This is a genomic window from Actinomadura monticuli, assembly GCF_041463655.1.
Lineage (GTDB): Bacteria > Actinomycetota > Actinomycetes > Streptosporangiales > Streptosporangiaceae > Spirillospora > Spirillospora monticuli.
In genome coordinates, this window is record NZ_JAXCEI010000001.1 from 619,340 (window position 1) to 674,963 (window position 55,624).

Genomic DNA, 55,624 nt, shown 5'->3' on the forward strand with positions numbered 1-55,624 from the left:
AAGCGCACAGTGATCGGGGCGTCCGTCGCCGCCGTGGCGGTGGCCGGAACGGTGAGCTGGACGATCACCTCCTCCAAGGGGACGGCGACGACCGCGTCCGCCAACGGACCGGGCACCGGGCGGGTCCACGCCCGCGCACTCCAGGATCTGGCGGGCGCCGCCTCCGGCGGGAAGGCCAAGGGACTGCCCGCCGCGACGACGGAGCCTTTCAGCCTCGCCGGCGTCACCTGGGACCGGCCCCGGGAAGAACTTCGCGGCACCGTGCGGCTGCGCACGCGGGACATCGCGACGGGCCGCTGGTCGGCGTGGCGCACCCTGGAGCCCGACCTCGCCGACGCCCCCGAACGGGGCGGACGCGGCGGCACCAACGGGCTGTGGGTCGGCCCGTCCAACGGCGTCGAGGTGCGCGTCACCGGGCAGGGCCGCACCCTCCCGGACGGCCTGCGCGTCGACCTGGTCGACCCGGGCAAGCCGGCGGCGTCGCCCACGCCCCGGGCCGCCGGGCCGGACGCGGACACCGGGATGAAACTGGTCGCGGCGACCACCCCGCTCGGCACCCCCCTCGGCGCGCCCGTCACGGCGCCGAAGCCGGCCATCGTGGCCCGCTCAGGGTGGGGCGGTGACGAGTCGATCGTCCGGAACCCCCCGACGTACGACGCCTCCGTCAAGGCGGCGTTCGTCCACCACACCGACACCGGCAACGGCTACACCTGCGCCGAGTCGGCGTCGGTGATCCGGTCCGTGTTCCTGTACCACGTGCAGAGCCAGGGCTGGGACGACATCGGCTACAACTTCCTGGTCGACAAGTGCGGCACGATCTTCGAGGGGCGGGCCGGGGGCGTCGAGCGTCCGGTGCACGGCGCGCACACCTACGGGTTCAACACCGACACCACCGGGATCGCCGTCCTCGGCACCTACACGGCCGCGGACGACCCCGACGTCCCGGGCGTGGCGCCCAGCAAGGCCGCCCTCGACGGCGTCGCGAAGACCGCCGCGTGGAAACTCGGGCTGACCGGCGTCGACCCCACCGCCAAGACGACCCTGACCTCCGCGGCGCCCGACGGGTCCGGCGGGAAGTACCCCTTCGGGCAGCAGGTCTCCTTCAACACGATCTCCGGCCACCGCGACGGGTTCGCGACCGCGTGCCCCGGCGCGCAGCTCTACAGCGCGCTGCCCGCCGTCCGGACGGCCGCGAAGCAGATCACGGTCCCGGCCCTGGCCGCCACCGTGACGGGCGCGAAGGCCGCCGGCGGCGCCTACTACACCAAGAGCACGGCCACCGTGAACTGGACGCCGGCCGAGGGCGCCACCTACACCGTCGCCGTGGACGGCGCGACGGCCGCGACGCCCGCCGCCGGGGCGACGTCGGCGACGCTGACGCTCGCGCCCGGCACGCACACCGTCCAGCTGCACGCCGATTTCGCCGACGGCACCGCCTCCGCGTCCCCCGTCTTCACGGTCATCGCGGACACGACTCCCCCGGTCATCTCGTCCCAGGCGCTGTCCCTGCGCAGGGCGACGGTCAACACCACGGGGATCCCCGTCGCGCTGACCTGGAAGGCGGCCGACAACACGCTGCTCAGCTCGCTGAAGGCCACCTCGCCGACCGCGAAGGCCTTCTACACGACCACGACGAGCTGGTCGACGAGCGCCAAGCCGCTGGCGACGCAGTCGTGGTCGCAGACCGCCACGGACGCCGCGGGCAACACCGGGACCAGCGCGATCAGCCGGTACGCCGGCGGCATCAGCGAGGGCTCCGCCCGCCGCACCGGCACCTGGAAGCTCACCACGACCAAGTACTACCTGGGCGGTCGCGGCCTCTACACCACGTCCAAGGGCGCGAGCGCGAGCTGGACGTTCACCGGCCGCACCGCGGGCCTGATCTTCAAGCGCGCGTCCAACCTCGGCGCCGTGTACGTCTACGTGGACGGCGCCAAGGTCGGGACGCTGGACACCCGCTCCTCGACCACGGCCTACCGGCAGCTCCTGTGGACGCGCACCTGGAGCACCAGCGGCAAGCACACCATCAAGATCGTCGTCGCGGGCACCTCCGGACGCCCGCTGGTGGGCATCGACGGCCTCGTCTACCTACGCTGACCCACCCCGGCAAGCCGCCGTCGGCCTCGCCCGCGCAACGTCGTAGCCCGTCTGGAACACCTCCAGGCGGGCTACGCCCGTCTCCACCGGGGTGCCCGCGGCGGCTTCGTCCCGGCTGAGGGCGGTCAGGCGATCCATCCGTCGTCGCGCGCCTGCTCCAGAAGCCGGTCGGCCTCGCGGGTGTCGAGCATCTCCAGGCCGCGGACGGCCCAGAACTGCAACGACTCGTCCATGCTCTCCAACTGGCCGCGAAAAACGTCGAGGGCCTTCGGAGACCGGGCCTCGGCCAGCAGTTCCAGAAGCCAGCAGCGCAGCCCCGGATCCCGCTCCGCCCCGAACTCCCCGATCAGCTCGTCGACGTAGGCGTCGGCGTGCTCGCGCAGGAAGTCGAACGCGCCCTCCCGGGCCCGCGGGTCCGTTCCCCGCATGGACTGCATGGCTTGATCGAAACGCCGCCGCGACATGCCCCGACCCTACGACCCTTCGCCGACATGTCCGGAAGCGGTGGTCAGGCGCGCCAGGCGCGGGCGGCGGTCCGCTCGATCAGGGTGACCGAGTCCGCGGGAGTGAGGCTCCGCCGGGTCAGCCAGTCGAAGACGCGGCGGTGCTCGTGCGCGACCGTCTCGTCCTGGACGAGGCTCAGCGGATGGCTCTCGCTGTGCACGACGGCGGGAAAGGTGACCTCGAAGGACGGCGCGAACTCCAGGAGAGTGAACGCTTGAAGAGCGGCGCTGTGGTCGGCGTCAAGCGGCAGTATCCGCAATTCCATATTGGGCAGAGCCGCAAGTTCCACCAGCCGCTCCAGCTGCCCGCGCATGATCTTGGCATCGCCGATGCGGTGCAGCAGGACGGCCTCGTCCAAGATCACTGACAACCGCAGCGAACGCGGCTCCCGAAGGAGTTCCTGGCGCTTCAGACGTACTTGAAGATCGCGTTCAATGATCGCCTCCGGTGCGGGGACGATCTCGGCCCAGCCCAGGATCAGGCAACGCGCGTAACCCTCCGTCTGCAGTAGCCCCGGAACCCATTGCGGGTCATAGGCGAACGCGACGTCGGCCTCGTCCTCCAGCGCGCAGTAGGCGGCCTGGTCCTGCGGCAAGCCCGCAAAACGGGCCCACCAGCCAGGGCTCGCCGCCTCGCGCGCCAGGGCGAGCATCTCGGTCAGCGCGTGGTCATCGGCCCGGTAGAGCTTGAGCATGCGCTTGATGTCGGACTCCCGCACACCGATCCGCGCCGTTTCGATACGGGAGACCTTACTGGCCGACCAGCGCAGCCGCCGTCCGACCGTCTCGGTGCTGAGATCGCTGTCCTCGCGCATGCGGCGCAGCGCGACGCCCAGGCGTCGGCGGCGCACGGACGGAGCTTGAGATGTCGGCACGGCCCACTCTTCCCAAGGGCGGCCAGGAATGGCGACGACCACCTGGCGTCACGGATCTTGAACTGTCGGATAACGGTCGGCTATCCCGACATGAAACCCTCGGTGCATGTTGCACCGCAGATATTACCTTAGGACACGTCCAAACTGAGTGAGAATTTCAAAACGGTGTGTCACCACATGGATAGATTTGCATGAACGGCCGGGTGCATCAAGCCGTGCATGGTGCACGGACCCTCGGGGGCGGGCATATTTGAGGCCAAGGGGAGTAGGTCGCCTCGGGTTCAACCGCTCGCGGCGAAGCATTGAGTCGAGTACCCGTGATCGCGATGGTGCGGTGTCGGGACAGGCCACCTCAGCGGTGGCGACCTCTGCATCGTGGACGACTCGTCCGCCGACTGGGGATGGGAGGACGAAACCTTGCCCCTCTGCGGCCCCCTTCACCGGAGCATCCTCGCGCTCGACTTGGAGAACTCGTCGACCCGCACCGACCTGATCAAGGTCGAACTGCGGAACCAGCTCTATCTGCTGCTGCATCAGGCGATGCGGGCGGCGGGCATCGAGGACCGCTGCTGCGAACCCATCGAGGACCGCGGCGACGGCGTCCTCGTTCTCGTCCAGCCGACCGACGACGTGCCGAGATCCCGCTTACTGGACCCGCTCATCCCCGTCCTCACCCGCCTGCTGGTCGACTACAACGCCGCGCTGCCGCCCGCCGACCGTCCCGCCTACCGGCTGCGCATGCGCGCGGTCGTCCACGCGGGCGATCTGTTCCGAGACGACCATGGGCCGTTCGGCGGGGAGATCGACGCGGCCTTCCGCCTCCTCAACGCCGACGCGGTCCGCTCGGCTCTACGCGAGACGAGCGCACCTCTCGCACTGGTCGTCTCCCAGCAGATATACGAGGCGATCGTCATCCACGGGTACTCCGGCTTATGCCCGCAGTCGTACGAGCGCGTGGTCGAGGTCAACGTCTGCGGCGTGACCCGTTACGGGTGGATTCGCATCCCCGATGACTGCGAATCGGTTGCACTCGACTCCCTCCGTGTGCTTACGGAGAGTACGTAACGATTTTAATATTACTTCGCTCATCCTGCCAGAAACCTCTTGCATGGGTCCGACATCCTGAGTAAAGGGTACGATCGCGCTCTCTACAGGGAGCGCGATCGTATTCGTCCACTTCATATCAGGTCCCCGCAGAGGATTCCCATGTACATGGCAGCCGCAGACGCCGAACCACCGAAGACGTACACCCGCCCGACAGGCCCGGACTCGGAGCGGGGCAGGTGGCGCAAGAGCCGGTTCTGCGGGGCGACCAGCGGCTGCCTTGAGGTGAGCCCCTTGGGCGCCGGAATGACCGGCGTCCGTGACAGTGTCCTCGACGAGGCGAGTCCCGTAATCGTCCTCGACCGGAAGGTCATGGCCGGCCTCCTCGGGCGCATCAAAGCGGGCCAGCTCGACCTGAAATAGAGCTGAACACCCTTTTCTTTGAGAATTGCAGAGGCCCGAACCCCGGCCAGACGTCATGCCGCCCGTGAAAGCTTTCACGCCGGGACGGGCGCTAGGGCAGCAGGTGCCTTTCGTAGGCGGTGGCCACGGCCGCGGCGCGGTCGTTGACGTCCAGCTTCGCGTAGATGTGGGTGAGGTGGGTCTTGACCGTGGCCTCGCTGATGAAGAGCTCGGCGGCGATCTCCCGGTTGCCGGTGCCGCGGGCCACCAGCCGCAGCACCTCCAGCTCGCGGGCGCTCAGCGAGCCGCCGCGCGGGTCGCGCACGCGCGAGACCAGGCGCGACGCGATGGCCGGGGACAGGACGGTCCGGCCCTCGGCCGCGGCGCGGACGGCGTCGAACAGCTCCTCGCGCGGCGCGTCCTTCAGCAGGTAGCCGGTGGCGCCCGCCTCGATCGCCGGGATCGTGTCGGTGTCGGTGTCGTAGGTGGTGAGGACGAGCACCTTGCAGGGCAGCCCGCGCCGGACGAGTTCGGTGATGGCCTCGACGCCGCCTCCGCCGGGCATCCGCAGGTCCATGAGGACGACGTCGGGGCGCAGCTCCTCGGCGAGCGCCACGGCCTCGCGTCCGTCGGCGGCCTCGGCCAGGACCTCGAACCCGGCGGTCGCGGCGAACATGCCGCGCAGGCCGTCGCGGACGACGGGGTGGTCGTCGACGATCAGCAGCGTGATGTCAGCCATGGCGGATCAACGGTACGCGGGCGGAGACGGCCGTCCCCCGGCCGGGCTCGGACTCGATCTCCAGGGTGCCGGCGACGCGTTCGGCGCGCTCGCGCATGGCGGTCAGCCCGAAGCCGCCGGAGGCACGGGCGGCGGGGGTGAAGCCGCGGCCGTCATCGCGGACGTCGAGGGTCACCTCGTCGTCCATGTAGGAGAGGGTGACGCCGACGCGGGCGGCGTGCGCGTGGCGGGCGGCGTTGGCGAGGGCCTCCTGGGCGATCCGCAGGAGCGCGGCCTCCAGCTCGTCGTGCAGGGGCTCCACCGGCCCGGTGACGGTGAGCCGGGCCCGGCCCTCGGTGATCTTCTTGAGGGCCTCGGAGAGGGTGCCGTGCTCCAGGTCGGCGGGCGCGAGGTCGCGCACGGACCGGCGGGCCTCGCGCAGGCTCGTGCGGGCGAGCTCGGTCGCGCGGCGGACGTGCTCGCTGTCCTCGGCGGCCTGCAGCTGGGTGATGATGCCCGCGAGGCCCTGGGCGATGGTGTCGTGGATCTCGGCGGCGAGGCGGCGGCGCTCGTCGCCGACGCCCGCCTCCCGGGCCTGGACGAGGAGCTGGGCCTGGAGCCCGGCGTTCTCGGCGAGGGCCTGCTCCAGCCGGGCGTTGGCCGTTTCGAGTTCGGCGATGGTCCGCGCCTGGACGAGGGTCCGCTCGGCCTCCCGGTCGGCGAGCGCGCCGAAGATGAAGATGAGCCCGGTGTTCAGGGCGAGGAGCCCGGCGAACCCGGCCGCCTGGGCGAGGCTCGCGGGCGGCAGCCCGCCCGACTGGGAGCCCGCCATGGTGACCGCCGTGATGAACGCTCCGGCCCTGGCCCAGTGGCGGGTCAGGTAGTGCGGGCCGTCGAAGTATCCGAGGACCGCGTAGACGGCGAAGAACGGGTTGAGCCAGGTCAGGACGAAGGCGAGGACGGTCCGCGTCCAGAAGTAGACGGGCCCGGGGATCTTCCGTCCGGCGTGCAGGATCTGGAGTGCCGCGGCGGTGACCAGGAGGGCCGCGGCCGCCTGCTCCTCCGCCACCGACATGACCTGCTCCCGGATGAGCAGCGCGAGGAGGGTGGCGAGCGGGAGCAGGCCGAACGGCCCCCAGCGGTAGAACCGCTCCCACTGCTCCTGGATCGTCGCCACGGCGCCAGTCTCCCCTACTCCCAGCGGAACCACCGCACGGCGGCGGCGATCAGGACGGCGGCCCACACCGCGGTGACGCCGAGGTGCGTCCAGTCGGGCCAGGCGCCCTCGGCGGCCTGGTGCAGGGCCTGCGACGCGGCGCCGAACGGGAAGTACTCCACGACGCGCCGCAGCAGGTCGGGCATGGCCTGGACGGGCACCCAGACCCCGGCGAGGAACATCGCCGGGAAGAAGACGACCGAGCCGACCACGGCGGTGGCCTTCGTCGTGGGCGTGACCGCCGTGACCGCCGCGCCCAGCGCGAGCGCGCTGAGGGCGCCGAGCAGCAGCGCCAGCAGGTAGCCGGGCGCCTGGCCGGGCAGCGCGACGCCGAAGGCGAGCCGGCCGACGGCGATGACGAGCAGCGCCGAGCCCAGCGCGGCGGCGGAGTGCAGGACGATCTGCGCGGCCAGCAGCGAGCCGGGCCGCACCGGCGTGGTCGACATGCGGCGCAGGATGCCGCGCTCGCGGTAGCCGGACAGGACGGGCGGCAGCGCCTGGATCCCCGCCATGATCAGTGCGAGCAGCACGTTGACCGGGACGTACAGGTCGATGACCCGGCTCCCGCCGAGGGACGGGTCCGGTTCCCGGAACGACGGGATCAGGCCGAGGATCGTCAGCAGGATCGTGGGGAACGCGACGATCCAGAACAGGGTGAACGGCTCGCGGGAGAAGAGCCGGAACTCCGCTCTGAGGACGGCGGTGGAGGCGGACACGTCAGTTCTCCTGCTCTGCGGTGAGTTCGAGGAAGGCGTCGTCCAGCGTGGAGTCGGTGATCCGCAGCTGGTGGGCGGTGACGTGCCGGCGGGCGAGCAGCGCGATGACGGCGTCGACGGTCGCGTCGGTGCCGTGGACGGTGAGGCGGCCGTCCCGGCGCTCGAACGTCGTGGCCTCGGGCAGCTCGGACAGCTCGGCGTCGTCGAGGGGCCGCGACGGGGTGAAGGAGAGCACGGTCCCGCCGGCGCTGCGCCGGATCAGCCCGGCGGGGGTGTCGAGCGCCGCGATGCGGCCCCGCTTGAACACCGCGATCCGGTCGCAGAGGCGCTGGGCCTCCTCCATGAAGTGCGTGACGAGCAGGACGGTGACGCCGGAGTCGCGGACGTCCTCGATCAGCCGCCAGGTGTCGCGGCGGGCGCGCGGGTCGAGGCCGGTGGTCAGCTCGTCCAGCGCGACGACGCGGGGGCGGCCGATGAGGGCGAGGGCGATGAACAGGCGCTGCTTCTGGCCGCCGGACAGCCGGCCGAAGCGGGTGCCGAGCTTCCCGGTGATGCCGAGGCGTTCGGCGAGTTCGCGCCAGTCCGCCGGGTCCGGGTAGAAGGCGCTGTAGAGTTCCAGCGCCTCCCGCACGGTCAGCTTCTCCTGGAGTTCGCTCTCCTGGAGCTGGACGCCGAGGAGCCCGGTCAGTTCCGCGCGTTCGGTGCGCGGGTCGAGCCCGGCGACGCGGACGACGCCCGCGTCGGGCTCGCGCAGCCCCTCCAGGCATTCGACGGTCGTCGTCTTCCCCGCGCCGTTCGAGCCGAGGATTCCGAAGATCTCCCCCTCTTCGACGGAGAAGGTGACGCCGTCCACCACGGGACGGCCGCCGTAGACCTTGCGCAGGCCGCTGACTTCGATGATCGGCATGCTTCGAGGATCGTCCCGGACGGTGCCCGCGCACATCGCCCGGGCCGCTCGTCCGGCCATCATCCGATCGGTTGACGGCCCGCTACGACTCCGCGGCGCCCACCGGCCGCGGGAAGACCAGGGTCCGGGTCAGGTGGACGAGCATCGCGGCGAACGTGAGGGTCCAGGCGGCCAGGGCTATCCAGGTCTCATGGGCGCCGATCGACTCGACGATGGGGAGGCTGTCCGCCCGGCCGAGGTACTGCCCCGCGACGCCGTACATGCCGAGGGGGAACACGATGCTCCACAGCGTCGCCTCGTACCGCAGCGGCACGCGGTGCTTCACGTGCCGCCACCATCCGGCGGCGACCAGCGGGAGGATGAGCCAGCTCCCGAACGCCCAGAACACGACGGACGTTCCGGCGATCAATCCGCGGGTGGCGTTGACCATCGGCGCCTCGGCCATCTCCACGATCCGGGCGCCGGCCACGACGGTGATGGCCGTGGCGCCCATCGCGACCCAGTACGGCGGCGTCAGGTCGACGGGGCGCAGCGGGTAGAGCAGCATCCGCGCGGCGACGAACACGCCGGCGGCGGCGTAGAGGATCGCGCCGACCGACCAGGAGCAGACGGCGAGCAGCGCGAGCGCGGAGCGGGCCGTCTGCGCGGACGGCTCCAGCGCGGCGGCGAGCACCGCCACGGACTGGCTGGCGACCACCCAGATGAACCACGTCCCGTTGGCGCCGGCCACGACGGGACGGTCCTCGCGTCCGAGCACGGCCGTCCAGGGCACGACGTAGCCGAGGACGAGCCAGCTGAGGCCGCCGACGACGAGCAGGCAGAGCGCGATGCCGTGCTGCCCGGTCCCGGCGATCCGCGTGCCGAGGACGTCGGTCCCCGCGACGAACGTGAAGAACCCGAAGCCGCGCCGCGGATCGGTGAAGTCGGCCCGGAGGTCGGCGCGGAACGCGAGGGCCCGCCACGCGGTCGCCGCGACGAGGACGGCGTAGCAGAGGACGGCGAGCCACATCAGCGTGCCGGACAGCAGGGTCAGCCCGTTGGTGTTGACGCCGATCGACACGATGCCGGTGCCCATCACCAGCGCGAAGTAGCCGGGGTTGAGGCCCCGCACCGCCCGGGTGACCGCTTCCCGGCGCGCGCCACGACGCGCGACCAGCTGGTCATTTCGCACATCTAGTACGGTACGCCGATCTTGCGCCACTTCCGTCCACCGGTGCCCGGCTCGGGGGGCGGGCCGGCGCGGCGCTCGCGGTAGACGACGTAGGGGCGCCACAGGTACCACAGCGGGTAGCTCCACGCGTGGACGAGCCGGCTGAACGGCCACACCGCGAAGATCATCCAGGCGGCGGTGGCGTGCACCTGGTACATCGCCGGCGCGGCGCCGATCGCCCGGTGGTCGGGGGTGCCGGCGAACAGGCTGCGGAACCACGGGGACACCGTGTTCCGGTAGTCGTAGCCGCCGCCGAACTGCTGCACGCCGAGCGTCAGGTAGATGCCGAGCACGCTGATGATGCCGAGCAGGACCAGCGCGAGGTAGTCGACCGCGCTGGTGGTCGCGCGGACGCGCGGCACCCCCATCCGCCGGAAGATCAGGATGCCGGCGCCGATGAGGACGCCGATCGCCGCGACGGAGCCGGCGATGCCGGAGAACAGCGTGTAGGCGCGTTCGGGGATGCCGAGCCATTCGGTGAACGACTTCGGGATGAGGATGCCGATGACGTGGCCGGCGATGGCGGCGAAGGTGGCGTAGTGGAACAGCGGCGCGCCCCATTTGAGGAGGCGGCGCTCCTGGAGCTGGGTGGAGCGGCTCGTCCAGCCGAACTGGTCGTAGCGCCAGCGCCAGATGTGCCCCACCACGAAAACGATCATCGCCGCGTAGGGCAGGATCACCCACCACCACAGGTCCCAGCTGGTCATCGCCGCGCCCCCGCTCCGGTTCCGTCCAGGTACTGCGGCGGGGCGAACGGTTCGAGCCCCACCTCCTCCTCGGGGGGCCCGTCCTCCCAGGCCCGCCGGACCACCGCGAGGTCGCGGCGGCCGAGGCCCGGCAGCCGCGCGCACACCGCCTCGGCGAGGTCGGCGTACGGGGTGCCCGCCTCGCGCAGGGCCCGGCGCAGCAGCTCCAGGTCGGCGCGGTGCCGGCGGAGCAGCTTCGCGCCGTCCGGGCTCAGCGCCGCGAAGTCGAGGACGAGCGGCAGGTAGTCGGGCAGCTCGTCGTCGGACGGCCGGAACCCCGCAGCGCGGTAGGCGGTCTTGAACGCCAGCAGCGCCATCCCGCGCCGGCGGGTGTCGCCGTGCCGGTGGTAGGTCAGGTAGAGGGCGCAGCGGCGCCGCAGGTCGAACGTCTCGACGTAGTGCTGCGCGACCTCGGTGGGCGGGGTGGCGCGCAGCCAGCCGAGGAACCGCCCGAACGCCTCCCGGGACGCCTTCGGGCGGACGCCGGACGCGGCGGCGTCGAGGGCGTCGAGCCCCTCGAACAGCGCCATCGTCGGGCATTGCAGCAGGACCGAGGCGAGCTTGCAGGCGTCATCGTTCACTGGGCGTCCCCCTCCGGGAAGAGGTGGGGCGCGTCGCCGCGTCCGTCCCAGCCGAGCAGGTTGAAGTGCGTCCTGCCGTCGCCGCCCTTGAACGTGCCCGCGCCGCCGCGGACCTCGCCGGGATGGAAGCTCTCCACGCTCGGCGGCGGCCCCTGCCCGCCCATGCCGGGGCCGCCCTCGCCGTCGAGGCTGCAGAAGAGCTGCTCGTGCTGGGCCATCAGGCGTCCGGCGTCTTCGGCGTGGGCCTTGGGGATGACGTAGCGGTCCTCGTACTTGGCGATGGCGAGGAGCCGGTACAGGTCGTCCAGCTCGTCGGCGGTCGATCCGACGGACGCGGGCAGGTCGTCGGCGAGGTCGAGCCCGAGCTGCCCGGCGCGCTGGATCGCGCGGACGGCGGCGAGCTTGCGCAGGACGTCCCGCACCGTCTCGGCCTTCCCGGCCGTGAACAGATTGGCGAGGTACTCGACCGGGATGCGCAGCTCGTCGATGGTGGCGAAGACCCTGTCGGGGTCGGCCTCGTCGTACCCGGCCGAGTGCGCGACGTCGGCGACCGGGGACAGCGGCGGGATGTACCAGACCATCGGCAGCGTCCGGTACTCCGGATGCAGCGGCAGCGCCACCCGGTGCCGGACGGCCAGCTCGTAGACCGGTGACCGCTGCGCCGCCTCGATCCAGTCGAAGGGGATCCCGGCGCGCGCCGCCTCCGCCCGCACCTCCGGGTCGGACGGGTCGAGGAACACCGACAGCTGCGCCTCGTACAGGTCCTGCTCGTCGGGCGTGGCCGCCGCCTCGGTGACGCGGTCGGCGTCGTACAGGAACAGGCCGAGGTAGCGGAGCCGTCCGACGCACGTCTCTGAGCAGATGGTGGGCTGCCCGGCCTCGATGCGCGGGAAGCAGAGCGTGCACTTCTCCGCCTTGCCGGTGCGGTGGTTGAAGTAGACCTTCTTGTACGGGCAGCCGGACACGCAGAACCGCCAGCCCCGGCAGCGGTCCTGGTCGACGAGGACGATGCCGTCCTCCGCCCGCTTGTACATGGCGCCGGACGGGCAGGACGCGACGCACGACGGGTTGAGGCAGTGCTCGCAGATGCGCGGCAGGTAGAACATGAAGACCCGCTCGAACTCCATCCTGACCCGGTCCTCGATCCCGCGGAGGTCGGGGTCGTCCATCGCGTGCTCGGGGGCGCCCGCGAGGTCGTCGTCCCAGTTGCTGCCCCACGTCAGCTTCATGTCGCGTCCGGTGAGCGCCGAGATCGCGTGCGCGCTGGGGTTCTGCGTGCCGAGCGGGGCGTCGATCACCGTCTGGTAGTCGTACGTCCACGGGTCGCCGTAGTCGTCGATGGACGGCAGGTTCGGGTTGTAGAAGATGGCCAGCAGCTTCTTCAGCCGCCCGCCCGCCTTGAGCTCCAGCCTGCCCTTGCGGTCGAGCGTCCAGCCGCCCTTCCACTCGGCCTGGTCCTCGTACCGGCGCGGGTAGCCGGCGCCCGGCTTGGTCTCGACGTTGTTGAAGTACACGTACTCGGTGCCGGGACGGTTGGTCCACGTCTGCTTGCAGGTGACCGAGCAGGTATGGCAGCCGATGCACTTGTCGAGGTTCATGACCATCGCCACCTGCGCCATCGGCCGCATCAGAACCGCACCTCCTGGGACCGCCGGCGGATCACCGTGATCTCGTCGCGCTGGTTGCCGGTCGGGCCGTAGTAGTTGAACGCGTAGCTGAACTGCCCGTAGCCGCCGATCATGTGGGTCGGCTTGACCACCAGGCGGGTCAGCGAGTTGTCGGAGCCGCCGTGCCAGCCGGACAGCTCCGACTCCGGGGTCATCAGGTGCCGGTCCATCGCGTGGTACATGAAGACGGTGCCCTCCGGCATCCGGTGGGTGACGACGGCCCGGCACGCGACCACGCCGTTGCGGTTGAACGCCTCGATCCACTCGTTGTCGCGGACGCCGATCCGCGCGGCGTCGGCGGGGCTCATCCAGATCACCGGGCCGCCGCGGAACAGCCGCAGCATGTGCAGGTTGTCCTGGTACTCGGAGTGGATCGACCACTTCGAGTGCGGCGTCAGGTACCGGACGGTGATCTCCGGCCGGCCGTCCTCGCGGAGCCCCTGCTCGCCGAAGTGGCGGACGAAGTCGAGCGGCGGCCGGTAGGTCGGCAGCGCCTCCCCGTACTCGTGGATCCAGTCGTGGTCGAGGAAGAAGTGCATCCGCCCCGTGAGGGTGTGCCACGGCTTCTTGCGCTCGACGTTGACGACGAACGGGGAGTAGCGGCGCCCGCCCGTCTCGCTGCCCGACCATTCCGGGCTGGTGATGACCGCGCGCGGCTGCACCTGCGTGTCGGGGAAGGAGATGTGCTCGCCGGAGCGCTCTTCGGCGAGGTCGGCGAGGTCCATCCCGGTGCGCTTCTCGAGCGCCTTCCAGCCCTGCAGCGCGACGCGGCCGTTGGTGGTGCCCGACAGCGCCAGGATCGCCTCGGCCATGTGCACGTCCCGGGCCAGCGAAGGGCGGCCGTCGCCGACCCCGCCGCGGACGGCGCCGTTCGACTGGCGCAGGTAGTCGACCGCGCCGGACGGCACCAGGGTGACGCCCTTGGTGGACGTGCCGAGCGTGTCGACGAGCGGGCCGAGCGCCGCCATCTTCGCCGCGACCGCCGTGTAGTCGCGCTCGATGGCCACCAGCTTCGGCATGGTCACGCCGGGGACGGGCGCGCACTCGCCGGCCGTCCAGTCGAGGACCCGGCCGCCCGGCTGCGCCGTCTCGTCCGGGCTGTCGTGCATCAGCGGCACCGGGACCACGTCGGTGCGGGTGCCGAGGTGGTCGGCGGCGAGCCGCGAGAACTCCTCGGCGATGAGGCGGAACGCGTCGAAGTCGGTGCGCGACTCCCACGGCGGTGAGATCGCCGGGTTGAACGAGTGCACGAACGGGTGCATGTCGGTCGTCGACAGGTCGTGCTTCTCGTACCAGGTGGCCGCCGGCAGGACGACGTCGGAGTACGTGCACGAACTCGTCATCCGGAAGTCCATGGTGGTGAGCAGGTCGAGCTTGCCGCGCGGCGCCTCGTCCCGCCAGGTCACCCCGGCCGGGCGCAGATGCTCGGGCGACTCCTCGGCGCGGACGGCGTCGTCCGTCCCGAGGAGGTGCCGCATGAAGTACTCCATGCCCTTGCCGGACGAGCCGAGGACGTTGGCCCGCCAGATCGTCATCACCCGCGGCCAGTTCTCCGGCGCGTCCGGATCCTCCCCGGCCCACTTCAGCCGCCCCGACCGCAGCTCGTCCACGACGTGGTCGGCGACGGGACGTCCCGCCTCCGCCGCCTCGTCGGCGAGGTCGAGCGGGTTGCGGTCGAACGCCGGATGCGACGGCGTCCAGCCCAGCCGGGACGCCTGCGCGAGGCAGTCGGCGAACGACCGGCCCTCGAACAGACCGCGGCCGAGCGGGCTGGCCAGCTCCCCGGCGCCGAAGCTCTCGTACCGCCACTGGTCGGTGTGCAGGTAGAAGAACGACGTGCCGGTCATGTGCCGGGTCGGGCGCTGCCAGTCCAGCGCGAACGCGGTCTGCTGGAAGCCGGTGAGCGGGCGGACCTTCTCCTGCCCGACGTAGTGCGCCCAGCCGCCGCCGTTCACGCCCTGGCAGCCGCACAGCATCGTGAGCGTGAAGAACGTCCGGTAGATCTGGTCGGAGTGGTACCAGTGGTTGGTGCCGGCCCCCATGCAGATCATCGACCGGCCGCGCGACAGCTCGGCGTTGCGGGCGAACTCCCGCGCCACCCGGGTCGCGGCGGCGGCCGGCACCGAGGTGATCCGCTCCTGCCAGGCCGGGGTGTAGGGGTGCGCGGCGTCGCCGTAGCCGTCCGGCCACTCGCCCGGAAGCCCGTCCCGCCGGACCGCGTACTGCGCCATCAGCAGGTCGAACACCGTCGTGACGAGCCGTCCGCCGACCCGGACGGCCGGCACCCCGCGCCGGATCGCGTCCCCGCCCTCGGTGGCGCCGGCGTCGAAGCGCGGCAGGTCGACCGGCACCGCCTCCTCGTGCCGCCCGTACAGGCTCAGCACCGGGTCGACGTCGCCCAGCTCCAGGTTCCACCTGCCCTCGCCCTCCGCGGTGAAGCGGAACCCGAGCGTCCCGTTCGGCGCCACCGGCTCACCGGTGCGCGCGTCGAGCAGCACCGGCTTGTGCGCGGCGCCCGCGCCCTCGTCGCCCAGCTCGCCCGCGGTGAGGAACCGGCCGGGACGGACGGCGCCGCCGTGCTCGTCCAGCGTGACGAGGAACGGCAGATCGGTGTAGGTCTTGACGTACTCCGTGAAGTAGGGGACCTGCCGGTCGCGGAAGAACTCGCTGAGCACCACGTGGCCCATCGCCATCGCGAGCGCGCCGTCCGTGCCGGGCGCCGCCGCGAGCCAGTCGTCCGCGAACTTCGTGTGGTCGGAGAAGTCGGGCGAGACGACCACGACCTTCTGGCCCCGGTAGCGCGCCTCGGTCATGAAGTGCGCGTCCGGCGTCCGGGTGATCGGCAGGTTGGTGCCCCAGATGACCAGGTACGACGCGTTCCACCAGTCGCCGGACTCGGGGACGTCCGTCTGGTCCCCGAAGACCTGCGGCGACGCGATCGGCATGTCGGCGTACCAGTCGTAGAACGACAGGATCGTCCCGCCGATCATCGACAGGAACCGGGTGCCCGCCGCGTACGAGACCGGCGACATCGCCGGGATGGGCGAGAACCCGACCACCCGGTCGGGCCCGTACTCCTTGACCGTGTGCACATGGGCGGCGGCGATCAGCTCGGTCACCTCGGGCCACGACGCCCGGACGAACCCGCCCTTCCCCCGCGCCCCCTTGTAGAGCGCCGTCCTGCCGGGGTCCCCGGTGATCTCCGCCCAGGCGGCGACCGGGTCCCCCGTCCGCTCCCGCGCCTCCCGCCACATCGCCAGCAGCGGCCCCCGCACGTACGGGTACCGCACCCGGGACGGCGAGTAGGTGTACCAGGAGAACGACGCCCCGCGCGGGCAGCCGCGCGGCTCGTACTCCGGCGATTCGGGGCCGACCGACGGGTAATCCGTCTGCTGCGTCTCCCACGTGATGATGCCGTCCTTGACGTACACCTTCCACGAGCACGACCCCGTGCAGTTCACCCCGTGGGTGGACCGCACCTCCCGGTCATGCCGCCACCGCTCCCGGTAGAACTCCTCGGCGCCGCGCCCGCCCTCCCGGTGCACCTCCCGGTGGTCGCCGGACGCCGTCCCCGGCACGAAGTACTGCGCCTTCCGCAGCAGCCCCTCGACCGGCTCCCCCATCGGAAGCAGGGGCGCCAGCGACCCGCGGTCCGTGGACATGCGACTCCCCTCGCGAACCCGGGGGGAGTGTGTGCTTGATCACGACTACCCGCCCCGGACGGCGCCGAACCACCGAGCCGCCCTATCTACCGAACCTCGATGCAAAAATGCCCCGCCTCGCACCAGCGGTGAGATGTCGCCTGGGGCTCGCGTTGTACTCGGAGCTGACGGCGGGGTAGTAAATGCCGGGATCGCCCAAGAGGTCCAGAAGTCACGTCGGCAGGGTGGTCCGGAGGGCTAGGGCGAGGGTGTTGATCGCGGTGTCGGTGTATGCGCGTGCGTCACCCGGCCGGCGAGGACTTCGCCCGCGAGGGCCGGCATCGTCCAGCAGGGCGAAAGACGCCGGCCACCACCGCGCGGCCGTTCGATCCGCCCGCCGACGCCGGTGAGGCCGACGACGTCCTCGACCGTTGTTCGCCGCAAATCGCAGGCCGGGCATCGGTCAGGTGGACTCGGTACCGTGCTTCTCCCAGCGCCGCATGATCTCTTGAAGACCCTCATCGAAAAAGGCGTCCCGCCTCGGCCACCAGTCGGCCGGCGCGGAGAGCTTCAGCAGGTCCCCACCGTTCGTTCGTATGGCAACGTGACGCCACTTTCCGTGATGGGCGACGGATATGTCAGAGATGTCGCGCCAGGCGACTGAACGTCCACCGAAGAATTTTCTGATCTCTACCCCATCCGCCGAGACGGCGGTCCCAGACCTCCAGAACTTGACGAGCAGAAGAAGAGTGACAACGAGCACCACCACAGATGGAGTGTCGACGTCCTTCCCTTGCACGGCGATCACACCGACGGAGAACCACAATGCGATATTCATCGCCAGCACAAGGCCCAAGAACTGGCGCCGCGCTCCATTACGCAGTTGTACACGATCTTCCATCGTCCCTCATCGAATAGGAGTCGCTCGGCCGGGGTTGCCTCGGGACACGTGGACGAGCGCTGGGCTGCCCGTGGACAGGGTGGGGGCGGCAGGTCGTCCGGGTCGGAGCACGGGGCGAGTCGCCGCCGCTCGGCGGCTCTCGGTCGCCGGGGTGGTCGGTGCCGGGCCGTCAGTGGGTGTCGGCGGCGGACTGGACGGCCGTCCGCAGTGCCGCGCGGGTCAGCAGGAGGACGGGGCCGGAGGGGTCCTTGCCGTCACGACGGCCACGAGACTTGAAATCGTCGCCAGCTCGACGCAGACATCACCTTGCCCGCTGCTTCGGAAGGACTTACGCCACACGACCTTGCCCACGTCCGTCCCACCCATCACCTCTCTTCATCAGCGACCGGCCTGCCGACCGCCATAGGCCGCCCGCGAATAAATTCAAAGGTTCTTGAGAGCGTTGGCGATGTGCCGGAAATCGCTGCGACTGATGATGAAATTGTGGCCATCGGGATCTTTGCTGTCCCGGATCGCCACGAGATCATAGAGTGATGCAACTTCAACGCATTGGTCTCCGTCGTCGTGGCTACGAGATGCCTTGCGCCAGATTACCCTGCTCAGGTCCATCTTTCCTTGATCACCTTTCTCATCAGTGCTCGCGAGTCCTCCGTGTTGAGCGACTGCGCCGTCAACGTGTGCATCACTTCGCTAACTTTCGCAAGCTCTGAAGGGTCACGGGTGGTTTCACCTCCCGTAGCTTTGACGACATAGCCGATCTCGCTCCGGTCGGATTGAGTTGCAATAGTGAATGATGCTCGCACACCTCGGTAATAGGCGGTCCTGGCGATCTGCAAGAAGATACCTTCCCGCAAGGAGAGCTCGATCAAGTACTCGAGCTGCTCGTGCATGACCTCCTTGGAGCCGACCTGCCGGTACAGGACGCTCTCCTCCATCACCACGCTGATCATCGGGCGGGGTGTCCTGGACAAGAGCGCCTGGCGCTTCATCCGGGTAGCTACCGCATCATCATCGACCAGTAGGACACGAGCATACGCCTCCGTCTGAAATAGCCCATAGACGAGATAGCTCTCATACACCCGCAGTTGGTCGGCCGATGCCTCGACCTTCGGGAAGGCCACGAAGTGGGTCGGGTATCTGACCTGCTTGATCTGCTCCAAGAGGTCGTCCCATGCCTGGGTGATGTCGCCCCCGGCGTTCAGCACGTTGTCGACGCGTTCGGCGAAGTCTCGGCGGCACTTGGTACGCCCGCACTCGACGTGGCTGATGTAGGAGCGTGCGACGTTGACGAGGTCCGCCAACTGGCCTTGCTTGATCCCCGCCGCCTCACGGCACCGCTTCACCACCGTCCCGAAACCGACCAGCTCGGGGTCGATCCTCGGCCGGACGCCACCAGATGCGGACATGGCTGCTCTCCTCGCTGATGCTAGTAGCGCGCTATTAGCTGCTAACCGAATGTGGCTACTAAGCGACTCTCCTGAGATCCTACGGCGTTGCATGGCTGGATGGTGGTCGGTCAGTAACACAGGGTGATAGCGGCGGGTACTTCCGTTTCGGCGGGATGGCCCGTTCGGGATCACCCGCCGTCCAGGCTGGAGGGGTTCACCGATGCTCGCAGCGCTTCTCACGCCCGAGGCTCCGCCCTTGGTGCTTGAGCCGTCCGATCGAGCGCCCTCGCTGGCGCGCCGCTACCTGGCCGAGCGCTACCGAGAGCTCGGGATCGCCGACGATTACGTCGGGCAGGTCGTGGTCAGCGAATTGGTCACCAATTCCTGGCAGCACGTCGGTACCGGATACATCGTCGTCCAGGTCCGTCCCGACAAGCGCGACGACCTGGTCCTGATCGAGGTGTGGGACGTGGGCGCGGGCCGGCCTGTCGTCCGGGGCGAGGACGACGACGCCGAGAGCGGGCGCGGCCTGCTGCTGATGGAGCAGCTCGTCCACGACTGGGGCGTCCGGCCGCTCAACGAGGAAGGAAAGGTCGTATGGGCCCGCTGCACCCGCTGAACGTCCAGGCCGGACGCCACCTGCTGCGCGTCCCGCGCCTAACGTTGATCTGCGGCGTGTTGTTGTTATCCGCACGCCCAAAACAACAACTCGCCGCAGATCAACGCGGGCGCGGCGCGGTCGTGAACGTTTCGAGTCGGCTCGTCCATCTGCGCCTCCAGCAAAGCCGCGCTCAACGCGCTGACCAGGTGCTGGGCGGCCGAGTACGGACCCCGCGGAGTGCGCGTCAACGCCGTCGCCCCGGCCCCACCTACACCGAGGGAACGCGGGAACAGTCCGGGGTGCAGGCGCTGGAAAAGCTCGCCTCCCGCGCTCCGGCACGCCGCGCCGACCCCATGGAGATCGCGCGCACCGTCGCCTACCTCGCCGGGGACGAGGCCAGCTTCCTGCACGGCGTGATCCTCAACGCCGACGGTGGCCGCAGCGCCGTCTGAACGCGAACGCCGGTGTTCACCGCTGCGCCCGACCGCGAGCGGGCGCTCACGATGACGCCTTCCCCGTCGGCTCTGCACGGGAGAGCCGGCTGGGCCACCAGGTGCGGGGGCCCGCGTCGCGGACCAGGGCGGGGACGAGGAGGGAGCGGACGAGGAGGGTGTCCATCAGGACGCCGAAGGCGACGATGAAGGCGATCTGGACGAGGAACGCCAGCGGGATGACGACGAGGGCGGCGAAGGTCGCGGCGAGGACGACGCCCGCCGAGGTGATGACGCCGCCGGTCGCGGTGAGGCCGCGCAGGACGCCGTCGCGCGGGCCGTGCCGCAGTGACTCCTCGCGCGCGCGGGTCATCAGGAAGATGTTGTAGTCGACGCCGAGGGCGACGAGGAACACGAACCCGTACAGCGGCACCGACGGGTCGGTCGCGGTGAAGCCGAGCAGATGCTGGAACACCAGCGCGGCGACGCCGAGCGTGGCCAGGTAGTTGAGCGCGACGGTGGCGACGAGCAGCAGCGGCATCACGAGCGAGCGGAGCAGCGCCACCAGGATCACGACGATGATGCCGAGGACGACCGGGATGATGACGTTGCGGTCGTGCTGGGCGGCGGCCAGGGTGTCGGCCTGCTGGGCGGTGTAGCCGCCGACGAGCGCGTCCGCGCCGGGGACGGCGTGCAGGCCGTCGCGCAGGCGCTCCACGGTCTGCCGGGCGGCTTCGGTGTCGGCGGCGGCGGTCAGGGTGACGTCCACGAGGGCGCGGCCGTCGACGACGAGCGGCGCGCCGGCCTGGATGCGGGGCATCACCCCGGAGACGCCCTCGGTGCGCTCCGCGGTGGCGACGACCCGCGGCAGCGCCCCGGCGTTGGTGAGGACGACCGCCGGGTTGCCCGAGCCGCCGGGAAAGTGCGCGTTCAGGACGTCCTGCGCCGTCACCGACCGGGCCTCGCCAACGAACGTCTCCGACAGCGGCACCCCCTCCGTGCGCAGGGTGGGCATGAACGCGGCGAAGGCGACCAGGACGATCAGGCAGCTCGCCCACACGCGGCGCGGGTGCCGGGCGAGCAGGCTCGCGATCCGCTCCCAGACCCGGTGCCGGGACGCGCCGGCACGGTCGGGGTGGGGCCGGGCGGGCCAGTAGACCGACCGTCCGAGCAGGAGCAGGACGGCGGGGAGGAAGGTGAGCGCGCTCAGCAGAGAGCAGGCGATGCCGATGGCGCCGACCGGACCGAGCGCCCGGTTGTTGGACAGGTCGCTGAGCAGCAGCGCGATCAGCCCCATGGCGACGGTGCCGGCGCTGGCGGCGATGGCCCCGGCCGAGCGGCGCCACGCGGACCAGAGCGCCGACATCCGCGTCCCGCCGGCGGCGAGTTCCTCGCGGAACCGGGCCGACAGCAGCAGCGCGTAGTCGGTGCAGGCGCCGATGACCAGGATCGACAGGATGCCCTGCACCTGGCCGTCCACCGTCACCGTCCCGCGTTTCGCCAGGTAGTAGGCGATCGCGCTGGCGAGCCCGAGGGCGAACACGGAGCCGAAGATGATCACGAAGGGGAGCAGCAGGCTCCGGTACACCAGCAGCAGGATCAGCAGGACGACGAGGACCGCCACGCCGATGAGCAGCGTGTCGATGCCGGCGAACGCGTCGCTGAGGTCGGCCTGGGTCGCGGCGGGGCCCGCCACGTAGGCGATGGTGCCGGGCACCTGGGCGGCGGTGTCGCGGATGCGGTCGACCGTGCCGGCGCTGTGCTCGCCGACGTCGGACCGGACCTGCACGACGCCGGTCAGCGCCACGCCGTCCTTCGACGGCACGACCGGGGACGGCGCGCCCGTGACGTACGGGACGTCCCGCATGGAGGCCAGCGCCCGCTCGGCCGCCGCACGCTGGTCAGGTGAGACGGTGCCGTCCTGGGACGTCCACACGACGATCGCGGGGATCGTCTGGTTCGTCTCGAACGCGGCCTCCTGTTCGAGGACCCGGGTCGATTCCGCGCTCTGCGGCAGGAAGGACGACTGCTCGTTGGTGGCGACATCGCCGAGTTTGCCCGCGTACGGGCCGAGGGTCCCCCCGATGACCAGCCAGACCAGCAGCACCACCACCGGCAGAGCCCAGCGGACGGCTCGCGATACGGACATGCACCTTCCCGGCTATCGATTGATCAGGCATCGCACAACCTTCCCCGGGAGGGGCGGCGAAACATGATCGCCGGGAAGGGCCCGGTGGTGGGAGGGCTGGTCAGGCGTAGCCGAGAGGGGCGGCGAGGGTCGGCCAGACGAACACGTGCGTGTACCACCCGGCCCCGTCGCCGCGGGCGCGCCGCCTGCCGTAGGTGACGGCGATCGCGGCGAGGTGGGAGCCCGGCCCGGCCCGGTCGGCGGCCGCGTCGTGGATCTCACCGAGCAGCAGGCGGGCGGGCTCGTGGAGTTCCAGCCGCAGGACGAGCGGCCCGCGGCAGCGGGCGGCGGCCCGCACGACGAGGTCCTGGATCAGCGGTGCGACGCGGTCGGTGAGGCTGCCGGTGGCCGGGCCCGTCCCCCACGACTGGAGGGCGCCCCGGATGATCCCGCGGACGTTGCCCACCGCGATCCGCCCGCCGGGCAGCTGCCAGCGGCCCGCGTGCGGAGGCTGCCCGGGGGTGGCGGGCACGGGAACGGTGCTCATGTGCTTTCTCCGATCACGAACATGCTCCGAGCCGGCGGGCGCTCGGCCGGCGGGCACCTGGGCCGGAACGCGGTCGTTGCCTCGCCGGACTTGTGCCCCGCCTGCCCGCGCTCATGCATGAGGGCGCATACTGGGAATGATGAAACCACGGCGGCGACCATTGCCAACAAGTCCCTTCAAACCACCACCACCGCCTCCGCCCGCCAAGCACTTCGGCGTGTCGGACCGGGTCACCCACGACAAGTACGGCCTCGGCCAGGTCGTCGAGGTCGAGGCGAATGCCGTGCTCGTCGACTTCGGCACCCAGAAGGTACGGATCATGGCCCCGTACGCCAAGCTGTTCCCGCTCTAGCCACCGGCGCACGGCACGGCACGGCGGGTGCGGCACCGGCGCGCGCCCTCCACGCCGCGCGCGGGACGGCCGAGCGCCGCCTCGGCGACCTCGGCCGGCCCTCTGGCCTGCACGGGCGTCCGGCGTCAGGACGTCCCGGTGGTCCCTGTGGTCCCGTTGCCGGCGCCGCGCCCCCGCGCGCCGGCGGTGCGCCCGCGTCCGCTCAGGTCGCGGGCTTGTCGCGCAGCCGCCCGACGGGGTGGGGCCCGTCGGTCTCCAGGCGGTACTCGTCGCCGAACTTGTCGCGGTGCTCGTCGATGACGCGTTCCTGCGCCCCGCGCTCGGCGTTGATCTTGTCCTGGTAGGCCTCGAACCGCTGGTGGGGTGCTTGACCTCCGGGTCCGGGCAGATCCGGGCGAAGTGGTGGCTGAACATGATCGCCTCCACCTCGATCCCGTTCATCGTGATGATCCGGCACCGGGTGTAGGGGTCGGCGTGATCGGGATCGATCGGCGCCACGTCGAGCTGCGCCCAGTTGCGCAGTTGGTCGTCCAGCGGGATGCCGCGGTGTTCGAGCGGGTTGAAGGCCATCGGGTTCACTTTCTCCTGTCGGTCGCGGAACGGGTCACAAGGTGCGCCCCTACCCGGGCAGCCCGCTTCCGCGCGGGATTTCCCCGGCGCTGACGAGACCTTTCCCGGCATCTCCCGCCTGCTCGCTTACCGGGTCCCGCTGCGGGTACCCACACGTCCGGTCGCCGTCCGGGCGGCCGTTCACCGAAGGAAACGGGGAAGCACCGATGCGGACGACACCCGCCAACGCCGAGACCACCGAGGACGTCATCGACCTCCTGCGCGCCCAGCACGGCCGCATCAGGGACCTGTTCGACGAGGTCATGAACTCCGAGGGCGACGCGCGCACCGGCGCCTTCCGGCAGCTCGTGAAGCTGCTGGCCGTCCATGAGACGGCCGAGGAGGAGATCGTCCACCCGGTGGCGCGGCGCCTGCCGGGCGGCGAGGGCATCGTGGACGACCGGCTGGCCGAGGAGCGCGAGGCCAAGGAACTGCTGGCCGAACTGGACGGCATGGACACCGACGACCCGCGCTTCCTCAAGTCCGTCGACAAGCTCCGCATGGACGTCCTCACCCACGCCCGCGCCGAGGAGCGCTACGAGTTCGACCGGCTCAAGGACCAGTTCAGCCCCACCCAGCTCAGAGGCTTCGCCGCCGCCGTCCGCGCCGCCGAGGCCACCGCCCCCACGCACCCGCACCCCGGGGTCGAATCCGCCACCAGGAACATGTTCGCCGGGCCGATGGCGGCGGTGACCGACCGCGTCCGCGACATGATCCGCGACGCCCGCGACAAGGGCTGAGCCGGAGCGGGGATCAGCAGCGCCTGGTCCAGGAGCACTCCAGCCGCTGGCCCGTCCGCGCGGTGCGCGCCGCGCCGGTGGACGCCCCGCCGGCGAGGCGGATCGCGATGGCGTCCTCGATGTCCTTGGGCGCGCCGCCCCGGTAGCCGTTGAGGATCACCGAGAAGACCAGCGGGCGCCCGGACGGGTCGGTCACGTAGCCGGACAGGGCCGTGGCGCCGGTCAGCGTGCCCGTCTTCGCGCGGACGTTGCCGGCCGCGGGCGTGCCGCGCATCCGCGAGGCCAGCGTGCCGCCGGCCATCCTGCCGGGGTCTCCGGCGACGGGCAGCGCCCGGTACCAGGCCGGGAACCACGGCTTCTGACGCAGGTTCCGGAGGACGGTGCTCACGTCGCCCGCGGTCGTGCGGTCGAGCCGGGACAGCCCCGACCCGTCGGCCATCGTCAACCGCCCGGACGGGACGCCCAGGGAGCGGGCGTACCGTTCGATCACCGGCAGGCCCGCGTCCCAGCTGCCCCGGCCGCCGGCCTTCCGCCCGATCGACTTCACCAGGATCTCGGCGATCATGTTGTTGCTCAGCTTGAGGAACGGGACCATCAGCCGGGACAGCGGCATGGACGCGCGGGACGCGATCCGGGCGGCGCCCGCGGGCGTCCGGCCGCGCTCGGTCCCGCCCCTGACCTGGACGCCGTGGGCCCGCAGCGCCCGGCGGAACACGTCCGCCGCGTACATCGTCGGCTTCCTGACCGTGCGCAGGGTCGTGTACGTCGCGGCGCCCGCCGGATAGGACCCGCTCACCACGATCGTGTCGCTGCCGACGGCCCGGTTCACGGCCAGCGTGGACGGCGAGCCGGGCGCGCCGGTGACCGCCCTGTTGTCGATCTTGACGGCGCGGGTCGCGGGCGCGAGCCCGACCCGGACCGGCTTCCCCCGCGCGCCCGGCCCGACCGACACGTTGACGGAGCCGGCGTCGAAGTCGTCGTTCGGTGAGACCGTCAGCGCGGAGATGGGCGCTGCGTAGTAGTACTGCAGATCGGACGGGTCCCAGTGGGACGGGGTCCGGACGGCGTCGAACCACGTGTCGTCCGCGACGAGGTCGCCCTCGATGCGCTTGACGCCCTTCGCCGCGACCCGGGCGGCCAGCCGGTCGTACTCGGCGGCCCGCATCGTCGGGTCGCCGGTCCCCCTGAGGTACAGATCCCCCTTCACCGACGAACCGGACACCGAGCGGGCGTGCACGCTGGTCTGGAACCGGTACCCGGCGCCGAGCAGCGACAGCGCCGCGCCGGAGGTGTAGATCTTCAGGTTCGAGGCGGGCAGCAGCGGGGTGGCCGCCCCGCGCGAGTACCGCACCGCGCCCGTCCGCGCGTCGCGGACCACCGCGCCGACGGCGGCGCCGTCGAGCCGCGGGTCGGCGAGGATCGCGTCGAGGTCGCCGCCCAGGTCCCCGGGCGCGGACGCCCGCGCGGGCAGGGCGGGCGCGGTGAGCGCCACGACTCCGGCGAGCAGGATGGACGAGATCCGCGCTGGTCGACCGTGCATGATCGTGAGCGTAGGCTCCCCGCGGGCGCCGTCAAGGACCTCCGCACGACCGGCATGCCGGGTCGTCCGGACGGCCGGTCATGTCCCGGTTCGGGGGCGTGTACGACGTCGTGCCGGGGACCGCCTATCGCGGGGCCGCATGCTCGGACAGCCGGCGGAGCAGGTCGACGAGCTGGTCGCGCTCGTCCGGGCGGAGCCAGCCGAAGAGCCGCTCGCCCACGTCGGCGGCGGCCCGCCGCCCGCTCGCCAGCGTCCGCCGGCCATCGTCGGTCAGGGTGATCGAGTAGGCCCGCCGGTCCTGCGCGGCCCGCTCCCGCCGGACGAGGCCGCCGCCCTCCAGCTCGTCGATGATGCGCACCATCGTGGACTTGTCGATGCCGGTCATGTCGATGAGGCGCCGCTGGCTGGACGGCCCGTACATGTCCAGGGCGAGCAGCATGGAGAACCCGCGGACGTCGATGCCCAGCGGGCGCAGCTCGTCGTTCATCCCCGTCCGGCTCCCGCTGTGCGCGGCGGCCAGCAGCATGCCGAGGCCCACATGCCGGGCGGCGGCGTCGCCGTCCGCGGCGAGGACCCGTTCGAGCAGATCGTCGAGCATGGCCCCATGGTAGGCCCTTCTGATATAGTCTCATCTGAGACTTTCTCAGTAGAGACGTGGGCGGCGCTTCCACTGAGCCGAATGGAGACGGCCATGCCCGAACTGACCCGCCGACGCGCACTCCAGCTGTCCGGCCTGACCGCGGCCGCCGCCGCGCTGCCCGCCGGAGCCGCCGCCGCGGCCGGCCCCGAGCCCGGACGCGGACGGATCGACACCCACCACCACGCCGTCCCGCCGAAGATGCGGCAATGGGCCGTCGACCAGGGCATCATCCCCCCGGTGGGCGGCCCGTCCTGGGCCCAATGGACGCTGGAGAGCACGCTCCGGACCATGGAGGCCAACGGCATCGCCGCCGGCGTCGCGTCCGCCCCGGTCCCCGCCGAGATCTTCCAGGACCGCGAGACCGCCGTCTCGGGCGTCCAGGTGTGCAACGAGTCGCTGGCCGAACTGGCGCGCGACCACCCCACCCGGTTCGGCTTCTTCGCCAACGTGGCGATGCTCCACCCCGACCTGGCCGTGACGCAGATCGCCCACGCGCTGGACGACCTGGGCGCCGACGGGGTCCTCCTCAACACCTCGGCCGACGGCCGGTACCTCGGCGACCCGATGTTCGCACCGCTGTTCGCCGAACTGGACCGGCGCCGCGCGGTCGTGTTCACCCACCCGGTCGCGCCCAAGGGCATCGTCGAGGTGCCCGAGGTCGGTGACTGGCTGGCCGACTACCTGCTGGACACCACGCGCACCGCGCTCAGCCTCATCGCGAGCGGCACGCTCGACCGGTATCCGCACGTCTCCGTCATCCTGTCCCATGGCGGCGGTTTCCTGCCGTACATGGCGGGCCGCGCCGAACGCTCGCACCGGGAGGACGACGGCCCCTTCCCTGCGAAGATGCGCCCGGCCCTCCGCCGCTTCCACTACGACACGGCCTTGCCGACGTCCCCGTACGCCTCGCCGACACTGCTGGACGCCGTCGGCGCCGACCGCGTCCTGTTCGGCACCGACTGGCCCGCGAACTCCGCCCGCGAGGTGACCCTCAACACCCGCGACTTCGACCGCGACCCGGCCGTGGACCACCGCGCCCACCGCGCCATTACCCGGACCAACGCGCTCCGCCTCCTGCCACGCCTGGCCCGAAGGCTCGCCGGGTGACCTGACCACGCGTCCACCAGGGCGCGCCCGGCCGGGCCGGGAGCGAGCCAGCGGCAGCGCGCGGGTCAGCCGGGCAGCGCCGCCGTGAGGTCGACCTCGACGAGCTGCCCGTCGAAGCCGAGCTGGGCGACTCCGAGCAGCGTGCTGGCGGTGGTGAACGCCGGCCCGAGGACCGAATCGGTCAGCCGCTGCCAGGCTGCGCCCAGCGGCCCCTGCTCGGAGCTGACCACATAGATCACCGAACGGACGACATGCTCCGGCCGGGCGCCCACCTCGCTCAGGGCGGTGACGGCGTTCGCCGCCACCTGGTCGATCTGGGCGTCGAGGTCGCCCGGCCCCATCAGCGTCCCCGACGGGTCGAGCGGGCACTGCCCCGCCAGGAACGCCGTCCGCCCCGCCTCCACGACGGTGATGTGGTGGTAGCCCGGGGTCGCGTGGAGCCGAGCGGGATTGATGCGTGTGATCTCGGCGGACATGCGCGCGAGTCTAGGCCGCCGCCGGGGGCGAAGATCAACTGATTTTCACGGGGAGGGTCCTGGGCCCGCGGACCTGGCCGGCCGCCCACGTCACCGCCGACGGGTCGTCCAGGGTGAAGGCGGGAATCCGCTCCAGCCAGACTTCGAGCGCCACGCGCAGTTCCATGCGGGCCAGGTGGGAGCCCACGCAGCGGTGGATGCCGAGGCCGAACGCGGCGTGCCGGTTGACCTCCCGGTCGATGACGACCTCGCCCGCCCGGTCGAACTGGGCCGGATCGCGGTTGGCCGCCGGGAACGACAGCAGCACCCAGTCGTCGGCCTTCATGTCGACGCCGCCCCAGCGCATGTCCTCCTTCACCAGCCGCGCCATCGTGACCGGCGCGTAAACGCGGAGGAACTCCTCCATCGCCGTCGGCAGCAGCGACGGTTCGGCGACGAGGCGCTCCCGGTCGGACGGCGTCCTCGCCAGATGCCACAGCGACGCGCCGATCGCGCTCCACGTGGTGTCGATGCCCGCGATGAGGAGCAGCGCCATCGTCCCGGACACGTGGGACGGGTCGAGCCTCCGCCCGTAGAGCTCCGCCTCCAGCAGGTAGGTGGTGAGGTCGTCGCGGGGGTTCGCGACATGGTCGCGGATCTGGTCGAGGAGGTACTCGAAGAGCGCGTCCATGCGGGCGATGCGCTCGTCCGGCGGCAGGTTGACGCCTTCGAGGACGTTCTCGACGAACTCGCGGAACCGCGGCGCGTCCTCGGGCGGGAAGCCCAGCATGTCGCCGATGACGCGCATGGGGATGTGCTGCGCGTACTCGTGGGCGGCGTCCACGGCGTCCCGTCCCTCGAAGGAGTCGACGAGCGCGTGGCAGAACGCCCTGGTCCCCTCCTCCAGTTTCTGGACGGCGGACTTCTTGAACGCCGGCAGCAGCAGCCTGCGCGCGTCGTGATGGAACGGCGGGTCGGACGAGATCGGGGGCGTGACCCCCACCGGCGCGAGCTCGCGCGGCGGCCGGAAGTTGCTCACCACGACCGAGCGGGAGGTGAAGCGCTCGGTGTCGTAGGCGATCGCGGCGACGTCCTCGTAGCGGGTGGGGAGCCAGCCGCCGCCGAACCGCTCGGTCCGCGCGACGGGGCAGCGCCGGCGCAGGTCGTCCTGGATCGGGTACGGGTCGGCGGCCCATTCCGGTTCCAGATGGGAGAAGTCGGTCGCCCAGTCGGAGACCGGGCCGGTGACGACCTCATTGCGCGTGCCGAGCGGCCGGTTCTTCCGCCTCTCCCGCACCTGGTCGTCGTCGAACCGGTCGTCCGTGCGGCCCAGGTCCCGGTCGTCGGCGGTCACGTCATGCCTCCTCGGAGACGTCGATCGCCCGTTCCGGGCAGTTCGCCGCCGCGAGGCGCGCGTCCTTCTCCGCGCCGCCGGGCACGAGGCCGTCGCCGAGGACCGTCCCGTAGCCCTCGTCGTCCTCGCCGAACAGGCCGGGCGCCAGGTCGTAGCAGCGGCCGTGCCCCTGGCAGCGTTCCGGGTCGATCCGCACCTTCATCGTCATGGTGTTCCCCTCCCATCCGCGCGCAACAGCATTATCAGACGCGGAACGCGCGCATCTGGAGGGCGAGGGTCGAGTAGTAGCCGACGAGCGTGGTCAGCTCGAAGACCGTCTCGCGGTCCAGCGGCGGGACGCAGGCCGCCCAGGTCTCGTCGTCCACGTCGCCGGCGGCGAGCGCGCGGGTGAGGCGCAGGACGGCGGCCTCGTGCGGGTCGTCCAGCGCGAGCGGGGCCCGCGCGGCGATGGCGGCGAGCTCCGCCTCGGTCAGGCCGGCCGACCGTCCGACGGCCTCGTGGGCGGTGCGCTCGAACTCGCTGTCCCAGGCGGCGGCCACGACCAGGATCGCCATCTCGCGGGCCCGGCCGCTCAGGGAGCCCTCGTAGCGGATGGCCGCGCCGAGGCGCTGCAGGGCGTCGCCGAGCGCGGGCCGCAGCAGGAACTCGTTGAACGGGCCGAGCAGTGCGCCCGACTCCGAGACCAGGTCGAACAGGCGCGGGCCCCTGGCTCGCGGCCCCTCGGTGATCGACTTGTAGACGGCCAGGCGGTCGCCGTCGAGTTCGCCTGGCGTGAACGCGTGCTGCCGTGTCATCGGGTCCTCAGTCGTGTGCTGATGTCGTCGGCGGTCTCGCGGAGCCGTTCGAGGATCTCGCCGTGCAGGTCGTCCTCGGAGCGCCGCATCGCGGACACGGCGACGTTGACCGCGGCGGCCGGGGCGTCGCCGCTGCCGAACACCGGGACCGAGACCGAGCGCAGGCCCTGCGCGAGTTCCTGGTCCTGGACGGCGTAGCCGTTGCGGCGGATCTCGGCGAGCTGCGCGCGCAGTTCGCCGACACCGCCGACCGCGTTGGGCCCCGCGCCGGGGGTGAAGGACGCCGCGGTGATGCGGCGGTCCAGATCGTCCGGCGGCAGGTACGCGAGCAGGAGCTTCCCCATGGACGTGTAGGGCGCGGGCAGTGTCGAGCCAACGTGCACGTTGGCCGTGACCAGGTCGGCGTTGCGCAGCCGCGCGAGGTAGAGGACGCGGTCCTCGACCAGGACGCCGAGGTTGACCGTCTCCCCGGTCGCCTCCGCGAGCAGCCGCAGGGGGCGGTCGCTGAGCTGCACCAGGCTCGACCCGCGCATCGCCGCCGAGCCGAGCGTCAGCACCTTCACCCCGGGCTGGACGGACCCGTCGTGCCGCCGCTCCAGGTAGCCGAGGTCCTCCAGCGTCGCGACGATCCGGAACGCCGTGGGCATCGGGATGCCCGTCAGGGCGGCGATGTCGCTGGTGCGCAGGGACAGCGTCGGCCCGTCGAACAGGCTCAGCACCTGCAGCCCCTTCGCGAGTGCCGCGATGTGGTAGCGCGACCGGTCGCTTGACGGCATGTCCGGGACCACTCCATACTCTTGTTTAGTGAAACTAACTTTCACTTGATGAAAGTACACACGAAGGCGAGGGACCGCAAGTGGCTGACGGGTCACCGACGACTGAGGCGGCGCCGGGCACGGCGACCGACTGGCTGGGCCTGCGCGGCGCCCGGGTGCTCGTCCTCGGCGCGGGCGGGATCGGCGCGGAGTGCGTCGCCGGCTACCTCGGCGCCGGCGCCGCCGTCACGGTGGTCGACCGCGACGCCGCGCGGCTCGCCTCCCTCCCCCCGGGCCCGGACGGGACGAGGCCGCACACCCTCGCCGCCGACCTGACCGAGCCGGGCGCGGGCGCCGCCGCCGTCCGGCACGCGCTGGACGCGATGGGCGGCCTCGACGTGCTGCTGCACTGCGTCGGCGTCAACGACCGCCGCCCGATCCTGGAGTTCACCGAGGCCGAGTGGGACGCGATGCTCCGCACCAACCTGTCGACGGCGTTCGGCGCGGCGCGGGAGGCCGGCCGGCACATGGTGGCGGCGGGCGGCGGGCGCATCGTCCTGCTGTCGTCGGTGTCCGGGCATCTCGCCCACAAGAAGCACGGGCCCTACGCCGCGTCCAAGGGCGGCATGAACCAGATGATGCGGGTGATGGCCGCCGAATGGGCCTGCCACGGCGTCACGGTGAACGCGGTCGCCCCCGGCTACGTCGAGACGCCGCTGACCGCCGAGTACCTCGCGCGGCCCGGCGTCCGGGATGATCTGGTGCGTCTGGTCCCGGCCGGGCGGCTGGGGACGGCGGCGGAGGTCGCCGGCCCGGTCCTGTTCCTTTCCTCGCCGCACGCGTCGTTCATGACCGGGCACGTCATGTACGTCGACGGCGGCCGGACGCTCGTATAGGGCTTTGCCGGGTGTGGGCGGCGCCCCCGGCGAACGACACGACTAGGGAGAACGCAGTGAGCACTGGGCAGCAGATATTTCCGCGGTTCGCCGGGAAGACGGTGCTGGTCACAGGGGCCGGCACCGGGTTCGGCGCCGAGATCGCCGTGCGCGCGGCGCAGGAGGGCGCGCGGGTCGGCGTCCACTACAACAGCTCGAAGCAGGGCGCGGAGCGGACGGCCGAGCGCGTCCGGGAGGCGGGCTCCGAGGCGTTCGTCGTGCAGGCCGACATCTCGTCGTGGGAGGCGATCCGCGGCCTCGCCGACGAGGTGTTCGAGCAGGCGGGCACGCTGGACGTCCTGGTCAACAACGTCGGCGACGTCGCCACCGAGCAGATGTCGTGGCGCGAGCTGACGCAGGAGTCCCTCGACCGCGTCATCGACGTCGACGTCAAGGGCACGCTGCTGATGACCCACGAGTTCGGCTCCCGCATGCTCGACCAGGGCCACGGCTCGATCGTGAACATCGGCTCCACCGTCGTGGTGCGGGGCAGCGCGCGGGCCCCGCAGTACGCCGCCGCCAAGTACGGGCTGCTCGGCATCACCAAGTCGTACGCGGCGGCGTTCGCGCCGTCCGTCCGCGTCAACACGTTCGCGCCCGGCTTCATGGAGACGGGCGCCACGCTGGAGCGCGAGGACTGGAAGTCGGGACGCCGCGAGAAGCTCATCTCGCAGACCCCGATGGGCCAGATCCCGCCGCCCGAGATGGTCGCGGGGACCGCCCTGTTCCTCGCCACCGAGGACGCGTCCCACATCACGGGCGCCTACATGCTCGCCGACGGCGGTTTCAACATGGTCGGGGCGTGAACCGATGAAGCTGATCACCTTTGACGAGGGCCGCGTCGGACGGCTGGACGGCGACGACGTCATCGAGCTGGACGTCCCGTCCACCCGGGCGTTCTTCGAGCGCGGCGGGACGGCCGCCGAGACCGGCGAGCGGCTGAAGCTCGCGGACGTGCGGCTCCGCGCGCCCATCCGGCCGAAGAAGTTCTTCCACACGGCCGGCAACTTCGCCGACCACCACGAGGAGCTCCAGGCGGTCAACTGGTCGCATCCGGTGCACAAGGGCATCGTGTTCTTCCAGAACGTGGACGCCATCATCGGCCCGGACGACCCGATCGTCTACCCGGAGCACCTCACCCGGGAGCTGGACTACGAGCTCGAACTGGCCGTCATCATCGGCAAGCCCGGCAAGTTCTTCGGGCCCGAGGAGGCACTGGAGCACATCGCCGGCTTCACGGTCTTCAACGACATCACGGCCCGCGACATCCAGCGCCGCGAGATGGAGTCGGGCGTCTTCTCGTTCAGCAAGGCGATCGAGACGTTCTGCCCGATCGGCCCGTGGATCGTCACCGCCGACGAGATCGACGACATGCAGGACCTCGCGATGCGGCTCCGGGTGAACGGCGAGGTCCGGCAGACGGGGCACACCAAGCAGATGCGGGTGTCGATCCCGCATCTGGTCGCCTACCACTCGCCGCAGACCTACAGCGCGGGCGACATCATCACGACGGGCACGGTCTCGGGCGTCGCGGCCGTCCAGCCCAACCCGTTCGACTTCTACCTCCGCCCCGGTGACGTCGTGGAGGCCGAGATCGACGGCGTCGGGACGCTGCGCAACACGGTCGTCTCCTGGCAGGACGCGCACGGCGAGCCCGCACCGGAGAAGGTCGACTGGTGAGGCTCGCCAACCTGCGCGGACGCCTCGCCGTGGTCGCCGGGGACGCGGCGGTCGACGTCGCCGAGGCGAGCGGGGGCCGCTTCTCCGCGGACCCGCAGGCCGTCTTCGCCGAATGGGACGCGTTCCGCGACTGGGCCGCGTCCCTCGACCCGTCGCAGGGCGAGGCGTTCGCGGTCGAGGAACTGGGGCCGCCCGTGCCGCGCCCGCGCCAGGTGTTCGCGATCGGCATCAACTACGCGGCGCACGCGAGCGAGGCCGGCTACCCGCCGGAATCGGCGCCGGTGACGTTCACCAAGTTCCCGGGCTGCCTCGCCGGGCCCGTCTGCGAGGTCGAGCTGCCGTCCGCCACCGTGGACTGGGAGGTCGAGATGGTGGTGGCGGTGTCCCGGGACACCGTCCGCGTCCGCCGCGAGGACGCCTGGGACCACGTCGCCGGCATCACGCTCGGCCAGGACCTGTCCGAGCGGACGTCGCAGCTCGCCGGGGCCAAGCCGCAGTTCAGCCTGGCCAAGTCGTTCCCGAACTTCGGCCCCACCGGCCCCTGGCTGGTCACTCCGGACGAGTTCGGCGACCCGTCCGACCTCGCCATCTCGTGCAGCCTGTCCGGCGAGACGGTGCAGAGCGCGCGCACCTCGGCGATGATCTACGACGTGCCGGAGCTGCTCGTCCGGCTGTCGCGGGTCTGCCGCCTGTTCCCCGGCGACCTGGTCTTCACCGGGACGCCGTCCGGGGTCGGCAACGCCCGCACGCCGAAGCGGTTCATCCGCGCGGGCGAGGAGCTGGTCAGCGAGCTGGAGGGGGTCGGCCGCCTCACCCAGCGGTTCGTGGCGGCGCGGGAGGTCTGACAACGGCGTCGATCATGAAGGGCGGGCGCTCCCACGCGGTGCCCGCCCGGACATGATCGGCGCCGTCATCCGACGGGCATCGAGGACCGCGCTTCCACCGCCTCCCTCCGGTTGACGGTGAAGAAGCCGACCAGCGCGGCGAGCGCCGCGACCAGCTCCCCGGCGAGACTGATCGTCTTGTCGGCGTACCACGACGGGTCGTACATGCGCGGGATCGGGCCGAGCTGCCCGAAGTCGACGAAGTAGTACAGCAGCACGGCCCCGGCGGCGCTCGCCGCGACGAGGAACGCGATCGCGTACGTCCACCTCCGCGCCCACACCAGCACCAGCACGGCCGCCACGGCCGCCGCGATCGCCTGCGCGTAGAAGAGGTCGTCGCCGGGGATGACGTCGTCCGGGGTGTTCGGCCCAGGGGCCATGTCCGGCGCGAAGCGCCAGTGCACGACAGCGTCGGCCGCGAGTCCGGCGGCCACGAGTAGACGAAGAACTATGCCCATAACCATTGCACGGTGATACCCCGCCGCCGGATCAACGGGACCGTGCCTTTTCTCCCAGGTTTTTCCCTGGCTTGTTCCCAGCGTCCTCCTGGGAGATCACGGCGGCGGGGGCGCGCGCCGTAGAGTTGCCTGGCGACCGGGGGGATCGCGCCCGGCGGCCACCGGCAAGGAGGGCAGCGCATGGCACCCCGCATCACGCCGAGTGCCCAGGTCGACCCGAGCGCGAGGCTCGGCGACGGCACCACCGTGTGGGACCTCGCCCAGATCCGGGAGGACGCCCGGCTGGGCTCGGGCTGCATCGTGTCGCGCGGCGCCTACGTCGGCGCCGGGGTCCGGATCGGCGACAACGTCAAGCTGCAGAACCACGCGCTCGTCTACGAGCCCGCCGTGCTGGAGGACGGCGTGTTCGTCGGCCCGGCCGTCGTCCTCACCAACGACCGGGAGCCCCGCGCGGTGGACCCGGACGGCACGCTGAAGCGCGGCGGCGACTGGGAGGCGGTCGGCGTGCACGTCGCCGAGGGCGCCTCGCTCGGCGCGCGCAGCGTGTGCGTCGCGCCGGTCCGGATCGGCCGCTGGGCGATGGTCGCCGCCGGTGCGGTGGTCACCCGGGACGTCCCCGACTTCGGCCTGGTCGCGGGCGTGCCCGCGCGGCGCGTCGGCTGGGTCGGCCGTGCCGGGGCGCGCCTGGTGGAGGGCCCGGACGGGACGTGGGAGTGCCCGCGCACCGGCGAGCGCTACGCCGAGGCGCCCGGCGGGGACGGCGCGGCCGTCCTCACCGAGACCTCCTGAGCGGGCGTCCTGAACGGTCAGGGCTTGGCGTCCAGGCTCCGGTCCTGGCGGGTCGTCACGACGATGTCCGGGTGCAGGCGGGCCAGCCGGCGGCCGAGCGGCACCGACGTCCGGTCCATCACGACGACGCGGGTGAGCCGGGCGGGGTCGAGGCCGCACAGCACCCGCCGCTGCGCGATGCGGGCGAGCAGCAGCGGCCGGACATGCCGGTAGAACGGCACGAACAGCCGCCGGTGGACGCCGCGGGACAGCCGGGTCCGGGCGGTGTCCAGCCGGGCGCCGGCCCGGCCGAGCCCCGCCACCGGCCGGACGATCACGCGCGGCATCCGGGTGACGATCGTGTGCTCCAGCCAGGGCAGCGGATGCCGGGCCTCCGCCCGGTCGAGCCGGTGCAGCCGCACCCTCCCGTCCAGCTCGTCCCAGCCGTCCGGTTCCGCCGTCACGAGATCGACCTGCGCGCCCTCCTCGTCCACGAAGTGGCCGGCCAGGCCGATGATGCGCGTGTACTGGCGCCGGGCGGGGATGATCGGCTTCGGGTCCATGGCGAGCCGGGGGTCCAGGGCCAGGACGAGCACCCGCGGAGCCCGCGCGCCGCCGCCCGGGTCACCGTGAGTGCCGCCGCCGCTCAACGGAACCACCCCGTCCCGCACGCGCCGCGCCTGCGCGCGGCCAGCTCGGTGAGCCGGCCGATGAGCGGCTTCAGCGTCACGTTCCGGGAGAAGCGGTCCGCGTACTCGCGGGCCTCGGCGACCTGCCGCACGTCCAGCCCGGCCGCGGCCTTCGCCGCGGCGGCCATCGACACGGCGATCTCCGCCGGGTCGAGTCCGCCCGGGTTGAACCAGAGCGGGTAGCCGCGCAGCACCTCCTCCGCCGCCGATCCCGGGGTGTGCACGGACACGACGGGCCGTCCCGCCGCCATGTACTCGAAGATCTTCCCGGAGGTGACGTAGCGGCCGCCGCCGTTGAGGAAGACCAGGACGTCGGAGTCCCGGTAGACGCCGGCCAGGTCGGTCTTGGACACCGGTCCCCGGTAGCGCACGCCCGGTGCGAGCAGCCCGTCGTCCTCGGCCCCCTCCCCGCCGACGGCTTCGCCGCGGCCGGCGACGGCGGCGGCGAAGCGGTTGCGGATCACCTTGACGGAGTTCTTGAAGAAGCCGAAGTACCCGTAGAAGTCGAGGGACGCGTCCGCCATGTGGGGATGCTCCCGGGCGCGGGAGAACCCCTCGACCAGCTCCTCGATGGGCTGCTGGTCGGTGACGGTGCCGACGTAGGAGAAGCGCGGCGCGTGCGCCCGCGCCGCCTCGCGCGCCGCCGGGGGCGGCTCGGCGATGCTCGGGAGCGTGTCGGCGTCCCACCCGTTCAGGACGGTCATCATGCGGCCGGCCGCGTGCGGGTGCCGGTCGGCGTGCCACGCGCGCTGCGCGTCGTTGACGAACAGCGAGTTCGCCGCCGACCGCAGGATCCGGCTCTCCCACCGCCAGGCGGGATGCCCGTCCTCGTACCTGGGCTCCTCGGAGAACTGGTCGAGGGTCCAGGAGTCCCGGTAGTCGACGACGTAGGGCGTGCGGGTCAGCTTGTGGAACAGCCATGCCGCGCCGAACGAGGCGAACGGGTTGCCGGTCGCGAGCACCACGTCGAACCTGTGCCGCCTGTGCATCCGCAGCGCCTGCCGGACGCCCGCCCGCGCCCACGACGCGTAGTGCTCCGGGAAGACGTGCTCCTGCCCCCACGTGTAGAGCGCCTGCGCCAGGTACGGGAACCTGGCGCGGAATCCGCTGTACTCGCGCAGGTTCGTCTCCCACACGAACCGGTTCAGGCTGGGCCGCACGACCGTGACGCGCGGGTCGACGGTGTCCATCAGCTTGTCGTCGACCGAGCCGATCGTGCCGTAGAGGAACGGCAGCGGCGCCGCGAACACCGTGACGTCCCAGCCCAGCTCGACGAGCCGGTTCGCGGTCGCACGCGGGCGGTACACGCCGCTGGCGCGGGACGGCGGGAAGTAGAAGGCCAGGTACAGCAGGCGCGGAGGGTGGCGTTCAGTCATGGGATCGTCCTCCGGCGATGGTGTAGGCGGGCCGCGCGGCGGACGGCAGCAGCCGGGTGTAGACGGCGTCGAGGATCTCCGCCTGCGCCTCCCACGTCCACTCGCGGAGCAGCTCGGGCCGGTCGTCGTACACGGCCCGGTAGCGGCCCGGGTCGGCGAGCACCGCATTGACGGCCCGCACGTAGTCGTCCAGGTCCTCGGCGCGGAACACCTCGCCCTGCCCGGTCTCCCGCACCATGCCGCCCATGGCCCGGACGTCGCTGACGACGATCGGCAGCCGCGCGTGCGAGTACTCGAAGAACTTCGTGATCAGCGCGATCTCGTGGTTCGGCCAGTGGTGGATCGGGATGACGCCGAGGTCGGCGGCCGACAGGAACTCCACGACCCGGTCGAACGGCACGTACGGCAGGACGTGCAGCCGGTCGGCGACGCCGAGCCCGGTGGCGCGGGCGAGCAGCCCCCGCACGTACTCCGACCCCGCCGTGGCGACGACCAGGGCGACGTGCAGCCGCGGCAGCCGGGGCAGCGCCTCGATCATGATGTCCAGGCCGCGCTGCACGGAGGCGCTGCCGCTGTAGACGGCGACCGGGACGTCCGGCCCGACACCGCACAGCTCCCGCAGGTCCGGGACCGGGGCGCGCTCCTGCGCGCCGCTGCCCGCCGGCGCTCCGGCGAGCGGGGCGTTGAGGACCACGGTCGGCTTCTCGCGCAGGCCGTGCCGCTCGGCGAGCAGTTCGCCGAGGGCCGCCGAGACGGTCACCACCGCGTCCGCGTCGCCCGCGTACTCGCGCTCGTGCGCGCACATCGCGGGATGCCAGCGCGGCGCGGCGCCCCAGGGCCGGATGCCGGGCAGGAACTCGTGCGCGTCCCACACGAGCTTGGCGTCCCGGCCCTTCGCCCGCGCCCGCCGCACGGCGCGCGCGCCGATCCCGAGCATCCGGAAGTCGTTCGCGTGGACGATGTCGGGTTCCAGCGCGTCGATGATCTTGCCGTAGGCGCTGTCCCAGTCCCACAGGGCGCGGTCGAGGACGCGCCAGGCCCGGTCGCCGAGCACCGCCTGCCAGAACCTGATCGGCAGCCGCTCCAGCGGCGTGTGTGGGTTCTCCCGCGCCGCGGTGAGCGCACCGGTCTGCCGCAGGCGCAGCGCGACCCACCGCGACTGCGTCTTCGCCGTCGCGCGCCGCGCCATCAGCCACGCCTTGCGCAGCCTGCCGCCGGGCTCCAGCCCGGACGCGGCCAGGTCGGCGCGGCGGGACTGGACGAGCCGGCGCCGGTAGTCCGCCACGCTCGGATGCCCGTAGGCGAGCGGGCGGCGAAGAGTGGCGCGCAGGACGCCGTGCCGGTCCCGGACGAGCGTCTGCCGCAGCGGGACGAGGCGCACGTGCGCGCCGCCCAGCGTCCAGGACCGCCGCCGCCTGCTCGGCGGGGCGCAGCCGAGGAGGTGCACCTCCCAGCCCGCTCCGGCGGCCGACGCCGCCGCCTTCTGCACCCGGGAGTCCCGTTGGACGTCGTTGTCGACGAGCATGACGATGCGGCCTCGCGACTCCCCGGCCGCCGTGTCGTCCTCATTTCGCATGCGGTGCTCCAGTCGGTTCTCAGTCGAGGCTCCAGTCACTGGTCAGCGAGGCGAGCCGCCGATGACGACGCGTTCCACGCCGCACCAGCGCGCCGGGTCGGTGACGCGGCGGCCGTCCACGAGGGCCTTGACGCCCGGCAGGTCGTCCGCGCCGAGGTCCCGGTAGGCGGCGTGGTCGGCCTGCACGATCGCGGCGGTGACCGCCTCCCCCCGGTGCGGGGGAAGGCCCAGACCCGCGAGTTCCCCGGCCGTGTACATCGGGTCGGACACGTAGGGGACGGCGCCGCGCGCCCGCAGCGCCTCGACCGTGGGGAAGACGCCGGAGAACGCCGTCTCCTTCACGCCGCCCCGGTACGCGGCGCCGAGCACGAGCACGCCCGCGCCCGCCAGGTCGCCGTAGGCGTCCGCGAGGAGGCCCACGGCGTACTCGGGCATGCCCGCGTTGGCGTCGCGGGCGGCGCGCACGACCGTCGCGGACGGGTCGTTCCACAGGTACATCCGCGGATAGACGGGGATGCAGTGGCCGCCGACCGCGATGCCCGGCCGGTGGATGTGGCTGTACGGCTGGGTGTTGCAGGCGTCGATGACCTTCATGACGTCCACCCCGACCGCGTCGGCGTAGCGGGCGAACTGGTTCGCCAGGCCGATGTTGACGTCGCGGTAGGTCGTCTCGGCGAGCTTGGCGAGTTCGGCGGCCTCCGCGGACCCGAGGTCCCAGACGCCGTTGGGCCGGTCCAGGTCGGGCCGCTCGTCGAAGTCGAGGACCCGCTCGTAGAACTCGACGCCGCGCCGGGTGGACGCGCCGTCGATGCCGCCGACCAGCTTCGGGTAGCGGCGCAGGTCGGCGAAGACCCGCCCGGTCAGCACCCGTTCCGGGCTGAACACCAGGTGGAAGCCGTCGCCGGGCGCGAGGCCCGAGCCGTCCGCCAGCATCGGCGCCCAGCGCCCCCGGGTGGTGCCGACCGGCAGCGTCGTCTCGTAGCTGACGAGCGTGCCGGGCCGCAGCCCCGCCGCGATCGAGCGGGTCGCGGCGTCCATCCAGCCGAAGTCGGGCGTGCCGTGCCCGTCGACGAACAGCGGGACGACCACGACGACCGCCTCCGACCCGGCGACCGCCGACGCCGTGTCGGTCGTCGCGGCCAGCCGCCCGTCCCGGACCGCCGCGTCCAGGTGGACGTCCAGGTCCGCCTCGCCGGGGAACGGCTCGCGGCCGGCGTTCACGTCCGCCACGACCCGCTCGTCCACGTCGGCGCCGATCACCCGGTGCCCCTTGCGGGCGAACTGCACCGCGAGAGGAAGACCGATCTTGCCCAGCGCGACCACGCAGATCCGCATCAGCCACCCGCCTCCCTGGAAGAACCGCGCCCGAGGTCAGACGGCACCCAGCACCTCCGCCGGACCGAGGGCCACCGTCGTGCCGAGGCGCGCCGACTCCAGCACGGCCACCGACACCTCGACCGTCCGCAGGCCCTGCCGCAGCGTGACGATCCCGGGCTCCTCACCGCCGCCCGCGCCCGCGCGGACCGCGTCGCGGAACCGCTCGTGCTCGACCAGCAGCGGCTCCCGCTTCGGGATCGCGTACCGGACCATGTCGCCTTCGGACACGCCGCGGAACGTCCGCAGCGCCTCCCACTCGGTGCTCGTCTCGCCGTTGGCGTAGAACGTCAGGTCGGCCGTCAGCGTGTCGGCGACGAAGCAGCCGCGCTCCCCGGTGACGGCGGTGGTCCGCTCCTTGAGCGGGCTCAGCCAGTTCACGAGGTGGTTGACCATCGCGCCGTCGGCGAGGCGGCCGACGGCGGCGACCATGTCCTCGTGCGGGCGGCCGGTGCGCGCGACCGTGTGCGCGCAGATCGACACGTAGTCCTGGCCGGTCACCCAGGCGGCCAGGTCGATGTCGTGGGTGGCGAGGTCCTTGACGACCCCGACGTCGGCGATCCGGTTGGGGAAGGGCCCCTGCCGCCGCGTGACGACCTGGAACACCTCGCCCAGCTCGCCCGCCTCCAGCCGGGCCCGCAGGCTCTGCAGCGCCGGGTTGTAGCGCTCGATGTGGCCGACGCCGGCGACCAGGCCGCGCGGCTCGAACGCCTTCACCAGCCGCTCGGCGGCCTCCACCGACTCGGCGAGCGGCTTCTCGATCAGCGCCCCGGCGCCGGCCTCGGCGAGCGCCAGGCCGACCTCCTCGTGCAGCGCCGTCGGGCAGGCGACCACCGCGTAGTCGACGCCGAGGTCCAGCAGGTCCTGGAGCGAGTCCAGCAGCGGCACCCCGGGCGGGACGCCGCCGGGGCGCTCCGCCGGGTCGACGACCCCGACGAGGTCGACGCCGTCCAGCTCGTTCAGGACCCGCGCGTGGTTGCGTCCCATGACGCCGAGCCCGACCAGCCCGGCCCGCAGCGGCGCGCTCATGACGTGCCCCTCCCCGCTGCCGCCCGATGACCACCGGCCACCTCGTTGACGGCGTCGGCGACCCGCGCGAGATCCTCATCGCCGACCGAGGGATGCACCGGCAGCGACAGCACCTCGGCCGCCGCCCGCTCGGTCTCCGGCAGGTCCCAGCGCGGGTCGGGCCGCCCGTCCAGCAGGTACGGCCGCAGCCGGTGGACGGGCGCCGGGTAGTAGACGGCGCTGCCGATCCCGCGCTCCGCCAGCCCCCGCTGGACGGCGTCGCGCTCCGCGACCCGGACGGTGTACTGGTGGTAGACGTGCCGCGCGCCGTCCGCGACGGGCGGGACGGCCACGGCGGTGATCTTCGCGTCCAGGAACCGGGCGTTGGCGATGCGCCGCTCGGTCCACTCGGGCAGCCGCTTCAGCTGCTCGCGCCCGATCGCCGCCGCGACGTCGGTGAGCCGCAGGTTGGCGCCGACGATCTCGTTGGCGTAGCGCTGCTCCATGCCCTGGTTGCGCAGCAGCCGCAGCGTCCGCGCGGTCTCCGCGTCGGCCGTGGTGACCATGCCGCCTTCGAGCGCGTGCATGTTCTTGGTCGGGTAGAAGCTGAAGCAGCCGACCGTCCCGAGCGCGCCCGCCGGGGTCCCGCCGAGGGCGGCGCCGTGCGCCTGGCAGGCGTCCTCGACGACGGCGAGGCCGTGCCGCTCGGCGAGCGGGCCGATGCGGTCCATCGCCGCCGGGTGCCCGTACAGGTGCACCGGGATGATCGCGGCGGTGCGGGGCCCGACGGCGGCGGCGACGGCGTCCGGGTCGACGCAGAACGTGGCGGGGTCGATGTCGGCGAACACCGGCTCGGCGCCGGCCAGGCGGACGACGTTGGCGGTGGCCGCGAACGTGAACGACGGGACGACGACCTCGTCGCCGGTGCCGATGCCGAGCGCCGTCAGGCTCAGCTGCAACGCCGACGTCCCCGAGTTCACCGCGACGCAGTGGCGGCCCCCGGCGAGCGCGGAGAACTCGTCCTCGAACGCGGCGACCTCGGGCCCCTGCACGACCCGGCCGCTGCGCAGCACGCGCACGGCCGCCGCGATCTCCGCCTCGCCGATCACCGGCCCCGCCGCGGGAACGGTCCTCTCCGTTTCCACGGGCATGCTCGGACTCCTCAGGCGAACGATGGGATCGACGCACGATGATGCGTGCTAGGCAGATCCCCTCACCGGAGGGAAGGACGCGCACAGGGCGCAGACCATCAGTGGAAGCCTGGCTTAACGGGAAGTGTCCAGGCCGCGACGCGGCCCGCTCATCACGCCTTGCCGGCCTTGACGCGCAGGTAACTCCAGTACAGCAGCCCGAAGAGGATGAACCCGGACAGGATCAGGCCCGACCCGGTGCTCCATCCCGAGAACGGCAGCACCTCCACCAGGCCCCACGCGACGCCCGCCCCGATCAGGGCCAGTCCCGTCAGGATCGACCCCGTCAGCCGCCACCAGGAGGTCACGCTCTCCTCGGCCGCCTGGATCGCGCGCTCCCGGACCGGCTCCACGTAGCGGTCCACGGCCGGGAACTCCCGGGCGAGGATGAGCAGCCCGGCCAGCACCAGCAGCAGCCCGGGGCCGGGCAGGACGAGCAGCGCGATCCCGGTGACCAGCACCGCACCCCCGCCGACCAGCACCGCGCCCCGCTTGGCCGACCTCCCGTACCCCATCGCCCCTCCCGCCCGGACGGGGCCGAACCGCTCCCCGCCACGTCGCCGTGCACCTACACGCTAGATGTTGCGCACGACACGCCCGCCAAACCAGGCCCCCGCCCCGGGAAAAGACTCCCACAGCAGGGACTCACCCCGATGACCGGCGGCACCGGCCCCGGATCGTCGCATCACGTTCCGGGGCCGGTGCTCGGATGAGGGCTGAGCGTCCGGGGCGCGGCCGGGCATGGAGCGGCCCCGTCCCGGGGGCGTGAGGGGACGGGGCCGCGGGCCGCGCGGGACCGGGCGACGGTCGCCCGCGCGGCGGGTCTGCTAGTCCTTGACGGCCGCCTCGGCGCCCGCGCCGGTCAGGGAGCGGACTTCGATCTCGGCGTACTTGGCCGCGTTGTACTCCTTGCTGAGGACGGTCCCGAGGAAGCCGCAGAGGAAGCCGATCGGGATGGACAGGAGGCCCGGGTTGCTGAGCGGGAACCAGCTCCAGTCGTGGTCGGTGAACAGCGCCTTCTCGTCGCCGGACACGACCGGGGAGAACGCCACGAAGAAGATCGCGGCGCCGAGGCCGCCGTAGATGGCGGAGGTGGCGCCGGCGGTGTTGAACCTCTTCCAGAACAGGCTGTAGAGGATCGCGGGCAGGTTCCCGGACGCGGCGACCGCGAACGCGAGGGCGACGAGGAACGCGACGTTGAGGCGCTGCGCGTAGATGCCGAGGACGATGGACACGGCCCCGATCACCAGCGCGGAGATGCGGGCGACGCGGACCTCGTCCCGCTCGGTGGCCTTGCCCCTGCGGAACACGTGGGCGTACAGGTCGTGGGAGAAGGACGAGGACGAGGCGAGGGTGAGGCCCGCCACGACCGCGAGGATCGTCGCGAACGCGACGGCGGCGATGACCGCGAGCAGGATCGTGCCGCCCGCGTCGCCGAAGACGATCTCGCCGATGCGTTCGGCGAGCTGCGGCGCGGCGGTGTTGCCCGCCGGGTTGACCTTGGCGATCTCCTTGGAGCCGACGAGGGCGGCGGCGCCGAAGCCGAGCACCAGGGTGAACAGGTAGAAGACCCCGATGAGGCCGATGCCCCACATGACGGACTTGCGGGCGTCGCGGGCGGTCGGGACGGTGTAGAAGCGGATCAGGATGTGCGGCAGCCCGGCGGTGCCGAGGACGAGCGCGAGGCCGAGGCTGATCAGGTCCAGCTTGCCGGTGAGGCCGGAACCCTCGGTGGCGTAGCGCTGGCCGGGCTCCAGGAACTTGTCGCCCTTGCCGCTCTGCTCGGCGGCGTCGTTCAGCAGCGAGGACAGGTTGAAGCCGAACTTGCCGAGGACCAGCAGCGTGATGAGGGCCGCGCCGGTCATCAGCAGGACGGCCTTGACGATCTGCACCCAGGTGGTGCCCTTCATCCCGCCGAACACCACGTAGATGATCATCAGGACGCCGACCAGCGCGATCGTGGCGCCCTTGGCGAAGTCGCTGGTGAAGCCGAACAGCAGCGAGACGAGCGCGCCCGCGCCGACCATCTGCGCCAGCAGGTAGAAGATCGACACGACGATGGTGGAGACGCCGGCGGCCGTCCGGACGGGACGCGGGCTCATCCGGAACGCGAGCACGTCCGCCATCGTGAACCGGCCGGAGTTCCGCAGCAGCTCGGCGACGAGCAGCAGCGCCACGAGCCAGGCGACGAGGAACCCGATCGAGTACAGGAAGCCGTCGTACCCGTACAGGGCGATCAGCCCGGCGATGCCGAGGAAGGACGCGGCGGACATGTAGTCGCCGCCGATCGCGAGGCCGTTCTGCGCGCCGGAGAAGGACCGTCCGCCGGCGTAGAAGTCGGTGGCGTTCTTGGTGTTGCGGCTGGCCCACACGGTGATCGCGAGGGTGGCGGCCACGAACACGATGAACAGGATGATCGACAGGGTCTCGTTGCTCATCGGGCCTCCTCCGCGGTCTGCGTGCCCTGCGCGTCCTCGGCCGCCATCTCGGCGACGATCTCGGCGCGGAGCTTGTCGGCGGCCGGGTCGAGGCGGCGCTCGGCGTGCCGCGAGTACAGGTACGCGATGCCGAACGTGGACACGAACTGCAGCAGCCCGAAGACGAGCGCGACGTTGATGGAGCCGAACAGCTCGGTGCCCATGAAGTCGCGCGCCCACCCGGACAGGACGACGTACAGCAGGTACCAGCTGAGGAACGCGGCGGTCATGGGGAATGCGAATCGGCGGAATCTGCGGCGGAGCTCCTGGAACTCCGCCGTGCCCTGGAACCGTTCATAGACGGTGCCGGTGGCGTTCTTATCGATGGACACGACCGCCCCTCCTCTGTTGTGACGCCAATCACGCGCAACCGTAAAGACCCAGCTCGGAGGGGACGAGGGGTCGGCGGCACGGCTGCGGCAAGGTGCCGCTCATCATCGGCGGAATGCTGAACCCGTCGTTCAACGGTCAATCTGGCGCGATGAACGGTCAGACCCGGCGGGGCCGCCAGGTGCCCCGATCGACGTCGAGCGACTCCGGAGTGTGCAGGCGCACCATCATGCGGGCGACGCCCGGCGGCACCCGGCGCTGCGTGCACAGCGACACCACGATCATGACGGTGAACGCGATCGGGACCGTCCAGGCGGCGGGCTGGGCGAGCAGCGCGCCCGCGAGCCCGGCCGGCGGCCCGGCGGCGATCGTCACGATGACGGCGGTGCCCGCGAGGATGCCGCCCGCGACGAGGCCCGCGAGCGCGCCCGGGACGGTGAGCCGCCGCCACCACACCCCGAGGACGAGCAGCGGGCAGAACGTGGACGCGGCGACGGCGAACGCGAGCCCCACCACGTCCGCGACGGCGAGGGACCTGGCCGCGATCGCCAGGCCCAGCGGGACGACGAGGGCGAGCAGCGTCCCGACGCGGAACGACCGGACGCCGCCGCGCAGGATGTCCTGCGCCAGCACCCCGGCGACGGACACGGTGATGCCCGACGAGGTCGACAGGAACGCCGCGACCGCGCCGCCCGTCACCAGCGCGCCGAGGAGGTCGCCGCCGACGCCGCCGATCAGCCGTCCGGGCAGGGTGAGGACGACGGCGTCGGCCCGCCCGGTCATCAGCAACTCGGGGGTGTAGAGGCGTCCGAGCACCCCGTACAGGGCGGGGAGCAGGTAGAACGCGCCGAGCAGCGACAGCACCATGACGGTGGTGCGGCGCGCGGCGCGCCCGTCGGGGTTGGTGTAGAAGCGGACGAGGACGTGCGGGAGCCCCATCGTCCCGAGGAACGTGGCGAGGATCAGCGAGTACGTCGCGTACAGGGAGTGGTCGCGCCCGTCGAGCGGCATCGCCCATTCCCGGTCGGTCGTGACGGGGCGTCCGCTGACGTGCGGGACGTCGGCGCCGGCGGGGAAGGTGACGGAGGTGTCCTGCGCGATGCGGTGCGGCCCGGGGTCTAGGGCCAGCGGCGCGTTCGCATAGTGACGCCCGTCGACGTGCCCGTCCACGACGACCCGGACGGGCGTGGTGACGTTGACGGTGACCGCGACGCCGACGGCGACGGTGGTGCGGTCGCCGAAGCGCGGCGGGACGTCCGACGACAGGCCGGGCGCGCCGTCGCCCCGCCACGCCAGCAGCAGGAACACCAGCGGGACGGCGAGCGCGGTCAGCTTCATCCAGTACTGGAACGCCTGGACGAGGGTGACGCTGCGCATGCCGCCGCCGAGCACGTTGACGGCGACGACGACCGCCACGAGCACGCCGCCCGTCCACACGGGGACGCCCGTGACCGTCCGCAGCACGAGCCCGGCGCTCTGGAACTGGGGCAGCAGGTACAGCCAGCTGATCAGCACGACGAGGACGCTGGCGACGCGCCGCACCGCCATGGACTCCAGCCGCGCCTCGGCGAAGTCGGGCAGCGTGTACGCCCCGGAGCGGCGCAGCGGCGCCGAGACCAGGACGAGCAGGACGAGGTATCCGCCGGTCCAGCCGACCGGGAGCCACAGCATGTCGGCGCCGTACGCCAGGATCAGGCCGGCGATGCCGAGGAAGGACGCCGCCGACAGGTACTCGCCGCCGATCGCGGACGCGTTCCGCAGCGGGGTCACCGCCCGGGACGCCACGTAGAAGTCGGACGTCGTGCGGGAGATGCGCACCCCGAGGACGCCGATCAGGACGGTGGCGACGACGACCAGCAGGACGCCGGCCAGCCCGTAGGCGGCGCTCACGGCCGCTCCCCACCCCGGTCGTCGCCCCGGTCGGCGCGGTCGACGAGGTCGGCGAAGTCGTCCTCGTTGCGTTCGGCCTGCCGGACGTACCACCAGCCGCAGACGACGAACCACGGGTAGATCAGCCCGCCGAGCACGACCCACGGCAGCGGCAGGCCGAGCAGCTCCCGCTCGCGCACCTCGGGGACCAGCGCGAACAGCATCGGCAGCCCGAGCACCACGACGGCGAGCACCAGGCAGAGCCGGGCGGCGAGCCGCAGCTGGGTGCGCAGGAGCGAGCGCATGTACGCCTCGCCGAGCCCGGTCTGCTCGTCGATCTCGCGGGTGACCGGGTAGCGGGGCCGCCGGACGGTCCGGGTCCGCGGCCCGGTGACGAGCGTCCGGCCCGCCTTTCCGGGGGACGCGGGCGGCCGTCCCCCGGCCGGGACCTCGCCCGGCGCGGTGCCGCGCGGCGGCTCCCCCGGGCTCAGGACGACCTCCGCGCCCGGCGCACCAGCAGGTCGCGCAGCTCGCGGACGTGCCGGCGGGCGACCGGCAGCTCGGTGCCGCCGACGACGATCGTGCAGCGTCCGGAGTCGAGCCGCAGCTCCTCGATCGCCGACAGCGCGACCAGGTGGCTGCGGTGCACCCGGACGAACCCGGCGCCGCTCCACCGCTCGCTGAGCGAGTTCAGCGGGATGCGCACCAGGTGGCTGCCGCCGGAGGTGTGCAGCCGCGCGTAGTCGCCCTGCGCTTCGACGTACAGCACCTCGGCGGGGGTGACGAACCGGGTCACTCCGCCCAGCTCGACGGGCATCGGCTCCGGCTCGGCGGGGGCGCTCTCCGCGGCGGCGTCCGCCCAGCCGGCCTCCTCGGCGGCCTCGGTCACCCGCGTGATCGCCAGGCCGAGCCGCTCGGGCCGCACCGGTTTGAGGAGGTAGTCGGTCGCCTTGATCTCGAACGCGTCGACGGCGTGCCCCTCGTAGGCGGTGACGAAGACGATCTGCGGCGCGCGGGCGAACTGGGCGAGGACGCGGCCGAGCACGGTGCCGTCCAGGCCGGGCATCCGGATGTCGAGGAAGACGGCGGCGATGGGGCGCCCGTCGGCGAGGGCCCGGTCGAGCTTGCGCAGCGCGGCGGCGCCGTCCCGGGCGGTGTGGATCTCGCCGATCCGCGGGTCGGCGCTCAGCAGGTGGACGAGGTCGTCCAGGGCGGGCGGCTCGTCGTCCACCGCAAGGACACGCAGGCCCACCGCACCGTCCCCTTCCCCGTGCCGTCTCCCCCGTGCCGTTCGCCACATTCCAGTCGGCGGCGGCACGGCAGTCAAGAGGCCGTGACGCCCGGACGGTACTTCGGGACGCGCACGATCACCTTGGTCCCGGCGCCGGGCCCGGTCTCGACGGCGATGCCGTACTCGTCCCCGTACACCTGGCGGAGCCGGTCGTCGACGTTGGCGAGCCCGATCCCGGTCTCGTCCGGCCCTCCGGCGGGGGTGCGCCGCTCCCCGGCGAGGAGCCGCCGGACCTCCTCCGGGTCCATGCCGATCCCGTCGTCCTCGACGCTGATCACGCAGTCGGACCCGGCGTCCTCCGCGACGATCGTGATGAGGCCCGGCTCCGACCGGTCCTGGAGCCCGTGCCGGACGGCGTTCTCCACCAGCGGCTGCAGGCACAGGAACGGAACCGCGACGGGGAGCACCTCGGGCGCGATCCGCAGCGTCACCCGGAGCTCCTCCCCGAACCGGGCGCGCTGCAGCAGCAGGTACCGGTCGATCGACCGCAGCTCCTCGGCGAGCGTGGTGAAGTCGCCGTGCCGCCGGAACGAGTAGCGCGTGAAACCGGCGAACTCCAGCAGCAGCTCGCGCGCCCTTTCCGGATCGGACCGGACGAACGACGCGATGGTGGTCAGCGAGTTGTAGATGAAGTGCGGCGAGATCTGGGCCCGCAGCGCCCGCATCTCGGCCTCCATCAGCAGCGCCCGCGAGTGGTCGAGCTCGGCGAGCTCCAGCTGCGCGTCGACCCACAGCGCGACCTCTTCGGCGGCGCGGATGAGTCCCGCCGGGACGTCCTCCCCGTACGCGGCGAGCGTGCCGATGACCCGGTCGTCGGTGGCGAGCGGGACGACCACGACCCGCCGGATCGGGCAGTCGAGCCGGTCGCAGGGCACGTCGTGCACCTGCGTGCGCCCGTTCCCGAGCGTGACCCCGGCGTGCGCGAGGCCCTCCGCCGCGTGGTGGTCGTGCTCGCCGTCCCAGGCCAGCAGCCTCTCCCCATCGGTGATCGCGAGCGCGGGGCAGTCGAGCAGCGCGCGCAGATGCCGCGCGGCCTTCTGCGCGCCCTGCTCGGTCAGCCCGCCGCGGAACGCGGGCGCGGCCCGCGACGCGGTGTGCAGCATCTCGAACGTCGCCCGGTGCGCGGGGCCGCCGAGATCACCCTCCCGCCCCTGCCGCCGCCACCACAGCAGCGCCGGAACCCACGTCACCAGCAGCGTCGCGGCGACGGCAACGACCACGTCCATGCGGGCCAACCTATGCCGCCTTCGCTCCGAAAAGTGAAGCTGATCACTTCTCGCCGGAATCTGCCCTGGACGGTTGGACATATCGGACGATCATGAAACTTTGGACGGTCTGTCAGGAAAATCCCGACCGGCCACGTCCAGCTCCCGAGCTCCCAGGCCGGTCAGGTTCCCCCCGGCTCCGAGGAGTGTGCATGACCTGGCGCCGCCTTGTACTGGCCCCGCTGACCGCGTTGTCCCTCTCGATCCCCGTGGTGGCCGCCCTGCAGGCTCCCGCCGCAGCGGACGAGCTGTCCCTGTCCAACTTCCAGCTCCGTCCCAACGCCAACGGCACCGGACTGCAGGACCGCGCGGACGCCCTTCCCTTGAAGAAGGGCACCGTCACCGACATCATGAACGACCTGAACCGCAAGGACGACGACGATCCCGCCGGGATCGCCGAAGCCTGCGAGCCCAAGGCGATCGCCGGCGGCAGCTCCGTCCGGATCGCGCAGAGCGTCTGCTTCAACGACGGCGACAACGCCACGACGCAGTGGTACCCGCAGGGCGTGACCACCGTGGCCGACATGCAGGGCGACAAGGTATGGGGCGACGGCTACCAGCCCGTCCTCGTCAGCTGGTACGACCACGACAACAACGCGGACGGAAAGGTCAAGGGCGTCCGCGTCAGCTTCATGAACCCCAACAGCGGCGCGTACCGCCACGTCCTCCTCGTGTACCCGCAGGAGAAGACCGGCATCATCGACTACGACGCGGTCCGGGTGTCGCAGGACAGCGCCAGCGAGGACTACACCAAGGCGCTGCACGCGGGCGGCATCCTCTGGTACGGCAACTACCTGTTCGTCGCCGACACCGGCCGCGGGTTCCGCGTGTTCGACATGCGCCGCATCTTCGACCTGGGCGCGTCCGAGAACGGGACCACCGACGGCGACCACCTGATCGGCTACCACTCGGGCACCTATTACGGCTACGGCTACCGCTACGTCATGCCGCAGATCGGCTCCTGGACGCGCACCGCGTCCACCGGGACGAAGTGCACCGCGTCGGACGGGTCGCCGAACTACTCCTACGTCTCCCTCGACCGCAGCGGCACCGACCACCTCGTCGCGGGCGAGTACTGCGCCGGCGGCGAGGCGACCAACGGACGCGTCGCCGCCTGGCCCATCGCGGACGCGTTCGACGGGAACAACAACCTGATCATGAACACCTCGTACCGCTGGAACGCCGACGTCGCGCACCGGCTGCCGGACAGCAACATCCAGGGCGCGACCCGCTTCAACGGGCGCTGGTACCTCAGCCAGAGCCACGGCGAGACCGGCGCCGGCACCCTCTACACCACCGAGCAGGCGACGTCCTCGACCACGACGCTGAAGGTCGCGGGCAGCCAGTCGCTGAGCATCGGCCCCGAAGACCTCTCCCACTGGCCGAACGGCACCGCGACCAGCCCCACCCTGGGCACCTTCTGGACGGTCGGCGAGCACCCCGGCAAGCGCATGGTCTACTCCACCATCCCCCAATAACCCGTCCCGTCGGCGCCCGGCCGGGCGTTTCCATTGCCGGGTGCGTTGACCTGCGGCGTGTCGTTGTTTTGGCGAGGCCGATAACAACGACACGCCGCAGGTCAACGTAGGGACGATCCTGCCGACGTTCGTGGTCACCGCCCTAGCGGGCGGCAGGCCGGTCGTCCTTCAGGAGGGTGAGGAAGAAGTCCCGGACGTCCGCGGCGAACGGGTCGGGGACCTCCATCGCGGCGAAGTGGCCGCCGCGTTCGAACTCCGACCAGTGCCTGACGTCGTAGAGGCATTCGGCCAGCGGCCGCACGGACTGCGTGATGTCGTGCGGGAGCACCGCGACGCCGAGCGGCACGCGGCACGGCGCCCCGCTCCCCCGCGGGGTGTCGTAGATGGAACCGGCCCGAGGAGGCCGCGGTCGCGGTCAGCCAGTAGAGCGAGATGTCGGTGAGCATCCGGTCGTCGTCGACCGGCGTCGCGGGGTCGGTCCACTGCGCGAACCGCTCGGCGATCCAGACGAGCTGGCCGACCGGCGAGTCGGTCAGCGCGTAGCCGATGGTCTGCGGGGTCGTTGGGGCAGCGGGTGCGGGTCAGCCGGTCGGCCAGGTCGTCGAGGTCGGCCTGCGGGACGTCGATGCGGAAAGGCTTGATCACGCCTGCTCCCTTGATTGGTGGTGCCAACGTTGGCATCACCAACCATAGGTCATCGTGGGGGCCACCAACAAGTCGGTAGGGTGGCGGGCATGATGACGGGCGACCAGACGCCGCTCGCGCGGCTCAGCCACGCGCCGAGCTGGCTGATCAACCAGGCCTCCGCGCACAGCCACCGCCTGGTGGCCGAACGGTTCGCCGCCGCCGGCGCCCGCGGCCACCACTACCGGCTGCTGGCCGCGCTGGCGGAGCACGGTCCCGCCAGCCAGGCCGAACTGGGCCGCCGCACGGGCATCGACCGCAGCGACGTCGTCGCGGCACTGAACGAACTGGCCGGCAAGAACCTGATCGTGCGCGCACCCGACCCCGGCGACCGCAGGCGGAACATCATCACCCTCACCGCCGAAGGAGAGCGCCACCTCGCGCACCTCGAAGGCGTCCTGACGCAGATCCAGGACGACCTGTGCGCCCCGCTCTCGCAGGCCGAACGCGACGAACTCGTCCGGCTGCTGACCCGCGTGGTCGATCACCACGCCCAGGCCCGCACCCCCTGGGCCGCCGAATCGTGAGACGCCCGGCCGGTCCGTGCCGGCCGGGCGTCTGACGTCCGGTTCAGTGCAGGTTCAGTTCGTCGGCCAGGTTGTCGTAGTGCAGGTCGGCGTCACCGAAGGCCAGGGACGACCCCATCGCGTGCTCGGAGAACAAGTGCAGGTCGTGTTCCTCGGTGAAGCCGATGGCGCCGTGCACCTGGTGGCCCAGCGCGCACACCCGCTCGTACGCCTCGCTCACCCACGCCTTGGCCATCGCCACCTCCTGCGCGGCGTCCCGGCCCGCCGACAGCAGCCAGACGGCCTCGTAGGCGATGAACCGGGAGCCCAGCACGTCGATCGCCATGTTCGCGCAGTGGTGCTGGACGGCCTGGAACGACCCGATCGCGCTCCCGAACTGCTCGCGTTCCGTCGCGTACTGGACCGTCATGTCCAGGACGCGCTGCGCCGCCCCCACCATCTCCGCGCAGATCGCGGCGGCCCCGAAAAGCGAGATCGCGTCGGCGGCACCGGCGCCGAGAGCGTCCACCGCCCGGACGGCGTCCAGCTCGGCATGGCAGGGACGGTCGGCGCCGATCGTGCCGAGCGGCCGGAGCGTGACGTCCGAGGCGTCCACCCAGAACGCGCGCGGCTCACCGTCGAGCCGCGCCACCACCAGGATGTGCTCGGCGGAGCCCGCGAAGGGGACGAACGTGGCCGTGCCGTCGAGCACGAAGGCGTCGCCGTCCCGTGCGGCCACCGGCCCCTCCCCGGGACGGTCCCAGGGAAGCGGCGCGGCGGTGACGATCCGGCCGGACGAGACTGCGTTCAGCCAGCGCTCCTTCTGCGCGGACGTCCCGAAGCGGGCCACCGGCATGCCGCAGCACGCCACCGACGCCAGCAGCGGACTCGGGACCTGCGCGTACCCCAGCTGCTCGAACAGCAGGCACACGTCCAGGAAGTCGCCGCCCACGCCGCCGTGCTCCTCCGGGAAGGCGAGCCCCGTCCAGCCGAGCTCGACCATCTCCTTCCACAGCGCGGCCGAGTAGCCGGCCGCGTCGCCCTCCAGCGCCCGCGCGCCGGCGGTCGCCGCGCGGGACGCCAGGACCTCGCGTGCGGTGGAGGCGATGAGCTCCTGGTCCTCGGTCAGGCTCAGGTCCATCGCGGCGGCACCTTGTCGGAGCGGACCCAGACGCCCGGCCGTTCCTCCCAGAAAAGCTGCACGAGGACGCCGCCGGTGTGCTTCGGATGGACGAACGTGTGCCTCCAGGCGGCGCCGTCCGTGACGCCCTCCTCGTCGTCGAAGGTGGGCGTCCCGTGGTGCGCGCAGGCGGCCATCGCCGCGTCCCAGTCGGAGACCTCGAAGGTGACGTGGTGGGCGCCGGGCCCGCCCTTGGCGAGGAACCGCTCGATGAACGAGTCCTCCCCGCGCGGCATGATCACTTCCCAGCAGATCGCCGAACCCGGAATGTTCAGGACGAGGTCGGCCATGTCGGGATGTTCCTCGTCGGCCGTCCGCCAGACCTGCACGAACCCGGCGAGGTCGTGGTACCAGCGGGCGAGCTCGTCGCGGTCGTGGAACGCCTGGCAGATGTGGTCGAGCGCCACGATCCCGAGGGACGGCCCGTCCGGCGGCGCCGTTCCCGCCGTCGACGAAACGGCCGACGCGGCCGGCGAATCGCCGCACATGTCGAGGCTGCCCGGCCCGCGCAGCCGCCACAGGACGCCGGGGCCGTGCTCCGGCGGGCTCAGCGACGCCTCCAGCCAGCGTCCCCGCGCGCCGTCGGTCGCCTTGATGCCGCGCACTTCGAGCTCGGCCTGGACGGCTTCGAGGTCGGGCACCTCGGCGCCGACGTGGTGCAGCCCCGGGCGTCCGCCGTGCTCGTCCAGCCATGTCCGCAACGACGAGCCCTCGCCTGCGGGTGCGACCACCTCCCACGCCTGCCCCCGGCTGCCGGGGATCTCCAGCCGCGCGCCGCGCACGCCCTCGCCCGGAGCGTCCCAGCTCCGGACGTGCCAGAACCCGAACAGCCCGGAGAGCAGCGCGACCTGCGCGTCGAGGTCCGGGGTCACCTGCGCCACATGATCGATGCGGTAGATCTGCACGGGTCCTCCTAGCTCGGGTGCGGCTCGATCCAGTCGTAGCCGTAGGTGACGAGTTCCTTGACGAGACGCAGGTTGTAGCGGTTCATCGCGGCGATGCGCTCGGCCAGCTCGCCGATCCGCTTGTCGAACTCGTCCGCCGGGTAGACGTCGTTGACCAGGCCGAGCCGCAGCGCCCGGTCCGCGCCGATCCGCGCGCCGGTGAACAGCAGCTCCTTGGCGCGCGCCTTGCCGATCCGCTCGGGCAGCCGCTTCACGCCGCCCCAGCCGGGCGCCGACCCGCCGAACTCGGGCTGGTCGGGGTCGCCGTCCTCGGTCATCTTCGGCCGGTACGGCGGGCGCGCCGACAGCGTGATCTCGACGAGCCCCATCTTCGCGTCGCTGGAGGCGATGATGAAGTCGGCCGCGAGCGCGAGCTCCAGGCCGCCGCCGACCGCGTACCCGTGCACGGCCGCGATCACGGGCACCGACGTCCGCTCCATCATCGCGAACGTCTTCTCGCCGAGCCGGCCCTGCTCGATCCGCTCGCGCGGGGTCAGCTTCTCCGACCAGGACAGGTCCATCCCGGCGCAGAACGCGCGCTCGCCCGCGCCGCGCAGCACCACGACGCAGACGTCCTCGTCGTCGTCCACGCGGGTGAAGATGTCGCGCAGCTCCGTCATCGTCGTGGGCGTCAGTGCGTTGAGCTTGTCCGGCCGGTTGAGCGTCAGCCAGGCGACTCGCTCCTCGATCCGCAGGTCGACGGTCTCGTAGGCGTTCTCGTCGGGCATGGGGTCGCTCTCCTCCTGGTGATCAGCCGCGGGGCAGGTTCAGGCCCCGGGTGGCGATGACGTTGCGCTGGATCTCGGTGGTGCCGCCCAGGAACGTGGAGGCCACCGAATCCCGGCGCATGTGGGTGAACACGGCATTGAGCGGGGCGCCGTCCCGCTCCCAGAGCGCGGCGGATCGGCCGAACACGCGGGCGCCGGTGCGGGCGAGCCGCTGGTGCAGCTCGGCGCCGAACAGCTGGTTGATGGACGCCTCGAAGTCCGGCTCGTCG

59 protein-coding genes (2 of these 59 cut by a window edge) are annotated in these 55,624 nt (G+C 72.0%); 15 read left to right on the forward strand and 44 right to left on the reverse strand.

The genetic code is table 11. The features are described from left to right. Positions 1-2,097, forward strand: partial view of a peptidoglycan recognition protein family protein gene (locus SM611_RS03005; protein WP_371947214.1) — the 3' portion only. Its footprint begins 6 nt before the window's first position; only the last 2,097 of its 2,103 coding nucleotides appear in the window; its start codon lies beyond the left edge, outside the window; it ends in the stop codon at positions 2,095-2,097. 125 nt (positions 2,098-2,222) lie between these two features. On the opposite strand, the gene SM611_RS03010 is transcribed toward SM611_RS03005, so the two are convergent. Continuing rightward, the gene (locus tag SM611_RS03010; RefSeq protein WP_371947215.1) at positions 2,223-2,561 is read right to left on the reverse strand and encodes a HEAT repeat domain-containing protein; all 339 of its coding nucleotides are present in this window, start codon (positions 2,559-2,561) and stop codon (positions 2,223-2,225) included. Positions 2,562-2,605: 44 nt separating this feature from the next. After that, positions 2,606-3,451 carry a helix-turn-helix domain-containing protein gene (locus SM611_RS03015; protein ID WP_371947216.1) on the reverse strand — a complete coding sequence of 282 codons (846 nt, stop codon included), beginning with the start codon at positions 3,449-3,451 and terminating at the stop codon, positions 2,606-2,608. A 399-nt stretch (positions 3,452-3,850) separates the two neighbouring features. On the opposite strand from SM611_RS03015, the gene SM611_RS03020 reads away from it, so the two are divergent. Both SM611_RS03020 and SM611_RS03025 read left to right on the forward strand, forming a co-directional pair. Next, positions 3,851-4,540: a hypothetical protein gene (locus SM611_RS03020; RefSeq protein ID WP_371947217.1), complete on the forward strand. Its 690-nt coding sequence runs from the start codon at positions 3,851-3,853 to the stop codon at positions 4,538-4,540. A 147-nt stretch (positions 4,541-4,687) separates the two neighbouring features. Further along, complete coding sequence (locus SM611_RS03025) at positions 4,688-4,942, forward strand: DUF397 domain-containing protein (RefSeq protein WP_371947218.1); 255 nt, start codon at positions 4,688-4,690, stop codon at positions 4,940-4,942. 91 nt (positions 4,943-5,033) lie between these two features. Here SM611_RS03025 and SM611_RS03030 read toward each other — a convergent pair whose 3' ends face one another. The 13 genes from SM611_RS03030 to SM611_RS03090 form a co-directional block, all read right to left on the reverse strand. Then, complete coding sequence (locus SM611_RS03030) at positions 5,034-5,660, reverse strand: response regulator (RefSeq protein WP_371947219.1); 627 nt, start codon at positions 5,658-5,660, stop codon at positions 5,034-5,036. Then, the gene (locus SM611_RS03035; protein ID WP_371947220.1) at positions 5,653-6,816 is read right to left on the reverse strand and encodes a sensor histidine kinase; all 1,164 of its coding nucleotides are present in this window, start codon (positions 6,814-6,816) and stop codon (positions 5,653-5,655) included. Before SM611_RS03035 ends, SM611_RS03030 begins: the two co-directional genes overlap by 8 nt. 14 nt (positions 6,817-6,830) lie before the next feature. After that, entirely contained in the window at positions 6,831-7,571 is a 741-nt protein-coding gene (locus SM611_RS03040) for an ABC transporter permease (protein WP_371947221.1), read from the reverse strand. Between the two features lies 1 nt (position 7,572). After that, complete coding sequence (locus tag SM611_RS03045; RefSeq protein ID WP_371947222.1) at positions 7,573-8,478, reverse strand: ABC transporter ATP-binding protein; 906 nt, start codon at positions 8,476-8,478, stop codon at positions 7,573-7,575. Between the two features lie 82 nt (positions 8,479-8,560). Further along, positions 8,561-9,649, reverse strand: a complete 1,089-nt coding sequence (locus tag SM611_RS03050; protein ID WP_371947223.1) for a tellurite resistance/C4-dicarboxylate transporter family protein — start codon at positions 9,647-9,649, stop codon at positions 8,561-8,563. Positions 9,650-9,651: 2 nt separating this feature from the next. After that, positions 9,652-10,395, reverse strand: coding sequence for a respiratory nitrate reductase subunit gamma (gene narI, locus SM611_RS03055; protein WP_371947224.1), 744 nt, complete (start codon positions 10,393-10,395; stop codon positions 9,652-9,654). Beyond that, positions 10,392-11,015 carry a nitrate reductase molybdenum cofactor assembly chaperone gene (gene narJ, locus SM611_RS03060; RefSeq protein WP_371947225.1) on the reverse strand — a complete coding sequence of 208 codons (624 nt, stop codon included), beginning with the start codon at positions 11,013-11,015 and terminating at the stop codon, positions 10,392-10,394. Before narJ ends, narI begins: the two co-directional genes overlap by 4 nt. Then, the gene (gene narH, locus SM611_RS03065; RefSeq protein WP_371947226.1) at positions 11,012-12,643 is read right to left on the reverse strand and encodes a nitrate reductase subunit beta; all 1,632 of its coding nucleotides are present in this window, start codon (positions 12,641-12,643) and stop codon (positions 11,012-11,014) included. The genes narJ and narH overlap by 4 nt, the downstream gene beginning before the upstream one ends. Then, positions 12,643-16,344, reverse strand: coding sequence for a nitrate reductase subunit alpha (locus tag SM611_RS03070; RefSeq protein WP_371947227.1), 3,702 nt, complete (start codon positions 16,342-16,344; stop codon positions 12,643-12,645). Before SM611_RS03070 ends, narH begins: the two co-directional genes overlap by 1 nt. A gap of 442 nt (positions 16,345-16,786) precedes the next feature. Beyond that, entirely contained in the window at positions 16,787-17,224 is a 438-nt protein-coding gene (locus tag SM611_RS03075; RefSeq protein ID WP_371947228.1) for a PH domain-containing protein, read from the reverse strand. A 219-nt stretch (positions 17,225-17,443) separates the two neighbouring features. After that, positions 17,444-17,590 (reverse strand): DUF397 domain-containing protein, encoded by a 147-nt coding sequence (locus SM611_RS03080; RefSeq protein WP_371947229.1) that lies wholly within the window; start codon positions 17,588-17,590, stop codon positions 17,444-17,446. Between the two features lie 57 nt (positions 17,591-17,647). Beyond that, on the reverse strand, positions 17,648-17,833 hold the full coding sequence (locus SM611_RS03085; RefSeq protein WP_371947230.1) for a DUF397 domain-containing protein: 186 nt from the start codon (positions 17,831-17,833) through the stop codon (positions 17,648-17,650). Further along, positions 17,824-18,630, reverse strand: coding sequence for a helix-turn-helix domain-containing protein (locus SM611_RS03090; protein WP_371947231.1), 807 nt, complete (start codon positions 18,628-18,630; stop codon positions 17,824-17,826). The genes SM611_RS03085 and SM611_RS03090 overlap by 10 nt, the downstream gene beginning before the upstream one ends. A 202-nt stretch (positions 18,631-18,832) precedes the next feature. Between SM611_RS03090 and SM611_RS03095 the strand changes: the two genes are divergently transcribed. Next, the gene (locus tag SM611_RS03095) at positions 18,833-19,231 is read left to right on the forward strand and encodes an ATP-binding protein (RefSeq protein WP_371947232.1); all 399 of its coding nucleotides are present in this window, start codon (positions 18,833-18,835) and stop codon (positions 19,229-19,231) included. Next, entirely contained in the window at positions 19,210-19,665 is a 456-nt protein-coding gene (locus tag SM611_RS37595; RefSeq protein WP_443112125.1) for an SDR family oxidoreductase, read from the forward strand. Before SM611_RS03095 ends, SM611_RS37595 begins: the two co-directional genes overlap by 22 nt. A gap of 46 nt (positions 19,666-19,711) precedes the next feature. Here the strand turns inward: SM611_RS37595 and SM611_RS03105 are convergent, their stop codons facing one another. Next, entirely contained in the window at positions 19,712-21,793 is a 2,082-nt protein-coding gene (locus SM611_RS03105; protein WP_371947233.1) for an MMPL family transporter, read from the reverse strand. A gap of 100 nt (positions 21,794-21,893) precedes the next feature. Next, the gene (locus SM611_RS03110) at positions 21,894-22,319 is read right to left on the reverse strand and encodes a hypothetical protein (RefSeq protein ID WP_371947234.1); all 426 of its coding nucleotides are present in this window, start codon (positions 22,317-22,319) and stop codon (positions 21,894-21,896) included. A gap of 217 nt (positions 22,320-22,536) precedes the next feature. Here SM611_RS03110 and SM611_RS03115 point away from each other — a divergent pair, with 217 nt between their 5' ends. After that, entirely contained in the window at positions 22,537-22,671 is a 135-nt protein-coding gene (locus SM611_RS03115; RefSeq protein ID WP_371947235.1) for a hypothetical protein, read from the forward strand. A 202-nt stretch (positions 22,672-22,873) separates the two neighbouring features. Here the strand turns inward: SM611_RS03115 and SM611_RS03120 are convergent, their stop codons facing one another. After that, a complete protein-coding gene (locus SM611_RS03120) occupies positions 22,874-23,128 on the reverse strand; it encodes a hypothetical protein (protein WP_371947236.1) in 255 nt (84 codons plus the stop codon). Between the two features lie 319 nt (positions 23,129-23,447). On the opposite strand from SM611_RS03120, the gene SM611_RS03125 reads away from it, so the two are divergent. Next, a complete protein-coding gene (locus tag SM611_RS03125; protein ID WP_371947237.1) occupies positions 23,448-24,020 on the forward strand; it encodes a hemerythrin domain-containing protein in 573 nt (190 codons plus the stop codon). 13 nt (positions 24,021-24,033) lie between these two features. Here the strand turns inward: SM611_RS03125 and dacB are convergent, their stop codons facing one another. Together dacB and SM611_RS03135 are read right to left on the reverse strand one after the other, a co-directional pair. Beyond that, positions 24,034-25,560: a D-alanyl-D-alanine carboxypeptidase/D-alanyl-D-alanine endopeptidase gene (dacB, locus tag SM611_RS03130; protein ID WP_371947238.1), complete on the reverse strand. Its 1,527-nt coding sequence runs from the start codon at positions 25,558-25,560 to the stop codon at positions 24,034-24,036. A 124-nt stretch (positions 25,561-25,684) separates the two neighbouring features. Further along, the gene (locus tag SM611_RS03135) at positions 25,685-26,158 is read right to left on the reverse strand and encodes a MarR family winged helix-turn-helix transcriptional regulator (RefSeq protein WP_371947239.1); all 474 of its coding nucleotides are present in this window, start codon (positions 26,156-26,158) and stop codon (positions 25,685-25,687) included. A gap of 93 nt (positions 26,159-26,251) precedes the next feature. Here SM611_RS03135 and SM611_RS03140 point away from each other — a divergent pair, with 93 nt between their 5' ends. Beyond that, positions 26,252-27,307 (forward strand): amidohydrolase family protein, encoded by a 1,056-nt coding sequence (locus SM611_RS03140; RefSeq protein ID WP_371947240.1) that lies wholly within the window; start codon positions 26,252-26,254, stop codon positions 27,305-27,307. 65 nt (positions 27,308-27,372) lie between these two features. On the opposite strand, the gene SM611_RS03145 is transcribed toward SM611_RS03140, so the two are convergent. From SM611_RS03145 to SM611_RS03165, 5 genes are read right to left on the reverse strand one after another with little or no spacing between them, the layout of a single operon-like run. Beyond that, positions 27,373-27,783 carry a RidA family protein gene (locus SM611_RS03145; RefSeq protein WP_371947241.1) on the reverse strand — a complete coding sequence of 137 codons (411 nt, stop codon included), beginning with the start codon at positions 27,781-27,783 and terminating at the stop codon, positions 27,373-27,375. Positions 27,784-27,817: 34 nt separating this feature from the next. Further along, positions 27,818-29,116, reverse strand: coding sequence for a cytochrome P450 (locus SM611_RS03150; protein ID WP_371947242.1), 1,299 nt, complete (start codon positions 29,114-29,116; stop codon positions 27,818-27,820). A gap of 1 nt (position 29,117) precedes the next feature. Beyond that, positions 29,118-29,324: a ferredoxin gene (locus tag SM611_RS03155; RefSeq protein ID WP_371947243.1), complete on the reverse strand. Its 207-nt coding sequence runs from the start codon at positions 29,322-29,324 to the stop codon at positions 29,118-29,120. Positions 29,325-29,358: 34 nt separating this feature from the next. Continuing rightward, the gene (locus SM611_RS03160) at positions 29,359-29,910 is read right to left on the reverse strand and encodes a carboxymuconolactone decarboxylase family protein (protein WP_371947244.1); all 552 of its coding nucleotides are present in this window, start codon (positions 29,908-29,910) and stop codon (positions 29,359-29,361) included. Continuing rightward, a complete protein-coding gene (locus tag SM611_RS03165; RefSeq protein WP_371947245.1) occupies positions 29,907-30,686 on the reverse strand; it encodes an IclR family transcriptional regulator in 780 nt (259 codons plus the stop codon). Before SM611_RS03165 ends, SM611_RS03160 begins: the two co-directional genes overlap by 4 nt. A gap of 80 nt (positions 30,687-30,766) precedes the next feature. Between SM611_RS03165 and SM611_RS03170 the strand changes: the two genes are divergently transcribed. From SM611_RS03170 to SM611_RS03185, 4 genes are read left to right on the forward strand one after another with little or no spacing between them, the layout of a single operon-like run. Then, a complete protein-coding gene (locus SM611_RS03170) occupies positions 30,767-31,561 on the forward strand; it encodes an SDR family NAD(P)-dependent oxidoreductase (RefSeq protein ID WP_371947246.1) in 795 nt (264 codons plus the stop codon). Between the two features lie 56 nt (positions 31,562-31,617). Continuing rightward, positions 31,618-32,406, forward strand: a complete 789-nt coding sequence (locus SM611_RS03175) for an SDR family NAD(P)-dependent oxidoreductase (protein WP_371947247.1) — start codon at positions 31,618-31,620, stop codon at positions 32,404-32,406. A gap of 4 nt (positions 32,407-32,410) precedes the next feature. After that, positions 32,411-33,280, forward strand: a complete 870-nt coding sequence (locus SM611_RS03180) for a fumarylacetoacetate hydrolase family protein (protein ID WP_371947248.1) — start codon at positions 32,411-32,413, stop codon at positions 33,278-33,280. Further along, positions 33,277-34,125, forward strand: coding sequence for a fumarylacetoacetate hydrolase family protein (locus SM611_RS03185; RefSeq protein ID WP_371947249.1), 849 nt, complete (start codon positions 33,277-33,279; stop codon positions 34,123-34,125). Before SM611_RS03180 ends, SM611_RS03185 begins: the two co-directional genes overlap by 4 nt. Positions 34,126-34,190: 65 nt before the next feature. On the opposite strand, the gene SM611_RS03190 is transcribed toward SM611_RS03185, so the two are convergent. After that, a complete protein-coding gene (locus tag SM611_RS03190; protein ID WP_371947250.1) occupies positions 34,191-34,598 on the reverse strand; it encodes a hypothetical protein in 408 nt (135 codons plus the stop codon). A 204-nt stretch (positions 34,599-34,802) separates the two neighbouring features. On the opposite strand from SM611_RS03190, the gene SM611_RS03195 reads away from it, so the two are divergent. After that, a complete protein-coding gene (locus SM611_RS03195; protein ID WP_371947251.1) occupies positions 34,803-35,411 on the forward strand; it encodes an acyltransferase in 609 nt (202 codons plus the stop codon). Positions 35,412-35,428: 17 nt separating this feature from the next. Here the strand turns inward: SM611_RS03195 and SM611_RS03200 are convergent, their stop codons facing one another. From SM611_RS03200 to SM611_RS03260, 13 genes are all read right to left on the reverse strand, one after another. Further along, complete coding sequence (locus SM611_RS03200) at positions 35,429-36,040, reverse strand: hypothetical protein (RefSeq protein ID WP_371947252.1); 612 nt, start codon at positions 36,038-36,040, stop codon at positions 35,429-35,431. Next, positions 36,037-37,455, reverse strand: coding sequence for a glycosyltransferase (locus SM611_RS03205; protein ID WP_371947253.1), 1,419 nt, complete (start codon positions 37,453-37,455; stop codon positions 36,037-36,039). The genes SM611_RS03200 and SM611_RS03205 overlap by 4 nt, the downstream gene beginning before the upstream one ends. Then, the gene (locus tag SM611_RS03210) at positions 37,448-39,031 is read right to left on the reverse strand and encodes a glycosyltransferase family 4 protein (RefSeq protein WP_371947254.1); all 1,584 of its coding nucleotides are present in this window, start codon (positions 39,029-39,031) and stop codon (positions 37,448-37,450) included. Before SM611_RS03210 ends, SM611_RS03205 begins: the two co-directional genes overlap by 8 nt. Before the next feature lie 42 nt (positions 39,032-39,073). Further along, on the reverse strand, positions 39,074-40,366 hold the full coding sequence (locus SM611_RS03215; RefSeq protein WP_371947255.1) for a nucleotide sugar dehydrogenase: 1,293 nt from the start codon (positions 40,364-40,366) through the stop codon (positions 39,074-39,076). A gap of 36 nt (positions 40,367-40,402) precedes the next feature. Then, entirely contained in the window at positions 40,403-41,434 is a 1,032-nt protein-coding gene (locus SM611_RS03220) for a Gfo/Idh/MocA family protein (protein WP_371947256.1), read from the reverse strand. After that, a complete protein-coding gene (locus SM611_RS03225) occupies positions 41,431-42,564 on the reverse strand; it encodes a DegT/DnrJ/EryC1/StrS family aminotransferase (RefSeq protein ID WP_371947257.1) in 1,134 nt (377 codons plus the stop codon). Before SM611_RS03225 ends, SM611_RS03220 begins: the two co-directional genes overlap by 4 nt. Before the next feature lie 152 nt (positions 42,565-42,716). Further along, positions 42,717-43,118: a PGPGW domain-containing protein gene (locus tag SM611_RS03230; protein ID WP_371947258.1), complete on the reverse strand. Its 402-nt coding sequence runs from the start codon at positions 43,116-43,118 to the stop codon at positions 42,717-42,719. Between the two features lie 312 nt (positions 43,119-43,430). Beyond that, the gene (locus tag SM611_RS03235) at positions 43,431-45,041 is read right to left on the reverse strand and encodes a monocarboxylic acid transporter (RefSeq protein WP_371947259.1); all 1,611 of its coding nucleotides are present in this window, start codon (positions 45,039-45,041) and stop codon (positions 43,431-43,433) included. After that, the gene (locus tag SM611_RS03240) at positions 45,038-45,406 is read right to left on the reverse strand and encodes a DUF485 domain-containing protein (RefSeq protein WP_371947410.1); all 369 of its coding nucleotides are present in this window, start codon (positions 45,404-45,406) and stop codon (positions 45,038-45,040) included. Before SM611_RS03240 ends, SM611_RS03235 begins: the two co-directional genes overlap by 4 nt. A 163-nt stretch (positions 45,407-45,569) precedes the next feature. Further along, the gene (locus tag SM611_RS03245; protein WP_371947260.1) at positions 45,570-47,300 is read right to left on the reverse strand and encodes a sodium/solute symporter; all 1,731 of its coding nucleotides are present in this window, start codon (positions 47,298-47,300) and stop codon (positions 45,570-45,572) included. Then, complete coding sequence (locus SM611_RS03250) at positions 47,297-47,584, reverse strand: hypothetical protein (RefSeq protein WP_371947261.1); 288 nt, start codon at positions 47,582-47,584, stop codon at positions 47,297-47,299. Before SM611_RS03250 ends, SM611_RS03245 begins: the two co-directional genes overlap by 4 nt. 182 nt (positions 47,585-47,766) lie before the next feature. Beyond that, complete coding sequence (locus SM611_RS03255; protein ID WP_371947262.1) at positions 47,767-48,531, reverse strand: LytR/AlgR family response regulator transcription factor; 765 nt, start codon at positions 48,529-48,531, stop codon at positions 47,767-47,769. A 71-nt stretch (positions 48,532-48,602) separates the two neighbouring features. Further along, positions 48,603-49,796 (reverse strand): sensor histidine kinase, encoded by a 1,194-nt coding sequence (locus SM611_RS03260; protein WP_371947263.1) that lies wholly within the window; start codon positions 49,794-49,796, stop codon positions 48,603-48,605. 191 nt (positions 49,797-49,987) lie between these two features. On the opposite strand from SM611_RS03260, the gene SM611_RS03265 reads away from it, so the two are divergent. After that, the gene (locus SM611_RS03265; protein ID WP_371947264.1) at positions 49,988-51,313 is read left to right on the forward strand and encodes a hypothetical protein; all 1,326 of its coding nucleotides are present in this window, start codon (positions 49,988-49,990) and stop codon (positions 51,311-51,313) included. Positions 51,314-51,455: 142 nt separating this feature from the next. Here the strand turns inward: SM611_RS03265 and SM611_RS03270 are convergent, their stop codons facing one another. After that, positions 51,456-51,659: a hypothetical protein gene (locus tag SM611_RS03270; protein WP_371947265.1), complete on the reverse strand. Its 204-nt coding sequence runs from the start codon at positions 51,657-51,659 to the stop codon at positions 51,456-51,458. A 388-nt stretch (positions 51,660-52,047) separates the two neighbouring features. Here SM611_RS03270 and SM611_RS03275 point away from each other — a divergent pair, with 388 nt between their 5' ends. After that, positions 52,048-52,524, forward strand: coding sequence for a MarR family winged helix-turn-helix transcriptional regulator (locus tag SM611_RS03275; protein WP_371947266.1), 477 nt, complete (start codon positions 52,048-52,050; stop codon positions 52,522-52,524). Positions 52,525-52,567: 43 nt separating this feature from the next. Here SM611_RS03275 and SM611_RS03280 read toward each other — a convergent pair whose 3' ends face one another. The 4 genes in view from SM611_RS03280 to SM611_RS03295 are tightly spaced (at most 22 nt apart) and all read right to left on the reverse strand, a layout consistent with a single transcriptional unit that may run on beyond the window. Next, a complete protein-coding gene (locus tag SM611_RS03280; RefSeq protein ID WP_371947267.1) occupies positions 52,568-53,644 on the reverse strand; it encodes an acyl-CoA dehydrogenase family protein in 1,077 nt (358 codons plus the stop codon). Then, a complete protein-coding gene (locus SM611_RS03285) occupies positions 53,635-54,588 on the reverse strand; it encodes a VOC family protein (RefSeq protein WP_371947268.1) in 954 nt (317 codons plus the stop codon). Before SM611_RS03285 ends, SM611_RS03280 begins: the two co-directional genes overlap by 10 nt. Before the next feature lie 8 nt (positions 54,589-54,596). After that, positions 54,597-55,355, reverse strand: a complete 759-nt coding sequence (locus SM611_RS03290) for an enoyl-CoA hydratase/isomerase family protein (RefSeq protein ID WP_371947269.1) — start codon at positions 55,353-55,355, stop codon at positions 54,597-54,599. 22 nt (positions 55,356-55,377) lie between these two features. Further along, a protein-coding gene (locus SM611_RS03295; protein WP_371947270.1) for an acyl-CoA dehydrogenase family protein crosses the window boundary here: on the reverse strand, positions 55,378-55,624 show its end. The gene runs 986 nt beyond the window's last position; only the last 247 of its 1,233 coding nucleotides appear in the window; the start codon falls outside the window, past its right edge; its stop codon occupies positions 55,378-55,380.

What these genes read in the sequence shown, in the direction of transcription:
- SM611_RS03075 (WP_371947228.1), bottom strand. Translation starts at nt 17,224, where the DNA reads ATGGAAGATCGTGTACAACTGCGTAATGGAGCGCGGCGCCAGTTCTTG.
- SM611_RS03250 (WP_371947261.1), bottom strand. Translation starts at nt 47,584, where the DNA reads ATGCGCTCGCTCCTGCGCACCCAGCTGCGGCTCGCCGCCCGGCTCTGC.
- SM611_RS03080 (WP_371947229.1), bottom strand. Translation starts at nt 17,590, where the DNA reads ATGGGTGGGACGGACGTGGGCAAGGTCGTGTGGCGTAAGTCCTTCCGA.
- SM611_RS03045 (WP_371947222.1), bottom strand. Translation starts at nt 8,478, where the DNA reads ATGCCGATCATCGAAGTCAGCGGCCTGCGCAAGGTCTACGGCGGCCGT.
- SM611_RS03260 (WP_371947263.1), bottom strand. Translation starts at nt 49,796, where the DNA reads ATGGACGTGGTCGTTGCCGTCGCCGCGACGCTGCTGGTGACGTGGGTT.
- SM611_RS03085 (WP_371947230.1), bottom strand. Translation starts at nt 17,833, where the DNA reads ATGGACCTGAGCAGGGTAATCTGGCGCAAGGCATCTCGTAGCCACGAC.
- SM611_RS03105 (WP_371947233.1), bottom strand. Translation starts at nt 21,793, where the DNA reads ATGTCCGTATCGCGAGCCGTCCGCTGGGCTCTGCCGGTGGTGGTGCTG.
- SM611_RS03160 (WP_371947244.1), bottom strand. Translation starts at nt 29,910, where the DNA reads ATGACACGGCAGCACGCGTTCACGCCAGGCGAACTCGACGGCGACCGC.
- SM611_RS03095 (WP_371947232.1), top strand. Translation starts at nt 18,833, where the DNA reads ATGCTCGCAGCGCTTCTCACGCCCGAGGCTCCGCCCTTGGTGCTTGAG.
- SM611_RS03225 (WP_371947257.1), bottom strand. Translation starts at nt 42,564, where the DNA reads ATGCCCGTGGAAACGGAGAGGACCGTTCCCGCGGCGGGGCCGGTGATC.
- SM611_RS03180 (WP_371947248.1), top strand. Translation starts at nt 32,411, where the DNA reads ATGAAGCTGATCACCTTTGACGAGGGCCGCGTCGGACGGCTGGACGGC.
- SM611_RS03025 (WP_371947218.1), top strand. Translation starts at nt 4,688, where the DNA reads ATGGCAGCCGCAGACGCCGAACCACCGAAGACGTACACCCGCCCGACA.
- SM611_RS03205 (WP_371947253.1), bottom strand. Translation starts at nt 37,455, where the DNA reads ATGACTGAACGCCACCCTCCGCGCCTGCTGTACCTGGCCTTCTACTTC.
- SM611_RS03220 (WP_371947256.1), bottom strand. Translation starts at nt 41,434, where the DNA reads ATGAGCGCGCCGCTGCGGGCCGGGCTGGTCGGGCTCGGCGTCATGGGA.
- SM611_RS03155 (WP_371947243.1), bottom strand. Translation starts at nt 29,324, where the DNA reads ATGACGATGAAGGTGCGGATCGACCCGGAACGCTGCCAGGGGCACGGC.
- narH (WP_371947226.1), bottom strand. Translation starts at nt 12,643, where the DNA reads ATGCGGCCGATGGCGCAGGTGGCGATGGTCATGAACCTCGACAAGTGC.
- SM611_RS03010 (WP_371947215.1), bottom strand. Translation starts at nt 2,561, where the DNA reads ATGTCGCGGCGGCGTTTCGATCAAGCCATGCAGTCCATGCGGGGAACG.
- SM611_RS03135 (WP_371947239.1), bottom strand. Translation starts at nt 26,158, where the DNA reads ATGCTCGACGATCTGCTCGAACGGGTCCTCGCCGCGGACGGCGACGCC.
- SM611_RS03030 (WP_371947219.1), bottom strand. Translation starts at nt 5,660, where the DNA reads ATGGCTGACATCACGCTGCTGATCGTCGACGACCACCCCGTCGTCCGC.
- SM611_RS37595 (WP_443112125.1), top strand. Translation starts at nt 19,210, where the DNA reads ATGGGCCCGCTGCACCCGCTGAACGTCCAGGCCGGACGCCACCTGCTG.
- SM611_RS03145 (WP_371947241.1), bottom strand. Translation starts at nt 27,783, where the DNA reads ATGTCCGCCGAGATCACACGCATCAATCCCGCTCGGCTCCACGCGACC.
- dacB (WP_371947238.1), bottom strand. Translation starts at nt 25,560, where the DNA reads ATGCACGGTCGACCAGCGCGGATCTCGTCCATCCTGCTCGCCGGAGTC.
- SM611_RS03290 (WP_371947269.1), bottom strand. Translation starts at nt 55,355, where the DNA reads ATGCCCGACGAGAACGCCTACGAGACCGTCGACCTGCGGATCGAGGAG.
- SM611_RS03165 (WP_371947245.1), bottom strand. Translation starts at nt 30,686, where the DNA reads ATGCCGTCAAGCGACCGGTCGCGCTACCACATCGCGGCACTCGCGAAG.
- SM611_RS03195 (WP_371947251.1), top strand. Translation starts at nt 34,803, where the DNA reads ATGGCACCCCGCATCACGCCGAGTGCCCAGGTCGACCCGAGCGCGAGG.
- SM611_RS03265 (WP_371947264.1), top strand. Translation starts at nt 49,988, where the DNA reads ATGACCTGGCGCCGCCTTGTACTGGCCCCGCTGACCGCGTTGTCCCTC.
- SM611_RS03275 (WP_371947266.1), top strand. Translation starts at nt 52,048, where the DNA reads ATGATGACGGGCGACCAGACGCCGCTCGCGCGGCTCAGCCACGCGCCG.
- SM611_RS03230 (WP_371947258.1), bottom strand. Translation starts at nt 43,118, where the DNA reads ATGGGGTACGGGAGGTCGGCCAAGCGGGGCGCGGTGCTGGTCGGCGGG.
- SM611_RS03210 (WP_371947254.1), bottom strand. Translation starts at nt 39,031, where the DNA reads ATGCGAAATGAGGACGACACGGCGGCCGGGGAGTCGCGAGGCCGCATC.
- SM611_RS03090 (WP_371947231.1), bottom strand. Translation starts at nt 18,630, where the DNA reads ATGTCCGCATCTGGTGGCGTCCGGCCGAGGATCGACCCCGAGCTGGTC.
- SM611_RS03235 (WP_371947259.1), bottom strand. Translation starts at nt 45,041, where the DNA reads ATGAGCAACGAGACCCTGTCGATCATCCTGTTCATCGTGTTCGTGGCC.
- SM611_RS03110 (WP_371947234.1), bottom strand. Translation starts at nt 22,319, where the DNA reads ATGAGCACCGTTCCCGTGCCCGCCACCCCCGGGCAGCCTCCGCACGCG.
- SM611_RS03070 (WP_371947227.1), bottom strand. Translation starts at nt 16,344, where the DNA reads ATGTCCACGGACCGCGGGTCGCTGGCGCCCCTGCTTCCGATGGGGGAG.
- SM611_RS03215 (WP_371947255.1), bottom strand. Translation starts at nt 40,366, where the DNA reads ATGCGGATCTGCGTGGTCGCGCTGGGCAAGATCGGTCTTCCTCTCGCG.
- SM611_RS03140 (WP_371947240.1), top strand. Translation starts at nt 26,252, where the DNA reads ATGCCCGAACTGACCCGCCGACGCGCACTCCAGCTGTCCGGCCTGACC.
- SM611_RS03280 (WP_371947267.1), bottom strand. Translation starts at nt 53,644, where the DNA reads ATGGACCTGAGCCTGACCGAGGACCAGGAGCTCATCGCCTCCACCGCA.
- narI (WP_371947224.1), bottom strand. Translation starts at nt 10,395, where the DNA reads ATGACCAGCTGGGACCTGTGGTGGTGGGTGATCCTGCCCTACGCGGCG.
- SM611_RS03125 (WP_371947237.1), top strand. Translation starts at nt 23,448, where the DNA reads ATGCGGACGACACCCGCCAACGCCGAGACCACCGAGGACGTCATCGAC.